General features: G+C 42.2%; 59 protein-coding genes and 4 tRNA genes (1 of these 63 running past the window's edge). 38 read left to right on the top strand and 25 right to left on the bottom strand.

Annotated elements, in window-relative coordinates; genetic code table 11:
• A protein-coding gene (gene mtnA, locus CWC28_RS12225) for an S-methyl-5-thioribose-1-phosphate isomerase (RefSeq protein WP_105181026.1) crosses the window boundary here: on the top strand, positions 1–769 show its 3' portion. 257 nt of this gene lie to the left of the window's left edge; only the last 769 of its 1,026 coding nucleotides appear in the window; its start codon lies beyond the left edge, outside the window; its stop codon occupies positions 767–769.
• A 3-nt stretch (positions 770–772) separates the two neighbouring features.
• Here the strand turns inward: mtnA and CWC28_RS12220 are convergent, their stop codons facing one another.
• The 5 genes from CWC28_RS12220 to CWC28_RS12200 form a co-directional block, all read right to left on the bottom strand.
• The gene (locus CWC28_RS12220; RefSeq protein WP_063701005.1) at positions 773–2,941 is read right to left on the bottom strand and encodes a winged helix-turn-helix domain-containing protein; all 2,169 of its coding nucleotides are present in this window, start codon (positions 2,939–2,941) and stop codon (positions 773–775) included.
• Between the two features lie 94 nt (positions 2,942–3,035).
• Positions 3,036–3,377 carry a gamma-glutamylcyclotransferase family protein gene (locus CWC28_RS12215; protein WP_138625214.1) on the bottom strand — a complete coding sequence of 114 codons (342 nt, stop codon included), beginning with the start codon at positions 3,375–3,377 and terminating at the stop codon, positions 3,036–3,038.
• Between the two features lies 1 nt (position 3,378).
• Positions 3,379–3,921, bottom strand: coding sequence for a 1,2-dihydroxy-3-keto-5-methylthiopentene dioxygenase (locus CWC28_RS12210; RefSeq protein ID WP_063701010.1), 543 nt, complete (start codon positions 3,919–3,921; stop codon positions 3,379–3,381).
• Positions 3,918–4,604, bottom strand: a complete 687-nt coding sequence (gene mtnC / locus CWC28_RS12205) for an acireductone synthase (protein WP_063701012.1) — start codon at positions 4,602–4,604, stop codon at positions 3,918–3,920. The genes CWC28_RS12210 and mtnC overlap by 4 nt, the downstream gene beginning before the upstream one ends.
• On the bottom strand, positions 4,601–5,230 hold the full coding sequence (locus CWC28_RS12200) for a methylthioribulose 1-phosphate dehydratase (RefSeq protein WP_063701015.1): 630 nt from the start codon (positions 5,228–5,230) through the stop codon (positions 4,601–4,603). The genes mtnC and CWC28_RS12200 overlap by 4 nt, the downstream gene beginning before the upstream one ends.
• A gap of 99 nt (positions 5,231–5,329) precedes the next feature.
• On the opposite strand from CWC28_RS12200, the gene CWC28_RS12195 reads away from it, so the two are divergent.
• Together CWC28_RS12195 and CWC28_RS12190 are read left to right on the top strand one after the other, a co-directional pair.
• The gene (locus CWC28_RS12195; protein ID WP_105181029.1) at positions 5,330–6,472 is read left to right on the top strand and encodes a methionine aminotransferase; all 1,143 of its coding nucleotides are present in this window, start codon (positions 5,330–5,332) and stop codon (positions 6,470–6,472) included.
• A complete protein-coding gene (locus tag CWC28_RS12190) occupies positions 6,460–7,233 on the top strand; it encodes an amidohydrolase (RefSeq protein ID WP_063701019.1) in 774 nt (257 codons plus the stop codon). The genes CWC28_RS12195 and CWC28_RS12190 overlap by 13 nt, the downstream gene beginning before the upstream one ends.
• An 85-nt stretch (positions 7,234–7,318) precedes the next feature.
• Here CWC28_RS12190 and CWC28_RS12185 read toward each other — a convergent pair whose 3' ends face one another.
• Entirely contained in the window at positions 7,319–8,632 is a 1,314-nt protein-coding gene (locus CWC28_RS12185; protein ID WP_063701021.1) for a short-chain fatty acid transporter, read from the bottom strand.
• 114 nt (positions 8,633–8,746) lie between these two features.
• Positions 8,747–9,700, bottom strand: coding sequence for a chemotaxis protein CheV (locus tag CWC28_RS12180; RefSeq protein WP_063701026.1), 954 nt, complete (start codon positions 9,698–9,700; stop codon positions 8,747–8,749).
• A gap of 145 nt (positions 9,701–9,845) precedes the next feature.
• Here CWC28_RS12180 and CWC28_RS12175 point away from each other — a divergent pair, with 145 nt between their 5' ends.
• From CWC28_RS12175 to CWC28_RS12165, 3 genes are read left to right on the top strand one after another with little or no spacing between them, the layout of a single operon-like run.
• Positions 9,846–10,910, top strand: coding sequence for a potassium channel family protein (locus CWC28_RS12175; protein ID WP_063701029.1), 1,065 nt, complete (start codon positions 9,846–9,848; stop codon positions 10,908–10,910).
• Positions 10,911–10,916: 6 nt separating this feature from the next.
• Complete coding sequence (locus tag CWC28_RS12170; RefSeq protein WP_063701030.1) at positions 10,917–11,129, top strand: hypothetical protein; 213 nt, start codon at positions 10,917–10,919, stop codon at positions 11,127–11,129.
• A gap of 19 nt (positions 11,130–11,148) precedes the next feature.
• The gene (locus tag CWC28_RS12165) at positions 11,149–11,754 is read left to right on the top strand and encodes a hypothetical protein (protein WP_105173908.1); all 606 of its coding nucleotides are present in this window, start codon (positions 11,149–11,151) and stop codon (positions 11,752–11,754) included.
• A gap of 91 nt (positions 11,755–11,845) precedes the next feature.
• On the opposite strand, the gene CWC28_RS12160 is transcribed toward CWC28_RS12165, so the two are convergent.
• Both CWC28_RS12160 and CWC28_RS12155 read right to left on the bottom strand, forming a co-directional pair.
• A complete protein-coding gene (locus tag CWC28_RS12160) occupies positions 11,846–12,877 on the bottom strand; it encodes a cytosolic protein (protein WP_138625213.1) in 1,032 nt (343 codons plus the stop codon).
• Between the two features lie 85 nt (positions 12,878–12,962).
• Positions 12,963–13,424 carry an EVE domain-containing protein gene (locus tag CWC28_RS12155; protein ID WP_063701034.1) on the bottom strand — a complete coding sequence of 154 codons (462 nt, stop codon included), beginning with the start codon at positions 13,422–13,424 and terminating at the stop codon, positions 12,963–12,965.
• Positions 13,425–13,503: 79 nt separating this feature from the next.
• On the opposite strand from CWC28_RS12155, the gene tesB reads away from it, so the two are divergent.
• The gene (gene tesB, locus CWC28_RS12150) at positions 13,504–14,361 is read left to right on the top strand and encodes an acyl-CoA thioesterase II (protein ID WP_063701036.1); all 858 of its coding nucleotides are present in this window, start codon (positions 13,504–13,506) and stop codon (positions 14,359–14,361) included.
• Here the strand turns inward: tesB and plsB are convergent.
• Positions 14,358–16,808, bottom strand: coding sequence for a glycerol-3-phosphate 1-O-acyltransferase PlsB (gene plsB, locus CWC28_RS12145; RefSeq protein WP_063701038.1), 2,451 nt, complete (start codon positions 16,806–16,808; stop codon positions 14,358–14,360). The two genes, tesB and plsB, sit on opposite strands and share 4 nt — an antisense overlap.
• A 483-nt stretch (positions 16,809–17,291) precedes the next feature.
• Here plsB and rpsJ point away from each other — a divergent pair, with 483 nt between their 5' ends.
• From rpsJ to CWC28_RS12075, 14 genes are all read left to right on the top strand, one after another.
• The gene (rpsJ, locus tag CWC28_RS12140; protein WP_002957900.1) at positions 17,292–17,603 is read left to right on the top strand and encodes a 30S ribosomal protein S10; all 312 of its coding nucleotides are present in this window, start codon (positions 17,292–17,294) and stop codon (positions 17,601–17,603) included.
• A gap of 27 nt (positions 17,604–17,630) precedes the next feature.
• Positions 17,631–18,266: a 50S ribosomal protein L3 gene (rplC, locus tag CWC28_RS12135; protein WP_036974218.1), complete on the top strand. Its 636-nt coding sequence runs from the start codon at positions 17,631–17,633 to the stop codon at positions 18,264–18,266.
• Positions 18,267–18,283: 17 nt separating this feature from the next.
• Positions 18,284–18,889 (top strand): 50S ribosomal protein L4, encoded by a 606-nt coding sequence (gene rplD, locus CWC28_RS12130; protein ID WP_063701040.1) that lies wholly within the window; start codon positions 18,284–18,286, stop codon positions 18,887–18,889.
• Positions 18,886–19,188, top strand: a complete 303-nt coding sequence (gene rplW, locus CWC28_RS12125) for a 50S ribosomal protein L23 (protein WP_063701042.1) — start codon at positions 18,886–18,888, stop codon at positions 19,186–19,188. The genes rplD and rplW overlap by 4 nt, the downstream gene beginning before the upstream one ends.
• Positions 19,189–19,205: 17 nt before the next feature.
• Positions 19,206–20,030 carry a 50S ribosomal protein L2 gene (gene rplB / locus CWC28_RS12120; protein WP_063701045.1) on the top strand — a complete coding sequence of 275 codons (825 nt, stop codon included), beginning with the start codon at positions 19,206–19,208 and terminating at the stop codon, positions 20,028–20,030.
• Between the two features lie 16 nt (positions 20,031–20,046).
• Positions 20,047–20,325: a 30S ribosomal protein S19 gene (rpsS, locus tag CWC28_RS12115; protein WP_010376377.1), complete on the top strand. Its 279-nt coding sequence runs from the start codon at positions 20,047–20,049 to the stop codon at positions 20,323–20,325.
• A 14-nt stretch (positions 20,326–20,339) separates the two neighbouring features.
• On the top strand, positions 20,340–20,672 hold the full coding sequence (gene rplV / locus CWC28_RS12110; RefSeq protein WP_004588690.1) for a 50S ribosomal protein L22: 333 nt from the start codon (positions 20,340–20,342) through the stop codon (positions 20,670–20,672).
• A gap of 11 nt (positions 20,673–20,683) precedes the next feature.
• Positions 20,684–21,385: a 30S ribosomal protein S3 gene (rpsC, locus tag CWC28_RS12105; RefSeq protein WP_063701047.1), complete on the top strand. Its 702-nt coding sequence runs from the start codon at positions 20,684–20,686 to the stop codon at positions 21,383–21,385.
• 12 nt (positions 21,386–21,397) lie between these two features.
• A complete protein-coding gene (rplP, locus tag CWC28_RS12100) occupies positions 21,398–21,811 on the top strand; it encodes a 50S ribosomal protein L16 (protein WP_036974208.1) in 414 nt (137 codons plus the stop codon).
• Complete coding sequence (gene rpmC / locus CWC28_RS12095) at positions 21,811–22,002, top strand: 50S ribosomal protein L29 (RefSeq protein WP_054552371.1); 192 nt, start codon at positions 21,811–21,813, stop codon at positions 22,000–22,002. Before rplP ends, rpmC begins: the two co-directional genes overlap by 1 nt.
• On the top strand, positions 22,002–22,259 hold the full coding sequence (gene rpsQ, locus CWC28_RS12090) for a 30S ribosomal protein S17 (protein ID WP_063701050.1): 258 nt from the start codon (positions 22,002–22,004) through the stop codon (positions 22,257–22,259). Before rpmC ends, rpsQ begins: the two co-directional genes overlap by 1 nt.
• A gap of 289 nt (positions 22,260–22,548) precedes the next feature.
• A complete protein-coding gene (locus CWC28_RS12085; RefSeq protein ID WP_138625212.1) occupies positions 22,549–23,274 on the top strand; it encodes a hypothetical protein in 726 nt (241 codons plus the stop codon).
• Between the two features lie 66 nt (positions 23,275–23,340).
• Complete coding sequence (locus CWC28_RS12080) at positions 23,341–23,631, top strand: hypothetical protein (protein ID WP_119853728.1); 291 nt, start codon at positions 23,341–23,343, stop codon at positions 23,629–23,631.
• Between the two features lie 70 nt (positions 23,632–23,701).
• Positions 23,702–24,292 carry a hypothetical protein gene (locus CWC28_RS12075; protein WP_138625211.1) on the top strand — a complete coding sequence of 197 codons (591 nt, stop codon included), beginning with the start codon at positions 23,702–23,704 and terminating at the stop codon, positions 24,290–24,292.
• Positions 24,293–24,333: 41 nt separating this feature from the next.
• Here CWC28_RS12075 and CWC28_RS12070 read toward each other — a convergent pair whose 3' ends face one another.
• Complete coding sequence (locus CWC28_RS12070; protein ID WP_138625210.1) at positions 24,334–25,974, bottom strand: endonuclease; 1,641 nt, start codon at positions 25,972–25,974, stop codon at positions 24,334–24,336.
• Positions 25,975–26,321: 347 nt separating this feature from the next.
• Here CWC28_RS12070 and CWC28_RS12065 point away from each other — a divergent pair, with 347 nt between their 5' ends.
• The 5 genes from CWC28_RS12065 (at position 26,322) to CWC28_RS12045 (ending at position 32,048) form a co-directional block, all read left to right on the top strand.
• The gene (locus tag CWC28_RS12065) at positions 26,322–28,139 is read left to right on the top strand and encodes an assimilatory sulfite reductase (NADPH) flavoprotein subunit (RefSeq protein ID WP_138625209.1); all 1,818 of its coding nucleotides are present in this window, start codon (positions 26,322–26,324) and stop codon (positions 28,137–28,139) included.
• A 48-nt stretch (positions 28,140–28,187) separates the two neighbouring features.
• Positions 28,188–29,885: an assimilatory sulfite reductase (NADPH) hemoprotein subunit gene (gene cysI, locus CWC28_RS12060; RefSeq protein WP_138625208.1), complete on the top strand. Its 1,698-nt coding sequence runs from the start codon at positions 28,188–28,190 to the stop codon at positions 29,883–29,885.
• 38 nt (positions 29,886–29,923) lie between these two features.
• Positions 29,924–30,664: a phosphoadenylyl-sulfate reductase gene (locus CWC28_RS12055; protein WP_063701066.1), complete on the top strand. Its 741-nt coding sequence runs from the start codon at positions 29,924–29,926 to the stop codon at positions 30,662–30,664.
• Between the two features lie 100 nt (positions 30,665–30,764).
• The gene (locus CWC28_RS12050) at positions 30,765–31,493 is read left to right on the top strand and encodes a substrate-binding periplasmic protein (RefSeq protein ID WP_063701068.1); all 729 of its coding nucleotides are present in this window, start codon (positions 30,765–30,767) and stop codon (positions 31,491–31,493) included.
• 12 nt (positions 31,494–31,505) lie between these two features.
• Entirely contained in the window at positions 31,506–32,048 is a 543-nt protein-coding gene (locus tag CWC28_RS12045; protein ID WP_138625207.1) for a DUF4124 domain-containing protein, read from the top strand.
• On the opposite strand, the gene CWC28_RS12040 is transcribed toward CWC28_RS12045, so the two are convergent.
• From CWC28_RS12040 to CWC28_RS12020, 5 genes are all read right to left on the bottom strand, one after another.
• Positions 32,045–32,290 (bottom strand): hypothetical protein, encoded by a 246-nt coding sequence (locus tag CWC28_RS12040; RefSeq protein ID WP_063701070.1) that lies wholly within the window; start codon positions 32,288–32,290, stop codon positions 32,045–32,047. The genes CWC28_RS12045 and CWC28_RS12040 overlap by 4 nt on opposite strands.
• 81 nt (positions 32,291–32,371) lie before the next feature.
• A complete protein-coding gene (locus CWC28_RS12035) occupies positions 32,372–33,259 on the bottom strand; it encodes a DUF4097 family beta strand repeat-containing protein (RefSeq protein WP_138625206.1) in 888 nt (295 codons plus the stop codon).
• Between the two features lie 351 nt (positions 33,260–33,610).
• A complete protein-coding gene (gene acnA, locus CWC28_RS12030) occupies positions 33,611–36,361 on the bottom strand; it encodes an aconitate hydratase AcnA (protein WP_138625205.1) in 2,751 nt (916 codons plus the stop codon).
• A 219-nt stretch (positions 36,362–36,580) separates the two neighbouring features.
• Positions 36,581–37,000: a hypothetical protein gene (locus CWC28_RS12025; protein ID WP_063701076.1), complete on the bottom strand. Its 420-nt coding sequence runs from the start codon at positions 36,998–37,000 to the stop codon at positions 36,581–36,583.
• A 70-nt stretch (positions 37,001–37,070) separates the two neighbouring features.
• The gene (locus tag CWC28_RS12020) at positions 37,071–37,445 is read right to left on the bottom strand and encodes an RNA-binding S4 domain-containing protein (RefSeq protein ID WP_138625239.1); all 375 of its coding nucleotides are present in this window, start codon (positions 37,443–37,445) and stop codon (positions 37,071–37,073) included.
• Between the two features lie 236 nt (positions 37,446–37,681).
• On the opposite strand from CWC28_RS12020, the gene CWC28_RS12015 reads away from it, so the two are divergent.
• Positions 37,682–37,969: a hypothetical protein gene (locus CWC28_RS12015; protein ID WP_062566674.1), complete on the top strand. Its 288-nt coding sequence runs from the start codon at positions 37,682–37,684 to the stop codon at positions 37,967–37,969.
• 57 nt (positions 37,970–38,026) lie between these two features.
• Positions 38,027–38,689 carry a hypothetical protein gene (locus CWC28_RS12010; protein ID WP_063701078.1) on the top strand — a complete coding sequence of 221 codons (663 nt, stop codon included), beginning with the start codon at positions 38,027–38,029 and terminating at the stop codon, positions 38,687–38,689.
• Here the strand turns inward: CWC28_RS12010 and CWC28_RS12005 are convergent.
• From CWC28_RS12005 to glnA, 5 genes are all read right to left on the bottom strand, one after another.
• Entirely contained in the window at positions 38,686–39,144 is a 459-nt protein-coding gene (locus tag CWC28_RS12005) for a cyclic nucleotide-binding domain-containing protein (protein WP_063701080.1), read from the bottom strand. The genes CWC28_RS12010 and CWC28_RS12005 overlap by 4 nt on opposite strands.
• A 25-nt stretch (positions 39,145–39,169) precedes the next feature.
• The gene (gene ntrC / locus CWC28_RS12000; protein WP_063701083.1) at positions 39,170–40,555 is read right to left on the bottom strand and encodes a nitrogen regulation protein NR(I); all 1,386 of its coding nucleotides are present in this window, start codon (positions 40,553–40,555) and stop codon (positions 39,170–39,172) included.
• A gap of 18 nt (positions 40,556–40,573) precedes the next feature.
• A complete protein-coding gene (gene glnL / locus CWC28_RS11995; RefSeq protein WP_063701086.1) occupies positions 40,574–41,644 on the bottom strand; it encodes a nitrogen regulation protein NR(II) in 1,071 nt (356 codons plus the stop codon).
• Between the two features lie 80 nt (positions 41,645–41,724).
• Positions 41,725–42,246 carry a DUF4124 domain-containing protein gene (locus tag CWC28_RS11990; RefSeq protein ID WP_233999112.1) on the bottom strand — a complete coding sequence of 174 codons (522 nt, stop codon included), beginning with the start codon at positions 42,244–42,246 and terminating at the stop codon, positions 41,725–41,727.
• A 130-nt stretch (positions 42,247–42,376) separates the two neighbouring features.
• Entirely contained in the window at positions 42,377–43,783 is a 1,407-nt protein-coding gene (gene glnA, locus CWC28_RS11985) for a glutamate--ammonia ligase (RefSeq protein ID WP_063701091.1), read from the bottom strand.
• Positions 43,784–44,290: 507 nt separating this feature from the next.
• Between glnA and typA the strand changes: the two genes are divergently transcribed.
• A complete protein-coding gene (typA, locus tag CWC28_RS11980) occupies positions 44,291–46,114 on the top strand; it encodes a translational GTPase TypA (RefSeq protein ID WP_063701096.1) in 1,824 nt (607 codons plus the stop codon).
• A 122-nt stretch (positions 46,115–46,236) separates the two neighbouring features.
• Positions 46,237–46,542 carry a hypothetical protein gene (locus CWC28_RS11975; protein ID WP_138625204.1) on the top strand — a complete coding sequence of 102 codons (306 nt, stop codon included), beginning with the start codon at positions 46,237–46,239 and terminating at the stop codon, positions 46,540–46,542.
• A 126-nt stretch (positions 46,543–46,668) separates the two neighbouring features.
• Here CWC28_RS11975 and CWC28_RS11970 read toward each other — a convergent pair whose 3' ends face one another.
• From CWC28_RS11970 to CWC28_RS11960, 3 genes are all read right to left on the bottom strand, one after another.
• Complete coding sequence (locus tag CWC28_RS11970) at positions 46,669–48,825, bottom strand: ATP-binding protein (RefSeq protein ID WP_105173920.1); 2,157 nt, start codon at positions 48,823–48,825, stop codon at positions 46,669–46,671.
• A gap of 117 nt (positions 48,826–48,942) precedes the next feature.
• Entirely contained in the window at positions 48,943–49,599 is a 657-nt protein-coding gene (locus CWC28_RS11965; protein WP_063701100.1) for a helix-turn-helix transcriptional regulator, read from the bottom strand.
• A 230-nt stretch (positions 49,600–49,829) separates the two neighbouring features.
• Positions 49,830–50,201 (bottom strand): histidine triad nucleotide-binding protein, encoded by a 372-nt coding sequence (locus tag CWC28_RS11960; protein ID WP_063701102.1) that lies wholly within the window; start codon positions 50,199–50,201, stop codon positions 49,830–49,832.
• A gap of 105 nt (positions 50,202–50,306) precedes the next feature.
• Between CWC28_RS11960 and CWC28_RS11955 the strand changes: the two genes are divergently transcribed.
• The gene (locus CWC28_RS11955; protein ID WP_138625203.1) at positions 50,307–50,936 is read left to right on the top strand and encodes a DUF2057 domain-containing protein; all 630 of its coding nucleotides are present in this window, start codon (positions 50,307–50,309) and stop codon (positions 50,934–50,936) included.
• A gap of 53 nt (positions 50,937–50,989) precedes the next feature.
• Here the strand turns inward: CWC28_RS11955 and CWC28_RS11950 are convergent, their stop codons facing one another.
• Positions 50,990–52,834 carry a M1 family metallopeptidase gene (locus tag CWC28_RS11950; RefSeq protein ID WP_105173921.1) on the bottom strand — a complete coding sequence of 615 codons (1,845 nt, stop codon included), beginning with the start codon at positions 52,832–52,834 and terminating at the stop codon, positions 50,990–50,992.
• A gap of 145 nt (positions 52,835–52,979) precedes the next feature.
• Between CWC28_RS11950 and murB the strand changes: the two genes are divergently transcribed.
• The 7 genes from murB to CWC28_RS11915 all read left to right on the top strand — a co-directional run bounded on the left by murB (position 52,980) and on the right by CWC28_RS11915 (position 56,200).
• Entirely contained in the window at positions 52,980–53,990 is a 1,011-nt protein-coding gene (gene murB / locus CWC28_RS11945) for a UDP-N-acetylmuramate dehydrogenase (protein WP_063701108.1), read from the top strand.
• On the top strand, positions 53,987–54,979 hold the full coding sequence (gene birA, locus CWC28_RS11940) for a bifunctional biotin--[acetyl-CoA-carboxylase] ligase/biotin operon repressor BirA (RefSeq protein ID WP_063701111.1): 993 nt from the start codon (positions 53,987–53,989) through the stop codon (positions 54,977–54,979). The genes murB and birA overlap by 4 nt, the downstream gene beginning before the upstream one ends.
• Positions 54,976–55,674, top strand: a complete 699-nt coding sequence (locus CWC28_RS11935; RefSeq protein WP_138625202.1) for a type III pantothenate kinase — start codon at positions 54,976–54,978, stop codon at positions 55,672–55,674. Before birA ends, CWC28_RS11935 begins: the two co-directional genes overlap by 4 nt.
• Before the next feature lie 117 nt (positions 55,675–55,791).
• Positions 55,792–55,867, top strand: a tRNA-Thr gene (locus CWC28_RS11930).
• Positions 55,868–55,907: 40 nt separating this feature from the next.
• Positions 55,908–55,992 (top strand) — tRNA-Tyr (locus tag CWC28_RS11925).
• Between the two features lie 44 nt (positions 55,993–56,036).
• Positions 56,037–56,111: transfer RNA gene (locus tag CWC28_RS11920), tRNA-Gly, on the top strand.
• A 13-nt stretch (positions 56,112–56,124) separates the two neighbouring features.
• Positions 56,125–56,200: transfer RNA gene (locus tag CWC28_RS11915), tRNA-Thr, on the top strand.
• Positions 56,201–56,357: the final 157 nt, after the last annotated feature.

Here is a 56,357-nt window from a genome sequence, read left to right as displayed (position 1 = left end):
CCCAACCGCCGTTAACCTAATGCACTGTATGGCCAAGTTACGTACAGCACTGACAGAGACTGATTATGTTGCTGCTGTTGTCGCGACTGCTGAACAGTTATTTAAAGAAGATATTGCCCTTTGCGATAGCATGGCAGAACGTGGTGCTGCCTTGGTTGATAAAGGCGATAACATTTTAACGCACTGTAATACAGGTGCGTTGGCAACGGCTGGTGTAGGCACTGCATTAGGTGTGATTTATAAAGCGCAGCAACGCCATGGCGATATTCATGTTTGGGTTGATGAGACACGACCGTTACTGCAAGGCGGCCGCTTAACAGCTTTTGAGCTTGAGCGTTGGCAAATCCCTTATACTTTGATTTGCGATAACATGGCAGCCAGTTTAATGGCTGCGGGCAAAGTAGATAAAATCTTTGTAGGTGCAGACCGTATTGCTGCAAACGGTGACTTTGCAAATAAAGTCGGCACTTATAACCTCGCTGTGTTAGCGCATTTCCATAACATTCCATTTTATGTCGTTGCGCCACTTACGACGCTTGATACACAAACGGTGTGTGGTGTCGATATCGAAATTGAGCAACGCAGTCCCAACGAAGTGCGCGGTGTTAGTGGTAGTTTTGGTGAAGCGATGTGGGCACCGACTAACGCAAAGGTTTATAACCCGGCATTTGATGTTACACCGGCGAGCCTAGTCACAGGCTGGGTGCTCGATAGCGGCGTTTATAACCAATCCGATATCGAGCAAGGTATCCTAAAGCAGTTAAAGTAGAAATTACTCAGCACTTTTTTTAGTGTAAAGCTCAATGCTGTTTTGAGTATTTGCTGTTAAGAATGAAATAGCGAGCTTGTCATTATTGGCATTGAGATGGCTAATAAAGTGCAAATGCTGCAGTTGAACTGCAAGTTCAACATCCTTCATTTTTGCTAAGTTGATGCTATACACTTCTGCTTCGGTGGCGATGTACAAGCTGTGCTGGTTACTTGCCATCGAGATAATCGAAGGTTTTAGCTCGATAAGTTTGTCTGGGGTCACCAGTTCACTATAGGTATTATTGTCACTGTCTAGTAGCAGGTATTTTGCGTACTTAGAATGCACGATTAGCTGATCATCATCATACCAAGCAATTTCTAAAGGGGTGTCGATGGTGCTTTTAACAACGTGATCGCTATTGGTGTGCAAAATCATTATTTGGTTTTGCTGGCTGCTAAGCTCTGTATAAATCACTGCAATTTTATTGCCTCTGATTGCTGCCAATTTGCTGTTTCCTGGTAGCGTCCAGTGTTTAATTTCTGAAAAATCATTGGCACTTAATAAGCTTAGTTGCTGAGTGGTTTTATTAAAACTTACGAGCTGACTGCTGTCGCTATTTGCAGTAATAACGGTCGTATCTTCGCCAAGCTTGTCGGTTATATCTATATATTGGTTATCTTTTCTCAGCCAATGTTGGCGCTTATAGAATTCAAAATCAGCGAAGTAGACATCATTATTCGGTAGTGCGACAACATCATCCTCATGCTTATTTGCCGTAGCAATATAGCTCATTTGTTTTGATTTTAAGTCAAATATGGCCCCATCATTGTCGTGTAAATCAGTGCTGATCAAAACACTTTGTTTATTAAGGGGGTAGGCGAAATTAGCTCGCTTTACTGGTGCTTTAACAGGTTGTCCTCGGCTCATGGTATCAAACGAAAATGATTCGATCGTCAATTTACCGCGGTTATACCAAACCAGCGAGTTAGTTTGCTCATCATAAGTCGCAGCCCAAGAGCGGTAGTTGTTCGTCGTTAAGAGTTTAAGTGAGCTGCCGTCTAAATTTGCCATGTAAATCTCTGCTTGACCCACATTATGGCGCTCGAAAATAATCCGACTAGGGTTTTTGATGGTGGTTAAAATGTAGTCGCCAGTCCCTGTGATATTTGGTGAAGTAATGCGAATTTCTTCACCTGTTTTTAAATCTTGAGCATAAAGGGCGTTTAAGTGAGTTAAACCACGGTAGTTATTTCGTCTTGTAATTGCCACATTGCCGACCTCCATGTACTGGGTTGGAGATAAGCTACGTATAAATTGATTGGTTCTAGGCTTAATTAAAGCTTCATTCGATAACAGGTTGCTTGCTTGCCAAGCAATACAATCGTTGTAATCACTTCCTTCACATGAACCATAGAATAGACGCTCGCCATCGTCAGACCAGCCTTGTAAAAAGAGATCCCCTGATGCAATTTGGTACTCTTTTTTAGTTGTTAAGTCGACAACATAAAGGTACTTATCATCAATATCATTTTGCAGTATGTAGGCTAATTTTGTTTTGTCTTGATTGAGCATTAAGCGGTAGTGTGTGCCTTTATGCCAGGAAATCGTTTCTACTTGCAGGTCTAAAAGTGGTGCTTCGCTTTGGTCTTCAGTAGTGGCTTTAGGTTGTTGTAAGAACAACCAAATAGCAGCAAGCAGTAAACTCAATACTAAGGCTGCAAAAGGCCACGGCCAGCGAGAAGTATGATCTTTTTTTGGACTAATGTTGGCTGTATTAACTTGAGTCTCAGCGTCTTTATCTGCTGTTATTACATTTTCTGTTTTTAGCGGCTCTGTACTCACCGCGTGATCAAGAAACTTAACTTCAATAAATAAACTGTAGCCTTTGCGGTAATGGGTTTTAATGGTTTGCCCAGGCTGCTTTTCTGACTTGAGTACTTTTCTTAATTCTGAGATGGCGCGGTTGATGGCATTGTCATCAACGAAGCTTTGTTGCCAAATGTTTTCAACCAATTCTTGGCGAGTGATAATGCGATCATTATGGGTAATGAAAAAGCACAAGAGTTTATAAAGTAAAGGTTCTAGTTCGCGCGTATGCGTGCCATCGCTGATGGTTTGCTGCTGAGTGTTAAATTGCCACTCACCCACATAAATAACGGTATCGCGTAAGGGTGAAAATGCCGACCCCATGTTTAGTCCTTTAACTAAAATGTAATAATCTTGATGGGGAAGATAATAACAGCTTTTGTTCTTGATTTGGGTTTTTTTGTTTTATATTTGTAAATTAAAGGCTGTTTTTTGCAACATATAGCCAAGCTTGGCTGCTACACTGAAATGTTTCTGCAATTCTTTGATATTCATCCACTTCGTAAGCGTCTGCCTGAGCAAGCTCTTGTTCGGTGATTAAATAAATTGTGCCATTAACCGTATCACTTTGTTTGCCCGTTTTGATTAACGCTGGGTGAAAACGCTGGCCGCTACTTTTAAGGACAGCTTCGTCGGTGATCTCGACTTCACCAATAACATACCCGGTTAATGTAGCTGGTTGACCTTCGAGCAAGCGCCCGAAGGTATCTAGCTGAACCTGCGGATACTGTAAGGTACCGTAAGAAAATAGCTTTTCCATGTTAGTCCAGCAGTGGGAAGGTGTTAGCAATGGTTGACTCAGTGCTTTTAGCTACCCAACCTTCGGTATTATTAAATAAGCGAATTGCTGTAAATTCAGGGTCGCTGCCCATATCAAACCAATGCGGTGTGAGCTCAGGAACAGAAATAAGGTCACCTTGCTGGCACAGCACTTGATACACTTTATCGCCTAAGTGTAAGCAAAATAAACCTTGGCCTTTCACAAAAAAACGTACCTCATCTTCGCTATGTGTATGCTCAAATAAGAACTTGCTGCGTAATTCGCTGGCATTTGGATTACCTTTAGCAAGCGAAATAACGTCCACTGTTTGATAACCCCCTTCAGCCTTAAGGCGCTCTATATCGTTAGTATAGGCAGTTAAAATAGCGTCATGGCTGGTATCTTGGTCAATCTGTGCCGTTGCTTGCCACTGCTCAAAGCGAACGCCAACCGCATTCAGCTCACTCGCAATCGCGCTTAAGTCTTCACTGTGAAACAGTATGTTGTCTGCGTTGTTATCATTAAAAATAGTTAATTGGCTCATGCTAAAAGCTCCGCACTAAATGCTGTGAAATCGTTAATGTATGGGTGAGCGTCGCTGACTGCTTGGCCATCGCGAACAAGGTGTAAAGTGCCAAGACCAGCAGCTTTGGCAGCATCAAGCTCTGCTTCCACATCACTTAAGAACAGCACTTCTGCAGCTTCAAAAGGCAAGGCTGCAATAATATTCTCATAAGAGCTCTGCTGTTGTTTTGCGCCAACTTTGGTGTCGAAGTAATCACTAAATAAAGGTCTAACATCACCATAATCAGAAAACTCAAAAATCAGGTGTTGCGCTTTCACAGAGCCCGAAGAGTAGACATATAAACTTTTACCAGCTTGTTTTTGGGCTTGTAAAAAGTCATAAGCATCAGGGTAAAGGTGGCCAGTAAAATCACCATTTTCGTAGCCTGTTTGCCAAATTAACCCTTGTAACTGCTTAAGTGGGGTAATTTTTTGATCCGTTTCAATCCAATGAATTAAATGGCTAATAACCGTGTCGATATCGGCTTCTGGTTGCTCTATATGTGCCTTAACAGCCTCTATTTGGGCTGCTACTTCTGGGTCACTTTGATGTGACTTCACAAACTCAGGTAATTGCCCTGCCGCGTAAGGAAATAATACGTCTTTAACAAAAGAAATGCGGGTAATTGTGCCTTCAATATCGGTTAAAATTGCTTTGATCATGCTTGAACTCCAGCTTGAATGCCTTCTAGTTTTAAGCGTTCAAGTTCACAGCTAAACAAAAACTCTAAGCCTTCTAAATGACGCTGTACTTCTTTGATATCGCGACCAACCACGTATAAACCATGACCACGAATTAATACGGCATGTTCGATAGGGGTGTGAAGGTGATGATCACTGACCAATAAACTTAAACGGTCAATGTCTTGGTCATTATCAAAAATAGGAATACTTAGCGTATCTAAATGCGATTTAACACCACTTAAAGATTTTTGCATTTCGTAGCCATGTAAATTGATAGCGTGACCTTTGATCACACGCGATAACACAGTTGCTGCAACAGAATGGGTATGCAAAACAAATTTAGCTGATGGGATAAGCTTATACATATTTAAATGTAGCTCAGTTTCAGCTGATGGATTACCAGAGCCTTTAGTGCGATTACCTTCATGGTCAAACTCAATAAACGCATGAGTGCCGAGTTGGCCTTTATCGAAGCCACTTGCTGTGACGACATAACCGCTTGCAGTGCGGGCTGAAAAGTTACCACCAGTAGCAGGGACCCAGCCACGTTGGCTTACCCATTTACCAGCTTCAATTAGTTCTGAAATAGCGGTATTGTTATGCATATATTCCTCGACATTCTAAAAGTTATTTAGACGGCTATACATCTGTTTTAAGCAATGATAGCATCGCTTCGGGCGCAAAACCATCTTTAAGGAACCTCTGTGTTTGAAAGTAAATTGCCGAATTTAGGCACCAGCATTTTTAGTCAAATGACAGCTCTGGCAAATCAGTATCAAGCTATTAACTTATCTCAGGGTTTTCCTGAGTTTGATGCACCTGAATTGCTAAAAAAACAACTCAATCATTATGTACTTGAGGGGGTAAATCAATATGCGCCTTCAAGTGGTATTGCAAAGCTACAACAGCAAATAGCGGCTCTGATAGCGAGAAAATACCATAACAACATAAATTACGAGCAACAAGTTACTGTTACGTCAGGGGCAACAGAGGCATTATTTGTAGCGATTCAAGCACTTGTCAAAGAGGGTGACGAAGTGGTGGTGTTTGACCCTGCTTATGACTCTTACCAACCAGCAATTGAGCTTGCAGGCGGTCGTTCAGTTCATGTCGCTTTGCATGCGCCAGATTATAAAATCGATTGGCAAGCCGTAGCCGATGTCATCACAGACAAAACACGTGTCATCATCATCAACACGCCACATAACCCAAGCGGTAAAATCTTTAAAACAGAAGATATTAACGCCCTTAAAGCGCTTGTTGCTGAGCATGATTTATATGTGATCAGTGATGAAGTGTATGAGCACATTACCTTTGATGGCGCTTTGCATTTAAGTGCGCTGACCGACTCTGAGTTATTTGCACGTAGTTTTGTGATTTCAAGTTTTGGTAAAACCTTTCACAGCACTGGTTGGAAGATGGGTTACTGTGTAGCACCCGCTCAGCTCATGGTGGAGTTTCGTAAAATTCACCAATATGTGACTTTTTCAAGCTTTACGCCTGCTCAGCATGCATTAGCCGATATGCTTGAGTTAGAGCCTGATCATGTTGATGAGCTAAGTCATTTTTATCAACAAAAACGTGATTTACTCAGCGAAGCGTTAGCGCAAAGCCGTTTTAAAATATTACCAAGTGAAGGCACTTACTTCTTACTACTCGATTATAGTGATGTGTCTGATCTTGATGATGTTGAGTTTTGTCATTGGTTGGTCGAGCAAGCGGGGGTTGCAGCTGTGCCACTCAGTGTGTTTTACAACAGTGCAAGCAGCGATAAAGTGATTCGTTTATGTTTTGCAAAAAATGATGACACATTAAAACGTGCTGCGGAGATTTTATGTCAACTTTAACCTTGGCTTTAGTGCAGTCATCACTGCATTGGCTTGATAAAAACGCTAATCTTACGCATTTTTCTGAGCAGCTTAATAACTTAAACGAGCAGGTCGATTTAATTGTCTTGCCAGAAACGTTTGCCACGGGTTTTGCGATTAATCTAGATTGCAGTGAGCCTGAACAAGGCGACGTACTTAGCTGGTTACAAGCCACTGCGAAGCAAAAGAATGCCGTGATTGCTGGTTCTGTTTTAGTTGCAAAAGGTGACAAAAAGGCCAATCGATTTTATTGGGTTTGGCCAAATGGTGAAGTAAAGTATTACGATAAACGCCATTTATTCTGCTTAGGTAACGAAGGTAATTTTGTTGCAGCAGGTACGCAACGCGAGATATTCACAATCAATGATTTTCGCATTTTACCGCAAGTGTGTTACGACCTGCGCTTTCCTGTATTCCAACGAAACTGCAATGACTACGATGTGATGATCAACGTAGCCAATTGGCCGGCGGCACGTCGCCATGTATGGGATACCCTGTTAAAAGCACGCGCAATGGAAAACGTGTGTTATGTCGTGGGCGTCAATCGTATTGGTGCAGATGGTAATGATATTGCTCACAGTGGTGGCACCGCGGTTTATGATTTTAAAGGTGATACTTTGGCTGCGCTTGAAGATAACCAATCGGGTATCATTATTAAGCGCTTAGAAAAATCACCGTTAGATGACTTTAGAAAGGCTTTTCCTGCTCACTTAGATGCTGACCAATTTCAATTACTGTAATTGCATTGCATAACTTTAAGCTCATGATTAGCCTATTTACAAAACTAATCATGAGCTCTACTCAATACTTACCTTAATATGGCTATTAAGGATAAAAGCTCAGCATCACAGATATAAACACGCCAGTGATCACTAGTTGCACTAAGCAAAAGCCCATGATGTCTTTTGCTTTTAAGCCTGCAATGGCGAGAACAGGGAGTGCCCAGAACGGCTGAATTAGGTTGGTCCAAGCATCACCCCATGCGACAGCCATAGCAACACGTGGCATATCAGCACCAAGTGATTGTGCTGCGGGAATGACAATTGGCGCTTGCACTGCCCACTGACCGCCGCCTGATGGCACAAAGATATTCACAAACCCTGCACTTAAAAAGCTCCAAAAAGGCAGCGTTTCGGCTGTTGCAATGGCAATAAATCCTTCAGAGATTTGTTGAGCAAGTCCCGTTTTTACCATGATAGCCATGATCCCTGCATAAAACGGAAATTGAATCACTATGCCAGCTCCACTGGGAATTGCTTGCTGTAAGCTACTGAGTAAATTATGCGGTGTTTGATGCAGTAAAATTGCGCTAAATAAGAAAATCGCGATCACGCTATTTAAATTTAGGCCACCTCCGGTGAGCACAAAATAATAGAATAAATAGCCAAGGCCAACGGCACCTATTCCCATACCTAGCAAACGACTATGCTCTATTATTTCGGCAGGGCGGGTAGGTGTTGCTGTTTGCTTAGTTTCATCATCAAGCTTTGCGGGGTCAACATAAACGCTGTCTGTCTCGCTTGGCAACATATAGCGATTTACAAGCGGCATGATAATAAATAACCCCACAACAATGGCGATATTAAATGCAGAAAAAATTGTCTCCTCGGTGCCTATAATACCAATGCTTTGCTGTGCAAAATGGCCATCGGTTGCGATGGTCAGTGGCACTGAACCGGCTAAGCCACCATGCCAAACAATAAAACCTGAATAAGCACTGGCTACTAACAAACGGTAATCAACGCGGGTTTGTTTCGCAATTGCTTTGGCGAACAAAGCGCCAATCACTAAACCGAAACCCCAATTTAGCCAGCTAGCTAGCAAAGATACGAGGGTCACGAGAATGATTGCTTTAGCTGGGCTGTTGGCGAGAGTTGCCAATTTGTTGAGTATACTGCGCATAACGGGAGTACTTGCTAGCATATAGCCCGTTAGCAGAACCAGCAGCATTTGCATGGCAAATTGTAATAGGTTCCAAAACCCTCCACCCCAAGCGGCAAGTACTTGTGTGGGTGTTGATGGGGTAAAGAGGCTTGCAACGATGAAGCTCAGTAAGGTGAGCAAAATAACAAATATAAACGGGTCGGGTAGGTAACGCTCAACTAGTTTAGTGAATGGTTTAGCAACGCGATTTAGCATAGTTTTTATTGTTGTCGTCGAATCGATAATGCCAATAAATCATGAATAACGATGATTGGCAAATTGCGACGCCGTTGCTTTAGCGTATGTTTTAAAACTGGATGCTAAAAACGCTTACTGTGAATCTTGCTCAAGCACGGCTTTTAAACGGGCTTGAACTTCTTCGACTAACAGTATTGGCTGGAATTTAGATAAGAACGCATTACAGCCAACCTTCTCGACCAAAGCTTGGTTAAAGCTACCACTCAAGGATGTGTTGAGCACGATATGTAGGTTCTTCATGCGGCTGTCGTTGCGAATTTCGTGTGTTAAACGATAACCATCCATTGCGGGCATTTCTGCATCGGTGATCACCATAAGTAATTCTTTTTCAACATCTCTGCCTTGATCAGCCCAGCTTTTTAGCATTTCGAGTGCTTCAAGTCCGTTACGAGCAGGAATAATCTCGATGCCAAGCTGCGATAAAGTATCGCTTACTTGTTTACGAGCCGTTGGTGAATCATCAGCATGAAGAATTTTGCGGCCTGCAAATTCGTTTACGATACTCTTATCAAGAATATCTTCAGAAATGTGAACCTCGTACTCGACGATTTCGGCAAGTACTTTTTCTACATCGATTATTTCAACCAAATGCTCTTGGCCATCGCGTTTTACTTTTGTTAAGGCTGTGAGGTAGTGATTTTTACCAATTGCGGTTGGCGGCGGCATAATGTCTGACCAAGTCATATTAATGATCTGATCAACCTTGCCAATTAAAAAGCCTTGTACGGTGCGATTGTATTCAGTGATGACGAGGTTTGTATCTTCGATGTGCTTCGCTTCAGGCATGTTAATCGCTTTGCGCAAATCAATCACCGGAATTGATTCACCGCGAATATCAACCACACCCGACACTTTAGGATGCGCGTGAGGAATTTTGCTAATATGTGGCAGCTTTACCACTTCTTTAACTTTAAACACATTGAGTGCAAATAAGTGACGACTGTGTAGGTAAAATAGCAAAAGCTCTAAGCGGTTTTCACCGACCAGTTGCGTACGCTTATCAACAGAAGCAAGAACACCTGACATATTTCACCCTAAACACCTAATACAGAGATAGTATAGTCTACTATTATTTTTCATCGACATGCATTAGGAATTTTCCATCAGTTGCCAAAGAGCTGGCATTCCAGTACCGTATCGTTAATTTCTTCCACGATAATTCGCAAGGATCATGCACTATTTATTAAATCGTATAGTGGTACTTATCCGCAGTCATATTGATCAAGTAAGTTGGCAGGCTGTGGTCGTTACCACGCTTTTGCATATGCTACTTATATGGTGGCTGCTTATGCTTGCAGGAGAGCAAGCTTTAACACCACTAAGTACCTACGTATATTATTATGTTGTGACAACATCAACGGTTGGCTATGGCGACTTTAGTGCCAGCACCGAGCTTGGCCGCTGGATTGTTGCATTACTGCAAATACCTTTTGGTTTAGCACTATTTGGCGTTCTGTTGGGAAAAACAGGGCAAACAGTAACTTACTTAATCAGGCGCGCTATGACGGGTGATAAAAGCTTCGCACATATAAACAATCACATTATTATTTTTGGTTGGCACGATACTCGAACTAAGAAGATGGTTGACTATATTCTTGCTGATCAAAAACGCTTAGATCGTCGAATTCTATTGGCGGTTACTGAACAAATGGAGCACCCATTTTTAACAAATCCAATGGTTGATTTTGCTCGTCTTAGTAGCTTTACCGACCTAGATGAGTTGAAAAGAATCGCGATTGAACGCGCTGATAAAATTATTATTGATGGTCAAGATGATGATCAAACGTTCACAACAGCATTGCGTATCAGCAAGTTAGTAAATAAGCATTGTCACATTAGTGCGCACTTTACTGACGAAACTAAAATCGAAATGCTGCATGAGCACTGTCACAATGTTGAATGTAGCAGTGCTAAATCAGCCGAAATCTTAGTGCGTTCGATGCAAGATCCAGGTTCAAGCCGGGTGCAAGAAGAGTTGTTATCAACACTTCATGGTGATACTCAGTTTAGTTTACCTATTCCAAAAGGCGTGCAAGCAATGGAATTTGGCAAGCTGTTTCATCACTTTAAATACAGCCACGATGCGATATTACTCGGTGTAGCACATAATTTGAGTGCAAAAAATATGGACCTAAACCCGCCGTTGGATTATGTAGTAAGTGAAGGTGATATTTTGCATTATATTGCTGCAGAACGAGTTTTGAGCGACGAAGTTGATTGGTCTGCGTTGGTATGATGATCTATGAATGAAGTTGCGTTTTTAATTATTGTTTTGAGTGCCTACATTTTGCCTGTGGTCATTGTGCTCAATAGTAAACGCACTCAGGGCCACGAAAAGAATGCTTGGTTAATCGGTATCATCTTCTTTTCGTGGTTAGCTTTAGTGATGTACTTAACTATTATCCCCAAACACGGGCGGGTCAAAAAACACCGTAAAGTGAAACCTAAGAGCTAGTATTTAATAAGGAATTGTATTGTCAAAAAAACAGCACTTATTTATCGCGCTAACCTTATTATTTGCAGGTGCTTTATCGACAAGCCTAATAAGTAAACCTTTAATTGAAATTATTAATTTTATTTCCGCCCTTGGGGGAGGCATTAGCGGTGTCTGTGCACTATATGCTTTATTGATTTGGCGAAAGCAGATCAATTACTCAAAGAAGCTAGAGGTTTTAGAGGCTTTAGAAAAAGTTCATATTACTTGCGGGAGTCTCACATCTATTGGCAATGATGTTTATTCACTCCTTTATAGTTCCAATAATATAGAAAATGGTGAAACTAAAAAATATTACGCTAAGTTAAGTAGCTTGTATTTTGATAAGGTTGAAACTCTCAAAATGTTGAACGTAGAGTTTTTGACAAAAGCTCGTATGTTGGAAGTCATTATGAAAAGTAATGAACTTCGTACCTTGAAAAATGATGTAGTTTCTTCTACTAATCAGTACATAAACTTTAAACTCCCTATTGATTTGAAAAGAGAAAAGAGTGTTTTTTTACTGATAAATGAGTTAACGCATAGTCTTAGCAACCGCAACAATGAAGTGTGTGCAAATTATAGAAATTATATAACTCCACAGTAAAATTTTGAGTTTACATATATAAGTGCTGTTTATATTTTGATCAGACGGCTGACGGCTGACGGCTGACGGCTGACGGCCTACTGCTGTTGTATCACTTCAACTGTTTTAGTTTATGCTCAATCAAGGGATCATCTGGCGATAGCTGCTGCGCGACTTCTAAAATTTTAATGGCATCTTTGGGGTGCGCATCCTGATGTTTGATGGCCACATCAATCAGTGGCTGCACATCGATCGCATCTTTTTGCTCTTGCAGATGCTCCGCTTTTTCTTCAGTTAAAATAGTGTGGGCGGTGCTCAGTAGCGCTAAGCGATGTGGCGATGTTTTGTTGGCCTTATTGAGTCGACGGTAATAGTCTTCTTTAAATCGTAGCGTTTTTGTTTGTTGGCGGAATTGTGCAATATCGACTTGCTGGTGGCGAATAAAATCAACGGCCACATCTTTATAAAAACCAAACTTATTGAGGTATGTTGCATGAACACTATGGCCCATACCAAACACCCGTAAATGGGTGAGTTTTGGGTAGCGTTTTGCATGAGCTCGGTCAATGCGATTGGTCGGGTCGTAAATAATATAACCCTTTGCTTGGCCTAAATCTAAATCGTGATAGTCGCCATTCCAATCGAACTTTTGCGCGATATCTGTGCTAGAACGGTCATCCCACGGCGCTTTGTCTTTATTTTTTGTGCTGACAGGGTGAAATAATAAGACCTTATCAAGCTTCAACAAATTGGCAAAGGCTCCTACAGCAAAGCCACCGCGGCTCAAACCATATCCTAAGCGCTCTTTAAATCCACCAATCAGCGGCGCTAATTGCTCAATAAAAAATAATAAGTTGCGGTGTCTAAACCAGTTACTAATACCTAAATGCTGAAAGGCAATCACATTCACATCTTGTTTTTTCGCGAGCTTATAAGCCCAAGGCGAAAAATCATCTGTGAGATCATGTTCTTGGTAGTTGGTTCCGGCAGGTGAGAAGGTAAATAGCAGAGGCTTATTAGCATCGATGATATGGTATTTCACATACACATCACCAAGTAAATCACCGCCGCTAAAGGGGACTTGGCTTTGTTGTGCATCGCGGGGCAGGTTGATCCATTCATCTAACCAATATAATAATTTCATACATCCCCCACGCACCCTCTTAAATAAAGGTGGCGAATTATAGCAAAAATAGCAGCTCATTAAAAATGGCCGCTATTTTATATGCTTAGCGCTCGCTCATTGCGATTATCTGTTGCCAATCATGTTCCGTTACAGGCATTACAGATAGCCGACCGCCTTTTTTAAGGGCAATTTCGGTGATTGCATCATTGGCTTTAATTGCTTGCAGGCTAACTAGTTTTTTCAGGTGTGATTGATAGGTTACATCAACGACAAACCAGCGCGGGTTATCAGCGGTTGCTTTGGCATCGTAGTAATCGCTGTTTAAATCAAATTGTGTTGGGTCGGCATAAGCTTCTCGGCTGACCGTGGCTATTCCTGCTACCCCTACTTGCTTACAACTTGAATGATAAATCATCACCAAGTCGCCTTGTTTAAAGCCATCGCGTAGAAAGTTTCGGGCTTGATAATTACGCACGCCATCCCACATAGAGGTTTGCTCGGGAGCGTTTTTTAGATCATCAATTGAAAATGCATCGGGTTCTGTTTTTAAAAGCCAATAAGCCATAATGAGGTGCTCTTACAAAGATTTACTTCCAATTAGTCTATAGTATCATTAAACGCTTGTCGGGATTGAGGATAAATAAATGAGCCAAGTATTAGATGACTTACTGTCGTTGTTGTCGTTAGAAGAAATTGAGCAAGGCTTGTATCGCGGCCAAAGCCAAGATTTAGGATTTAGAGCGGTTTTCGGGGGCCAAGTAATGGGCCAAGCATTATCGGCCGCTAAAGAAACGTTACCAGAAGGGCGTATTGTTCATTCGTTGCATTCATACTTTCTACGTCCGGGTGATGCTGCTAAACCAATCGTATATGATGTAGAAAATATTCGCGATGGTAAAAGTTTTAGTACTCGCCGTGTCAAAGCAATCCAATACGGTAAGCCCATTTTTTACATGACCGCTTCTTTCCAAGGTGAAGAAGAGGGCTTATCGCACCAAGCACAAATGCCAGACGTACCACAGCCTGAAGAGTTAAAGTCTTCACTTGAGTTCTACCAAGCGAATGCAGAGCTTATTCCTGAACCAATTCGCAATAAGTTTATTCGTGAAGTACCCATTGAAATGCGTCCAGTGACCTTTCATAACCCATTTAAGCCACAAGTGATGGAGCCGGTTAAACATATTTGGTTTAAAGCCAATGGTGAGATGCCAGACGATCAGCGTATCCATAACTACTTACTTGCGTACGCATCTGACTTTGAGTTTTTACCAACGGCGTTACAACCGCACGGTGTATCGTTTATGCAGCCTAACATGCAGGTTGCGACGATTGACCATGCAATGTGGTTCCACCGTCCGTTTAGACTTGATGATTGGATTTTATATTCGATTGATAGCCCAAGTGCGAGCTCAGGTCGAGGATTGGTACGAGGTCAATTCTTTGACCGTCAAGGCAACCTTGTTGCCTCAACGATCCAAGAAGGGGTAATGCGTCAGCGTTAATCCTTTGCGTGCTGAGCTTGGCTTTGCACTATATCGTCAATTGACTGCCAGACCCGTGCTGGCAGCAATGCTTTAAGATATAAATACACTTCACACAGCTCATTACTACCCGTTAAGCCTTGCTCTGTCTCTGTAATTAGTTTTTGCTCACGTAAGCTAGAAATAAAACCAACCAGCACTTTTTTGTCAAAGAATTCCGGTGTTTTAATGCCGTGTAAGGTACCCAAACGTTCTGCTAATACTTGGCTTTCGTGCTCAAGTTCTTCACGTTCAATGCCACTACTTGTTTGAATAAATCCAACCACGATAGCGTAGCGTTGTAATGTTAAGCTTAAAGCGCGGCCGAGCATTTCAAGTTTTGCCAAGCAGTCGTTGCTATTGGTGATTTTGATGTTATCACCCTCAATTTCAATCAGATCTTGGTCAACGAAACTAGCAAGAACACGCGTAATGTAGTTTTCATCTAACTCATGTAAGAACCACTCTTTGGCAAATAATGGGTAAAAACGTGCGATCAGGGCTTGGCAATCTGCCATAGTCGTTTTATGTGCCTTAAATAAATGCAGTGCCAGCAAGCTTGGTACAGCAAATAAGTGTAATACGTTATTACGGTAGTAATTGAATAACGTTTTCTCTTTATCATTGATAGCGATAATTTCGCCAAATTCATCACTGATAACATCAAACTTATTAAGTTTAAGGGCATGCTCTAATAGCTGTTCAGCACTTTCATTAGGGGTGGTTACCTTGTCGCTGTAGCTGGCGCTACGCTGTAAATGTAAATAAAACTCAAGCTGAGCAATCAACTTAGGCTTACTCAACGCGTGCTTATCATTCACCAGTAAAATCATCGCGAGAAGGTTCACAGCATTGAGTGCAGCGGCGCTATTAATATTAACCATTACTTTATCAGCAAGGTTGGCAACCTGCGGTCCAAGCCATTGCGGCTTTTGTACGTCGGTTGGGTGAATAGACTCGCGCCAATCAGGCTGTTGTTCATTCAAGTATTGGTTAATCGATATAGGGTCGCCAAAGTTTAAGTAACCACGGCCATAGTTCTTCAGGTTTTTAATGGCTTTGAAAATACCTAATACCGACTCACCTTTTTTGTCGTTGCCGGCAAGCTCTTTTAAGTAGGTATTAATTTCCATCACATGTTCATAACCAATATACACAGGCACAATTGAAATTGGACGGTCAATGCCACGGAGCATCGCTTGTAACGTCATAGCGAGCATGCCTGTTTTTGGCGGTAATAAGCGGCCTGTACGACTACGGCCGCCTTCCGTGTAAAACTTTACCGAGTAACCTTTAATGAATAACTGACTCAAGTACTCTTTAAATACTGATGAATATAACTTATTGCCCGCGAATGAACGGCGAATAAAAAAAGCACCACTGCGACGGAATACACCACCGGCTGGGAAGAAATTTAAGTTGATACCGGCAGCGATATGCGGCGGTACTAACCCTAAATGGTAAATAGAGTAGGTCAGCAATAAGTAATCCATGTGCGAGCGGTGACATGGCATATAGATAATTTCGTGACCTTTATCTGTGAGCTCATGGACTTGCTCAGAAAACTTAATATCAATACCGTTATAAAGCTTATTCCATAGCCAGGTTAAAATTCTATCTGCTACACGAATGGTGGCATCACTATAATTTGCCGCAATCTCATCAAGTAACTTCAGCGCATTTTGACGCGCTTGCTCTTGGCTGATGTTCTTTTCTTTTGCTTCTATTTGAATCGCTTTTTTAATTGTGGGTGAGGCTAGTAGCGAATTAAATAGCTGTTCACGTGATGGCATTTTCGGGCCTGTCGCTGCCAATTTTTGACGACGAAAGTGCACGCGAGCAACACGTAGAAGCTTATGTGGTAGTTCATCAACATCGGCTTTTTCATTGACCAATAATGATAAGTCGAGTGGTTGGCTAAAACGGATAAAGTTATCGCGGCCTGAGAATAGCAATACAAAGAACTTGCGAAACCAGCTTGGGGTTAACGAATGCGACACTAAGGTGCCTAAGCCTGGCTTCTCTTTACCCGGATTTCGGCCCCATAAAATAGTCACTGGGATCACTTGGACGTTTTTCTCACCTGATTGCATCAGATGATCGATAATTTGTTTACCTTGCTGCAGCGCATTACTTGGTTTGCTTTTATTACCAAACAGCGGAGGTGGGTTTTGAATACCAATAAAACGCTCTAGTTCAGCATTACCTAACAGTTGCTCTTGCGTCGGGTTGGGTAAACCATACTTTTTACATACCCGTGCCAGTGCGGCTAAATCTGAGCGCGCATTGAGCCTAACGATATAGAAGGTCGGGTTGGCTGGATTAAGATTGTATTGTTCAATCGGGTTTTCTGGCAGCACCTTACTTTTTACAAACAAGCGGTTCATACCGGCAGAAATGAAATTTAAACAACGATTAATGATACGCATCAACTCACCAAAGCTATTACACCAATTTACAAAGGCATCTCATTATGTAAATTGGTATCAGTAAATATTAAATAGACCGAGAGTGGCCAAAAATAAGCGGCATAGAATAACAATTATTAACTGGACTGACCATTGCGATTCTTCAGCTTTTGCATTTATTCAAATTAACTATAGTAAAGCAAAGACATAGCGAAGCTGAATATAGTTCGTATTTAATCGAAATTTAATCTAAAGGCGGCCTTGTCGCTTTTAATTCTAAAAAGTTGTTGCATTTATCACCAATCTCACTATAATACGCAGGCTTTCAAAATTCCCTCGGGAACTTGGAAGGATAGATTAAGCTTGGATTTCAAGCTAATAAACAGGAATTCCGATTTGGAATTCAACGTAGATATAAGAGAACAGCCGACATCTTAGTTAGTAAGATTGTTTCGGTCGTTTTTTTATGCTCTTTTTAAATGCTCTTTATATTGAGGTTTAAGAATGTCAAATCAACGCATTCGTATTCGCCTAAAAGCTTTTGACCACCGTTTGATTGACCAATCAACGGCGGAAATCGTGGAAACTGCGAAACGCACTGGCGCTCAAGTACGTGGTCCAATTCCACTACCTACACGCTTTGAACGTTTTACTGTACTAACTTCACCGCACGTAAACAAAGACGCGCGTGATCAGTACGAAATCCGCACCCATAAACGTCTGATCGACATCGTAGAACCAACTGACAAGACTGTTGACGCTCTTATGCGTTTAGATCTTGCTGCTGGTGTTGATGTTCAAATCAGCCTGGGTTAATCGGAAGATTAGAGAGGTTTTAGGAAAATGGCATTAGGTCTAGTCGGTCGTAAAGTGGGTATGACACGTATCTTCACTGAAGATGGTGTATCTATCCCTGTGACAGTTATCGAAGCGACACCTAACCGTATTGCTCAGATCAAATCTGAAGCAACAGACGGTTATAACGCGCTTCAAGTAACCGCAGGCACTAAAAAAGCAAGCCGTGTAAACAAAGCAGCAGCGGGTCACTTCGCTAAAGCTGGTGTTGAAGCGGGTCGCGGTCTGTGGGAATTCCGCCTAAATGGTGGTGAAGGCGATTTTGAAGTAGGCGCTGAGCTTACTGTTGAATTATTCAACGAAATCAACAAAGTTGACGTAACCGGTACTTCTAAAGGTAAAGGTTTCCAAGGTGGTGTTAAGCGCTGGAACTTCAGCATGCAAGACGCTACTCACGGTAACTCTCTATCTCACCGTGCTCCTGGTTCAATCGGTCAAAACCAATCACCTGGTAAGGTGTTCAAAGGTAAGAAAATGGCCGGTCACATGGGTGCTGAGCGTGTAACGACTCAAAACTTAGAACTAGTTCGCGTTGACGCTGAGCGTAACTTGCTTTTAGTTAAAGGTGCAGTACCTGGCGCTATCGGCGGTGACGTTATCGTTAAACCAGCTGTTAAAGCATAAGTCCTGGAGATTTAGTGATGGAATTAGCAATTAAAGACGCTTCTGGCGCTCTTGAAGTTTCTGAAGCTACTTTTGGACGTGAGTTTAACGAAGCATTAGTACACCAAGTAGTTGTTGCTTACGCAGCAGGTGCTCGTCAAGGTACTCGTGCTCAGAAGACACGTTCTGAAGTTAGCGGTGGTGGTAAAAAACCATGGTCTCAAAAAGGTACTGGCCGTGCACGTGCTGGTACAATTCGTAGCCCAATTTGGCGTTCAGGTGGCGTTAGCTTCGCAGCTAAACCACAAGACCACAGCCAAAAAGTAAACCGTAAAATGTACCGCGGTGCGATCAAAAGCATCTTATCTGAATTAGTTCGTCAAGAGCGTTTAATCGTTGTTGAACAGTTTGGTCTTGAAGCACCAAAAACTAAAGAACTAGTTGCTAAGCTTAAAGAACTTGAGCTTAAAGATGTTCTAATCGTGACTGAAGAATTAGATGAGAATCTATTCTTATCGGCACGTAACCTGTACAAGGTTGACACGCGTGATGTAGCTGGTATCGATCCTGTAAGCCTAATCGCTTTCGATAAGGTACTTATTACAGCTGCTGCTGTTAAGCAACTTGAGGAGGCGCTAGCATGATCCGTGAAGAACGTCTTTTAAAAGTGATCCTTGCTCCACACATCTCTGAAAAAAGCACTATCTCTGCTGAAGAGAACAACACGATTGTTTTCAAAGTAGCTAAAGATGCAACTAAAGCTGAAGTTAAAGCTGCAGTTGAGAAGCTTTTTGAAGTAGAAGTAACTGGTGTTCGCACACTAAACGTTAAGGGTAAAACAAAACGTACTGGCATGCGTTTCGGTCGTCGTTCAGACTGGAAGAAAGCTTACGTTACTCTTAAAGAAGGTAGCGAGCTAGACTTTGTCGGCGGCGCCGAGTAATAAGGGGAGTTAGAATTATGGCACTTCAAAAGTGTAAACCAACTTCTGCGGGTCGTCGTCACCTGGTTAAAGTGGTTAACCCAGATCTTCATAAGGGTAAACCTTACGCACCACTACTAGAGAAAAACTCTAAGTCTGGTGGTCGTAATAACAAAGGTCGTATCACGGTTCGTCACATCGGTGGTGGTCACAAGCATCATTACCGTGTAATCGACTTTAAACGCACTAAAGATGGCATTCCAGCTGTTGTTGAGCGTCTAGAGTATGATCCAAACCGTAGCGCAAACATCGCTCTTGTATTATATGCAGACGGTGAGCGTCGTTACATTATTGCACCTAAAGGCTTACAAGCTGGTGATTCAATCCAGTCTGGTGTTGATGCACCAATCAAAGCTGGTAACACATTACCAATGCGTAACATGCCTGTAGGTTCGACTGTTCACAACGTAGAATTAAAACCAGGTAAAGGTGCTCAAATCGCACGTTCTGCTGGTGCATACGTTCAAATCCTTGCACGTGAAGGTCAATACGTGACTCTACGTCTTCGTTCTGGCGAAGTTCGTAAAGTTCCAGCTGACTGTCGCGCAACACTTGGTGAAGTAGGTAATGCTGAGCATATGCTTCGTTCACTAGGTAAAGCTGGTGCAAATCGCTGGCGTGGTATCCGTCCGACAGTTCGTGGTGTTGCCATGAACCCGGTAGATCACCCGCACGGTGGTGGTGAAGGTCGTACATCTGGTGGTCGTCATCCTGTGTCTCCATGGGGTAAACCGACTAAAGGTGCTAAGACACGTAAGAACAAGCGTACTGATAAGTTTATCGTACGTCGTCGTACTAAATAATAGTTGAGGAATAGCCATGCCACGTTCTCTCAAGAAAGGTCCTTTTATTGACCTACACTTGCTGAAGAAGGTAGAGAAAGCGTTGGAAAGCGGTGACAAGAAGCCAATTAAAACTTGGAGCCGTCGTTCAATGATCATACCTAACATGATCGGATTGACCATCGCTGTCCATAATGGTCGTCAGCACGTTCCTGTGTTCATCACAGACGAAATGATCGGTCACAAACTAGGTGAATTTGCACCAACTCGCACTTACCGCGGTCACGCTGCGGATAAGAAAGCGAAGAAACGTTAAGAGGGGAATGATAAATGCAAGCATTAGCTAAACATAAATTCGCCTCTGGTTCGGCGCAAAAAGCACGTCTAGTTGCAGATCAGATCCGCGGACTTCCGGTTGATCGCGCTCTAGAAATCCTGGCGTACAGCCCTAAAAAAGCGGCTGTATTAGTTAAGAAAGTACTTGAGTCTGCTATTGCTAACGCAGAGCATAACGAAGGTGCTGACATTGATGAGCTTCGTGTAACTACGATCTTTGTGGACGATGGTCCTACAATGAAGCGTATTATGCCACGTGCTAAAGGACGCGCTGACCGCATCCTTAAGCGTACAAGCCACATCACTGTTGTGGTTTCAGATAGCTAGGAGTATAAGTAATGGGACAAAAAGTTCATCCTACTGGTATTCGCCTAGGTATCTCTAAACCTTGGGTTTCTACCTGGTACGCGAATTCAAAAGATTTCTCTGATCAGCTTTTTGGCGATCACAAAGTACGTGCATTCCTTACTAAGGAATTAAAAGCGGCTTCTGTGTCTAAAATCGTTATCGAGCGTCCAGCTAAATCTATCCGTGTAACAATTCACACAGCTCGTCCTGGTGTTGTTATCGGTAAAAAAGGCGAAGACGTTGAAAAACTACGTCAAGCAGTAACTAAGATTGCAGGTGTTCCGGCTCAGATCAATATTTCTGAAGTTCGTAAGCCTGAACTTGATGCACAACTAGTAGCTGACGGTATTGCGTCACAACTAGAGCGTCGTGTTATGTTCCGTCGCGCTATGAAGCGTTCGGTACAAAATGCAATGCGCATTGGTGCAAAAGGTATCAAAGTTGAAGTTAGCGGTCGTCTTGGCGGTGCTGAGATCGCACGTTCAGAATGGTATCGTGAAGGTCGTGTACCTCTACATACTCTTCGTGCTGATATCGACTACGCAACTTCTGAAGCCTTAACCACTTATGGTATCATTGGTGTTAAAGTTTGGATCTTCAAAGGCGAAGTTATTGGTGGTTTACCACTAGTACAAGAGCAAGAGAAGCCAGCTAAACGCGCGCCAAAGAAAGCCAAAAAAAGTGCTAAGTAGAGGTAGCGAGTAATGTTACAGCCAAAACGTACAAAATTCCGTAAAATGCACAAAGGCCGCAACCGCGGTTTAGCGCAAAACGGTAACAAAGTAAGCTTCGGTACTTTCGGTTTGAAAGCTACTGGCCGTGGCCGTATGACTGCTCGTCAAATCGAAGCAGCTCGTCGTGCTATGACACGTCACGTAAAGCGTCAAGGTAAAATCTGGATTCGTGTATTCCCAGATAAGCCAATTACGAACAAACCATTAGAAGTTCGTATGGGTAAAGGTAAAGGTTCTGTTGAATATTGGGTTGCTGAAATTCAACCTGGTAAAGTACTTTACGAAATGGAAGGTGTTTCTGAAGAGCTTGCTCGTGAAGCATTTAACCTTGCAGCGCGTAAATTACCATTCACAACAACTTTCGTAACTCGGACGGTGATGTAATGAAAGCTAGCGAACTAAAAGACAAAAGCGTAGAAGAGCTTAACGCTGAACTTCTAGGACTTCTTCGTGAGCAGTTTAACCTGCGCATGCAAGCAAGCACTGGTCAGTTAGCTCAGACACACACGCTAAGAACAGTACGTCGCGATATCGCGCGTGTAAAAACAGTTATTAACCAGAAGGCAGGTCAATAATGAGCGATAAAATCCGTACTCTTCAAGGCCGTGTAATCAGCGACAAGATGGATAAATCTTTCACTGTTGCTATCGCACGTTACGTGAAGCACCCAGTTTATGGGAAATTCATCAAACGTACGACTAAACTACACGTACATGACGAAAACAACACAGCTCAAGCTGGTGACGTAGTTACTATCCGTGAGTGTGCTCCTATTTCTAAGACTAAGTCTTGGACTTTAGTAGACGTTGTTGAACGTCCAAAGCAAGCTTAATTTTTAATTAAGTTTACTTACTAAAAAGCCCTGGCATTTGCTGGGGCTTTTTGTTTTTGAAATACAGCAAAAAGCGTTTAGCTGTCAGATGTCAGTCAAGCAATAGGGTTTGTTGCTGCATAGCTATAAAACCACATGTCACACCTCATGCTGAATCCAAACCATCTCAACGAACAGACTTAACCTAGAACCTTAAAACGTTACTCCCGTTAACTTGCTAACTTACCACTTTTTCTTATGAACTATTTCATTCACTTAACACTCTTAAAAATAAAAATGAGGCGCTTGAGTGTTAAAAGGGAATTACAAAGCATGGATCATCTCGATTACGCTACATGCTATGCTTTTATTGTTATTTGTTCGATATGGAAAGTCTGTGAAACTCCCCGCAGTCGCTGAACCGCCAAAAGTAATCAACGCGTATGTGAGTGTTGATTTAACTTCGTTACCTAGTTTACAGAAAACCCAAGACAAACCTTTACTGGAGCAACCGCAAGAAATAGTTGATGAGGCTAAGGCTTTACCGCAAAAAGAGGAAGCCGCTTATAGCAGCCCTAAGCAGAAAAGCGATGCTAAGGTCGTTGAACATTCAGTTAGTGAGCCCAAAGAAGTGACGAATAATAAGGTCATAAAGCCCAGTCAGACACCTGATAATTCAAAAACAACCGAAGTACCCTTTAAAAAACTCAACCCGTATGCGCCAATCCCAAAGCTTAATTTTGAAAATGGCTCTTCTAATTCGTCATTATTTGGGCAGGTTGAAGGGGCAAATAATAATTTGCCTGTAGGCAGGGTTTCAGTGCCTGCACAATTAACGGTTTCTGATAAAGCAACCGTCGTTTGGCAGAGTGGTGATGGTAGCAAGCGTATCGAGGTGTTAAATGGTATGTGTTATGGCATAGATTTTAACTCGGTGTTTGGTAAATCTGGGGTGCCAAGCGGATCGCCCAGACCCTGTGAAGACAAAGAGGCTAAGTTATTTAAAGACATTATGAATAAGTGGAGTAAAAAGTAATAATAAAACACTTTACCTCAACTTAACTTGAGCTTTTAAAGTGGCGTTTTTAAAAAGGACGCTACAATGAATCTATTAGAAAATTATCTGTTAAGTCTGCAAGTTAATACTTATAACACGTCGATTTCTCAAGTTATCGAAATACAAACGCGTATCTGGCAGTCGATCCATTCAGGTTCTAGCTATGCACAAGCGATGTTAGAGGTATTAGAAGTGGTAAATCACTCACCACAGCAGCAACATCAAGCTCTGTTAAAACAGGTGTTACAGCTTCTTGGCTATAGCGCCCAATCTCAAGTTGATAATAACTTGCTGATTGCACATAAGCGCTTTTCACATGTATTAAACTTATCATGAACTGTCATTAGCAGGTCATAAAGTTTAGGTGAAATAAGGTCGTTTTAAGGATAAAACGGAGTTTTGCATTATGCATGAGCCGCCACAGATAATTATTCTAGGTAATGGTCCGATTAATACCGAGCTTGCTGAGCAGGTCGATAATTGTCCATCTGTTGTGCGTTTTAATCGCTGTGCAGCAATGCCTGCGCACCTAGGTAAGCGTTGCACAGATCTATGGTTATTGGGGCGAGGGAGGCAGGCGCAAAGTTTACTTGAACAGCCACTTGTTATGCCGCTTGAAGGACTTAACAAGATTATGGTCACTGATCCTGCGCCAAACTTATTCATGCAGCAACTATTCAAACTGATCCGTCGTCATGGCCGACTTGATCATGGTGACGCTTTGTTTAATCACTATGGCACAGGCTTGCAGCAAGACCGATTAACCCAGCAATTTCGCCAATCACTGCTTGCGCACCTACTAACGTTAGGACCGACAATACATAAGCCATATTGCCCAAGTTCAGGTACTTTAGCGATTGCTCACTACCTTAAATTGTTTTCAAAAGTGCATATAGCAGGTTTTGGTTTTCAGGGCTGGAAGCGTCATCCGTGGCATTTAGAAAAGCGCTATGTGGCAGAGTTAATTGACGAAAACAAAGTCGTTGTGCTTGATTAAAAAGGCACTTAGCCGAAACTAAGCGCCTTGGCTTAACGAAGTTACCAAATCATTTCTACAAATTCTGGGTGATCCACAAATGGGTTGCGGTTACCTTGATGTTCATAAGCTGCTTGGTTACGGTCAAGCTCTAATTGGCTAACAGGGTCAGCGTTATGCCATTTTAATAACATAGTAACGACCCAGTTCTCAAAGACCTGATCAGATGAACCATTTAATACAGCATTACTGTAGGTTGTGTTGTTTTGCCATGAGCCAATCACGTTTTCATAGCGTGTTGCCATATAGAAATACGCTCTGGCAAAGTCACCTTTAAATTCATCAATAGGTTCAAAAACCGTTCCTGAGTAATTTAATGAGCTAGCAGCGCTGCCTAATTTGCTGCCGTTACTAGAGGTGTAGCTTGCACTACCTACTTCACCAAATGGGTAATTACTGCGTTTTGAATTGACATAACCATCAGTGGCGAAAATGTGATGTACGTCAGAGTTCATTGGCTCAACTGTTCCACCAAACCAACTTTTCGGGAAAGAATGCTCACGGTTGTAGCAATCTGCTTCGCTGTTGTATGTCCCACATTGGTCGCTCACAGCAACATAGTTGTAGCTATCTTGGCCTGCAGGGTTTTCTGAATAACGGTCTAAAATAGAGTTGTCGTTTTCAAAATACTTATCGCGTGAAGCAACATCGTAAAAGCTCCAAATCGCAGAATAGCCTTGTGAGTTGTGATCTTTAATGATGTTGTATAACTCTGTTTTCAGTGCATAACCACTAAGGCCTTGCGTTGTAACATAGTATCCCGTTGGCTCTGTTGGGGTTGTACCACCACCGTCACCGCCGCCTGAGCTATCACCCAAAGTAAACGGCGTTGCCTCTGAGCTTTGGAAACTTGCACCACTGGCAAGGACTGTTTGACCTAAAGAAAGGCTGTAACTGCCATTGCCGAATGAGCAGCAAATGCCATCGCCATAGCTATCAAAAATCGTAAAAGTATAGTCACCATCCGTTAAACACGCTTGCTCACTGTACTGAGTATTTGCAGCATAGCTACCGCCTGATGCTACTGCACTACCTTGGCTATTGGTGATTTGCCAGCTGGTTTCTTCACCATAGTTATCGGTAGTGAGCGTTAAAGATATTTGGTTATCTGCGCAGCTGCCCGTAGGAGGTGGGGTTGAGCCAGTGCTTGGTGCAAAGTTATCGACATACACTACTTCACTGCCATCAAAGCCTGTTACATCGTAAAAGCGCAGGCCAACACTAATTGACGTGGTAGCAGAGGCCGTGTACTGGTAACTGATTTGTTGCCATTGATTAATTAATGCCGAATTAGAATAGCCCTGATAGCCATCAACCACTAAACGTGCTTTTACGCCACCTTCTGTATGGTAAACCCAAGTAGAAAACTCATAGCTTTCACCCGCCACTACATCCACTAACTGTAGTAAGTCGGTATTACTTTGCGTGCCAGTATTAACCACGACTTGCGCTGAGTAATTGCCTGAGTAAACCACATTGCTATTAGCACTAAGGCTTATACCGCTATCTATGGTGCTCCAGCTGGCAGGGTTGTTTGCTGACCAGTTTTCGAAGTCGGCATTATTAACATTTGCCAATGTTGAACTCGCTAAACACAGTAAGCTACTGGCTAGCATGTATTTTTTACATGTCCCGTGTGACATTATCGTTTCCTTTTTATATTTTAATAGTTTTTGCTGTTCTCAAAATGAACACAGCGAGTATAGGCTAATTGGCTTATGTTGCAATAATGTTAATTAATAAAAGTTTCTTATTTGGGGATTCATACTTCTAACATGTTTTTTTTGGATAAATACTAAATTAATAACTAAATGGAATATCAAAGCAGATTCTATTCTTTTTTAATCGCCTCAGACCTCGTTATTCTTCACGCTCAGATAAACCTTTAAAGCATTTCTATTGGGTCTTTAAAGTCGAAAAAATTGTTCGCGAAATGATGGTAGCAAGTTCGTTTCGCAGTTAACTTTTCAGGGTTACGAGGAATAAATTCATGTTGTTAAGTCAACTAAATGCAGCGGCGAGTCCGCTATCGCAAGAGCAAGTACAGAAGCTGCAAGGCTTAGTGGCTGAACTTAATCCAATTCAGCAAGCGTGGGTAAGTGGTTATTTAGCCGCTAACGCAAACGCAGGCGCATTAGCCGGTGGTGTTGCCGCCGCTCCAGCTGCGGGTGATGCTGCACCGCTAACTATTTTATACGGCTCGCAAACGGGTAACGCTAAAGGCGTGGCGAGCAAGTTAAAAGAACAAGCAGAGTCACGTGGTCTATCGGTTAAGCTAGTCAACATGGCTGACTACAAGCCAACTGCCCTGAAAAAAGAAAAGTTCATCACGGTTGTTGTTTCAACTTACGGTGAGGGTGAGCCACCTGAAGATGCTGAAAGCCTGCATGAGTTTTTAGCGACTAAAAAAGCACCAAAACTAGATGGTGTTAAAGTTGCTGTGATTGGGTTAGGTGACTCAAGCTACGAATTCTTCTGCCAAACAGCAAAAGATTTTGAAGAGCGTTTTAACAAGCTTGGCGCAGAAACTATTTTCCAGCGTGCCGACTTAGATGTTGATTACGATGATGAAGCTGCTAAGTGGATTGATGGTGCACTTGATGCGTTTGAACCTGATCTTAAAGCGCAGCAACAAGCAAGCGGTGGTCAAGTTGTGGCTATGCCATCATTTGGTGCAGCGGCACCAGCAGCAAGCCAATACACCAAGCAAAACCCATTTGCTGCAGAGCTAAGCGTTGTGCAAAAAATTACCGGTCGTGATTCAACCAAAGATGTGCGTCATGTTGAAATTTCATTAGAAGGTTCAGACATTACCTATACACCGGGTGATTCGCTAGGCGTTTACTTCTTAAATGACGAAGCACTTGTTGATGAAGTACTTACGCTTACTCAAATTGATGCATCTAGCACGGTTAAACTCGGCGATGAAGAGCTAAGTATTCGTGATGCATTAATCGAAAAATTAGAATTAACTCAGTCATACCCAGGCTTTGTTGAAAAATACGCAATAGCAACTGGCAACCCTGATTTATTAAAGTTAGTTGAAGATAAAGCGGCAATGCGTGAGTACATCGAACCTCGCCAAATCTTCGATATTATTCGTCAAAACCCAGCTCAGCTTGAAGCACAAACCTTAGTAGACTGCTTACGTAAGCTACAAGCTCGTTTATATTCGATTGCATCTAGCCAAGCTGAAGTTGAAGAAGAAGTTCACTTAACTGTGGGTCTGGTTGAGTTTGATGCATTCGGTAGCGAGCATTTAGGTGGTTGTTCTGGCTATTTAGCACGTCGTGCTGAAGAAGGCTGCAAAGTAAAAGTATTTAGCGAGCATAACGATAATTTCCGTTTACCGGCTAATGATGAAACGCCAATTATCATGGTAGGTCCGGGTACGGGTATTGCACCATTCCGTGCGTTTTTACAAGAGCGTGATGCTCGTGAAGCAAGTGGTAAAAACTGGTTATTCTTTGGTAACCCACACTTTACTCAAGACTTTTTATATCAAGTAGAAATTCAAGGTTACTTGAAGTCAGGTTTACTGACTAAAGTGGATGTGGCGTTTAGCCGTGACCAAGCGGAAAAAGTATATGTTCAAGACAAACTTCGCAAAAACAGCCAAGAAGTATTTGCTTGGTTAGAAGCGGGTGCTCATTTCTATATCTGTGGTGATGCAAACCGTATGGCGAAAGATGTTCATCAGGCGCTTGTAGACATTATCAAAGAAAATAGCGGCAAAGATGATGAACAAGCTGAGCAATATTTAAAAGATTTACGTAGCGCAAATCGCTATCAGAAAGACGTGTACTAATCACGTTTAAAGCTAACAGCCGTCACTGTAACAAATTTAGGAAATACCATGAGCGAACAAGACAAAAACGTAAAGCTTTCTGATAACGAGCGTTTGAAAAGAGAAAGTAACTTTTTACGTGGCACCATTGAGCAAGATTTAAAAGACGAGATCACCGGTGGTTTCACTGCTGATAACTTCCAACTGATCCGTTTCCACGGCATGTACCAGCAAGATGACCGTGATATTCGCCCTGAGCGTGCTAAACAAAAATTAGAGCCGTTACATAATGTTATGTTACGTGCTCGTATGCCTGGCGGTATCATCAAGCCAGAGCAATGGTTAGCGATTGATAAGTTTGCAGAAGAGAAAACCAGCTATGGCAGTATTCGTTTAACCACGCGTCAAACGTTCCAGTTCCATGGTGTGCTTAAGCCAAATATTAAAGGCATGCATCAAATGCTCAATAGCGTGGGCATTGACTCAATTGCAACGGCGGGCGACGTAAACCGAAACGTATTATGTACAACGAACCCAGTTGAATCTGAGCTTCACCAAGAAGCGTACGAGTGGGCAGCGAAGATCTCTGAGCACCTATTACCAAAAACTAAAGCATACGCTGAAATTTGGTTAGATGGTGAAAAGAGTGAAACCACAGAAGAGCCAATTTTAGGTTCAACTTACTTACCACGTAAGTTTAAAACCACAGTAACAATTCCACCGAACAATGAGGTGGATGTGCATGCGAACGACTTAAACTTTGTTGCAATTGCAGAAAATGGCAAGTTAGTTGGTTTTAACGTGTTAGTGGGTGGTGGTCTTGCGATGACTCACGGTGATACCGCAACGTATCCTCGTAAAGCGGATGACTTTGGTTTCATTCCACTTGAGCACACCTTGAAAATTGCTGAACACGTGGTGTCTGTACAACGTGATTGGGGTAACCGCTCAAACCGTAAAAATGCAAAAACTAAGTACACACTTGACCGTGTAGGTTCTGATGTATTTAAAGCTGAAGTTGAAAAACGTGCCGGTGTTCAATTTGAACAGAGCCGCCCATATGAGTTCACTCACCGCGGTGACCGTATCGGTTGGGTTGAAGGTATTGATGGTAAGCACCATTTAACGCTGTTTATCCAAAGTGGTCGTATTTTAGATTACCCAAATCAACCTCTTAAAACAGGCTGCCGTAAAATTGCGGAAATTCACCAAGGTGATTTCCGTATGACAGCAAACCAAAACTTGATCATCGCAGGTGTTCCAGCTGATCAAAAAGCGGTAATCGAAGAGATCGCTCGTAACCATGGCTTGATTGATGACAGCCATACAGAGCAGCGTAAAAACTCAATGGCGTGTGTGGCATTACCAACGTGTCCGTTAGCGATGGCTGAAGCTGAGCGTTATTTACCAAGCTTAATTGAGAAAACTGAAGCGTTATTAGCTAAGCACGGCATCAGCGATGACAACATCATTATGCGTGTTGTGGGTTGTCCGAATGGCTGTGGCCGCGCAATGTTGGCAGAAGCGGGTCTGGTTGGTAAAGGTCCAGGAAAATACAACGTGTACTTAGGTGGTAACCGTGAAGGCACGCGTATTCCAAAACTGTATTTAGAAAATGTTGGCGAAGACGTATACCTAGACGCATTCGATAAGCTAATTGGCCAATGGGCAAGTGAGCGTAATGAAGGCGAGTGTTTTGGTGATTTTGTAATTCGCAAAGGCATTGTTGCTGAAGTTAAAGTTTCAGTAACTGATTTTCACGCATAATTTTATAAGCGACACCGCTTTAAGGTTTGGAAATAACCATGAGTGAATTTAAAAACATCTTAACGATGAGCAAAGAAGACCAAACAGCTATGTTGGCTGATATTAATGGTCTTCTGGCTGATAAAAGCGCAGAGGAGCGTGTTGCGTGGGCACTTGAAAACTTACCAAGCACGCACTTTTTGTCGTCGAGCTTTGGTATTCAAGCGGCGGTGATGTTGCATTTAGTGACATCGCAGCAGCCAGATATTCCTGTGGTACTGACTGACACTGGTTATTTGTTCCCAGAAACCTATCAGTTCATCGAGCAAATGACGGAGCGACTTTCGCTTAATCTTAAAGTGTATAAAGCTGAGCTTAGCCCGGCATGGCAAGAAGCGAAGTTTGGTAAACTTTGGGAACAAGGTGAAGCCGGTATTAAGCAGTACAATCAACTGAATAAAGTTGAGCCAATGACCCGTGCTTTAAACGAGCTTGAAGCGGGTACGTGGTTTAGTGGTTTGCGCCGTGATCAATCATCTAGTCGAGCTGACAAGCAAATTGTTGAAATCAGCCGTGGTACTGTGAAAGTGTATCCACTTATTGAGTGGAACAACCGCGATATTTACCAGTATCTAACTAAGCATGATTTGCCGTATCACCCACTTTGGGAGCAAGGTTATGTATCTATGGGCGATGTTCATACAACCCGTAAACTTGAGCCTGGTATGACAGAAGAAGAGACTCGTTTCTTCGGTTTAAACCGTGAATGTGGCTTACATATTGATGGTGACGGTATCTAATCCTAAATTCCTATCAGAATTTTCGTAAAGCGCAACCTAGGTTGCGCTTTTTTTGTGCTATTTATATACAATCCCTGGCTCAATTTTATGAGAGAAAATTATGAGTCGTGCTGTTGTTTTTTTATTATTGCTTTTAATTGCGCCTTTAGTGCGAGCAGAAACGTTACAGGTTGCGCTGTATGACACGGATTATCCCCCTTATCATTTTGCTGACAGTGGCCATAAAGGACTTGTTGATGAGCTATTAACTCGTTTTGCTGAAAAATATAATCACGATATTCAATACATGCTGGTACCCGAGGTGCGTTCACAGCATTTACTTGATGCAGGTAAAGTCGATGTACGCTTAGAGTCTGAGCAATGGTATCGTGGACATAAGCAATACTATTGGAGTGATAGTATCGCTGTTGTAGAAGATATTTTAGTGATGCCCAGTGGTTGTCATATTCCAGCGATTGATAAGTTAGGCGGCTATGTGTTGATGGCCCGTTTTGGTTATACCTACCCGCAATTTGAAGCATTGTTTGCATCAGGTAAGTTGCACCGCGAAGACTTTTACTCTGAGATAGATATGCTGAAGGCTTTAGTTGATATGCAGCAAAATCAACGTGTTGCTGTTATCGCAAAAAACACACTGCAGTGGTATGCCTCAAAAAATAATGCCTTTAAAAAATTCACGGTAAGTGATTACAGTGTGGGCAAAGCGCCGATGCAATTACAGTTTGCTTACAATGAAAAAGGGAAGCGTATGAGCGAGCAATTTAACGAATTTATGAAAAATCTTAAATCATCCGGTGAATTTGCTAAGATTGAGAGTAACTACCAATAATCGGTAAATGGAATGATTAAGCGTTTTTGTTATCTTGCGGTTATGTTGTTACTGACCAGTGTTGCCCTGCTGTTTTACATTAAAAAGCCAGACGGTAAACCTTACCTAGAGCTGAGCATGTTCGAGCGATACTCAGAACAAGTAAGTGGTGATGTGAGTGATTTTGCTTCGCAAAGTGCCGATACACTTACCAGCCAAGCAAAAAAGCTCACTGAGAAGTTGAGCTTGAGCAAAGACGCAAATGCACCTGTCGTGGTGTATAAATGGCAAGATGAACATGGTCAGTGGCACTATGCTGATACCCCTCACCCTAATTACGTTAGTACTGCGGTAAGTTTAGATCCTAACGACATAACAGTGTTACCGGCAGAGACATTTCAAGCTGATGAGAAGCAAGCAGCAACAGTTAAAACTAACGAAACATCTTCTGTGCTTGGGGTATACGACCCTAAAAATGTACAAAAGATGATGCAAGATGCTGAGCAAGTAAAACAGCTTATGGAGCAACGTAACAAGCAACTTGAGCAACAGCTCAAAGAGCAAGGTGGGAATTAGCTTTGCTTGTCCTGTGCTGTGAGATCGCTTTCCATTTTCATCAGTAAAATAGTGAGATAAATTTTGGTGGGCAAAGAGAACAGCACACCAACAGCAATGCACGCTGCGCTGATCATAATGCCATGTACACCCATGCTATCACCTAAGTAATTACCAGCTAATAAAGAATGCCCCAAAATAATTAGGCAAATACCTAAAATAATAAAGGTTTTTAAGATTCGAATGATGGTTTGTTCAGTCATACAAGCACCTCACTTTAGCCTTAATTAAAGTGTAGGTGCTGTTGTTATTAATAGGATTGTTCTAAATCAAGCAATTGTCGGTTATCTGTCCAATTTTACTGGGCCGTTGATGTTATCGATACTTAAATCACCGGAACCCGCTTCGATAATTGTCAGGCCGAGTGTGTCATCAACATAAATGCTGCCAGAGCCATCGGTAATGGTAACCAGCCCTTTGATTTGTCTTACATCTATATCACCAGAGCCATCTTCGATAGTAAGCGCACCAGCCAATGTTTTAACGCTGATACTACCTGATTCATCAATAATACGTGCAGGGCCTTGGCTGTTTTCGATGCGGATATCACCAGAGTCATCTTCAATATCAATACGCCCTTGGCCTTGGTCTATCATAATTGAGCCAGAATCGTCTTCAATGCTGATATTGCCGCTGACATTGCTAATACGTATATCACCCGAGTCATCATCAATATTAATAGTGCGACCCCCTTCGATCACAATTGATCCTGAGTCATCATCAATGCTGATATCGTTTTGCATCGCACGTATAACGATATCACCTGAGTCATCATCGATATCTAGTTTAAGGTTACTAGGCACAGAGACAATTAAATCAATATGAGGTGATGAGCCACTGTAAAACGATAAGCTACCATTATTGAGCTTGCTGATAAGCTCAGCCGTGTCGCCGTGCTTTTCGAGGGTTAGCGTATAAGTTTCATCGCCTTTAGCCGCATAGATATTAGCATTCACTGTGATAGCCGTGGCGTTGCTGTCGCCTTTGATGATCAGTGAACCGGCTTCAGCATCAATTTTTAATTCGTTGATATTTGCAGCCGACACGCTTAAGTTTTGTTGTTTTTGTTCTGCAATTTGACCCGGAGAGACATGAATAACACAGCCTGTTAATAATAAACTTGATGAGATGGCCGTTGCGCAAATTGCGCGTTTGAATGATGCAATAGTCATAGGAATTCCAAAATTATTATGGTTGTTATCTGGTTAGCAGTTGCAAACTATGGTCCAATTTTAACATGCTGATTTTTATGTGCTTTTCATTTTTTGTAAATAAGTGTGTTGCTCTAAACTGTAATTTATACCAATTCGCTTAATTAAGTGGTCTATTTTGAGGCAATAAAACCTCGTTGATAACAAGGCAAAAATTTCGTTATTTAGTTTGTTCTAAATCAGAAATTTTTAACGCAGGTAGCGACAGGTTTTATCCCTCAAAATGATTAAGTATTATTGCGGATTGGTATTACTGGTGTTTTAAACAAAAAAGGGGCTGAAAATTCAGCCCCTTAGTTAACTTAACAGCAATTACTGCTCAGCCAGCATATTACGCAGTACATACTGTAAAATACCGCCGTGTTTGTAGTAATCCCACTCTTTCGGGGTATCTATACGCACATCAACACTAAAGCTAATTTGTTTGCTTTCACTGTTGGTCGCAATCACACTGACTTCATTGGTTTTGTCATATAAGCCTTCAAAGTCGAATGACTCTTGACCCGTTAGACCCAATGACTCATAGCTTTCACCTTCTTTAAATTGTAGGGGTAAAACACCCATACCAATCAGGTTTGAACGGTGAATACGCTCATAGCTTTGTGCAATAACGGCTTTAACACCAAGTAAAAGTGAGCCTTTAGCTGCCCAGTCGCGTGATGAGCCCGTGCCATATTCCGCACCCGCTAAAATAATCAGTGGCGTGCCATCTTGCTGATATTGCATCGCAGCATCATAAATGCTGGCAAGCTCATCGCTTGGCTGCATACGGGTCACACCGCCTTCGGTACCCGGTGCTAATAGATTACGTAAACGCACATTAGCAAAGGTACCTCGCATCATCACTTCGTGGTTACCACGACGCGAACCATACGAGTTAAATTGTGCTTTTTGCACACCGTGCTCTTGCAAGTAAAGACCTGCTGGGGCATCTGCTTTAATTGCACCTGCTGGCGAGATGTGGTCGGTGGTTACTGAGTCACCTAATTTTGCCAAACAGCGTGCACCACTAATGCTCGGAATGCCTGGAGGCTCAATTTCCATACCATCAAAGAATGGCGCTTTTTTGATGTAGGTTGACGCATCATCCCAATCATAAAGTTTGCCATCAGGAATTTGAATTTTCTGCCAGCGATCATCGCCTTGATACACATTGCCATAGCTTGATGCGAACATTTCTTTGGTCACAGTTTCACGGACGAGTTCGTTTACTTCACTAACACTTGGCCAAATATTTTTTAGATAAATGTCATTACCATTTGGGTCTTGCGCAAGCGGTTCGTTATACACGTCGATATCTGTACGACCCGCAATTGCGTAAGCAACCACAAGGGGTGGTGAGGCTAAGAAGTTCATTTTCACATCTTGGTGAATACGGCCTTCAAAGTTACGGTTACCCGATAAAATAGAGCTGACAACCAGTTTATGCTTTTGAATTGCTTCACTGATCTCATCGGCCAGCGGGCCTGAGTTACCGATACAGGTTGTACAGCCATAACCCACAAGGTTAAAGCCTAAGGCATCTAAGTCATCCATCAAGTCGGCTTTCTTCAAGTAATCAGTCACCACTTGAGAGCCCGGAGCAAGTGAGGTTTTAACCCATGGCTTCACCTTTAAGCCTAATTGCTTGGCTTTTTTAGCCACTAAGCCTGCCGCTAAAATAACACTAGGGTTTGAAGTGTTTGTACAGCTAGTAATTGCAGCAATGACACACGCACCGTCTTTCAGCTCAAACTCTTCGCCTTTAAAGTTAACCTTAGCTGCGCCCATATATTGTGCTTCGTTTACTGGCTCATCAGGGTTGGTTGTTGGGCCTTCGTCTTCAATGCGCGCTTCTTGGGCATCGCTTTTATCACGGTGTTGCATGCGCTCATCTTGGAAGCCTTTTAGGTGCTCACCAATAATGCTACCTGCTTTATCAAGGGCTATTCTATCTTGCGGGCGTTTAGGGCCAGCAAGACTCGGCACCACATCATCAAGGGATAACTCGAGTGTATCTGTATAATGAGCTTCATCGCCAGGGTTACGCCACAAGCCTTGATGTTTTGCATAGTCCTCGATGAGTTTAAGTTGTTTGTCATCGCGGTTAGTTAAACGCAGGTAGTTAATGGTTTCATCATCAATTGGGAAAATACCGCAAGTTGCACCATACTCTGGTGCCATGTTTGCGATAGTTGCACGGTCTGCAAGTGGTAAATCAGCAAGACCATCACCATAAAACTCAACAAATTTACCCACAACGCCATGCTTACGCAGCATTTCTGTGACGGTTAACACAAGGTCAGTTGCCGTTGTGCCTTCTGGTAGGCGACCATTGAGCTTAAAGCCAACCACTTGTGGAATGAGTAAGCTGATTGGTTGACCAAGCATTGCGGCTTCGGCTTCAATACCACCCACACCCCAGCCAAGTACCCCAAGACCATTGATCATGGTGGTGTGCGAATCGGTTCCGACTAGGGTATCTGGGTAAGCGAGTGATTTCCCATTTTTACTATCGTTAAATACCACACGGGCTAAATATTCTAAATTAACTTGGTGTACGATGCCGGTAGCGGGAGGTACGACCTTCAAGTTATCGAAGGCGGTTTGCCCCCAGCGTAAAAATTCGTAACGCTCTTTGTTGCGCTCATATTCAAGTTTCGCATTTAAGTCGAAAGAACCATCTTCACCGTAACCATCAACTTGCACAGAGTGATCAATTACCAGCTCAGCAGGTGACAATGGGTTTATCTTCGCAGGATCGCCACCGAGTTTTTCCATGGCATCACGCATCGCGGCTAAATCAACAATGGCGGGAACACCTGTAAAGTCTTGCATGACAACGCGAGCAGGCGTAAATGCGACTTCTGCAGATGGTTTAGCTTGTGGATCCCAGTTTAATAAGGCATCGATATCTTGCTTTTTAATATTGACGCCATCTTCATTGCGCAACAGGTTTTCAAGTAAGATTTTTAATGAGAATGGCAGACGTTTTGCTTTGTCGCCTAAACCTTGTAAAGAGTGAATATGATATTGCTCACCATTAATCGTAAGCTGTTTTTGGGTATCAAAACTGTTATTCATTATTTGCCCCTGTGGTTTGAGCAAGCAATTTGGCTTGCTTTGTTGTTTCCTTTTCGAAATAGACACAGTGTTATTGCAAACTTAATACCAGCTGAGATATTCATCTAGCTGATGAAAAAATATGCTATCTAATATAGTTGCTGCCGATGTGATTTATTTCAAGGGGGAGGGACAGATAAAAGGGTAGTTACTTTAAACTACCCTCAGAAATAAGTGTTTTTAGTTGAGCCAATTTTGTTGTTTACCTTTATGGCTAATAAACAGTAATAGTAAGCCAATAACGATCACACACAGTGGCATTGCTAATGCGCTGGTACCAAACATGGCAAGGCTATCTATCACCACAAAATTATAATATTGCTGGACTAAGACAGCGATAAACGAGATTAAAAATAGCTCGCGCGCAAGCGCTTTTTTGGCGAGTAATAGAATGCTCGCGAAACTGGCTGCAAACACGGCTATCGCAAAGGCAGCCGTTGACCAGAGCGGGATGTCGCGGTATGCGGCTTGTTGTGCTTCAGGGAGTTGGCTAATCATTTCGGGTGTGATCAACAGCTGCATTACAAATGCAATGACACCTAAAAGATTCCACACAAGGGCTGCCCAAGCAAGTGGCTTGAGCCAAGCTGGAGGGTTCATAAATCACCTTTTATTGTTGTTATTATCACATTCAATTAAAGGTGATTTATGTTAACTAAGCAAGCTCTAGTTAACCAAAAGAGATAGGGCGACGGCCGGTTTTTTCGTCCACTTTTGACTTTTTAGTACGTTTACGCTTTGATTTTTTTGGCGCTTCTTCAGCGCTTTGTGGTTGTGCTTTTTGTACTGGTTCTGGTGGGCGAGGATTTGTTGTTGCATCTTCGCTTAATGTCAGTTGGAACAGCTCACCATCAAATGCAAGCACGTCACCACTGTATAATTTTTTCCGTTTTATTGTACAAATTTCATAGTTAACCCCAACATAACCTTCACCAATTAAGGCTTTTGCTTGGCCGCCTGTTTCGACTAGGTCGAGCACTTTTAGCAAGTTACATAGCTCTATTGGCTCTTCTTCTAGTTCAATTTCGATGAAATCTTCGTTCATGTTGGTCTCTCTTAATTCAATCGCAGCCATTATAAAGCCTAGCACTCAATTGAACCAAGATTAAATTTTTAAGCTCTTCAAGCGGTTAAAATTTACAGCAATAAATAATCTGAAATTTTTACAAACAGTAAAAAAACTGCAGTATTTACTGGGTACACTGCGCGCGTTTGGAATTGGTGTACAAATTGCTAAATGCATGTCCGTTTCATTTTTTTATTCGTTCAGGAGAAGTTGTAATGGGCGTAAGATCAGCGCTAAGAAAAGAGTTAATGGGTTTGCAAGATTCGTCTCTGCTTGCTGCAGATGATGTGCGAGCTTTGTTAACACAAACAATTAAGTCTCAGCCTGAAAAGTCAGAACAAGGTTTTGCGTTAATTTCGCGATTTAATGATAATCATAGCCAGCTGAGTTCAGGGGAAACAAATAAAGAAAAGCTGCTCCAGCATCAAACCCACCGTTTATTTAAAGATATTCTATATACCCGTCAAAGTGTTAATAGTTGGCTAAAAAAACATCTTAATTAATTGATTTATTGTTTTTCTCACTTTAGACTACACCTGTAATCCAAAGTGAGAAAAACAATGAAAAGGATAATTTCAGCAGCCATATTTTTAATTTTGGCAGGTTGTCAGCAACCAACAGTCTACGTATACACTGAAAACCTTGATGAACAACAGCTGCTCACATTAGAGCAAGCTTTAACGAAGCAAAGCTTACCTTATGAATACACAAAGCTACCTATTCCTAGAGACTTTGCTGATGCAACCTTAATGTTATCGAGCGATAAAATTCTCACTCATGAAACCGAGCAACTTGCAGAAATTATGCAGAGGCTGGGTTATCAAGCTGAAATTAAATACACCACAGACGCTAATCACTTTTACAATCAAGGCAATATAGGTTTTTACTTACGAGCAAAAAATGGCTTAACCGGTTTTACTATGCCGGCTCGAGTCATCACAACCGGTTGCGTTGAGGATAAGTTTAATGGCCTTGCAGTTACATTTAGTGATAAACAGGCCGAGTTTAATCTAGCAAGTGGTAGACGAGTCTCATTGGAGTGGGATTACTTATACGGCTATTTAGTCATTTATTATAAAAACTATTCGCAAAGCTACAGCCATTTAACGCCAGAAGTGAGTACCCCATTTGGTATGAAACCATCAGATACCTATCGTTACACGGCACGCGTTAATAGCCCAAGTTGGTTAAATTGCTCATTACAAATTGTGTATATGGACTAACTACGCGACTCAAGGTATGTGCTTAACTTAGTAATGCGTTCACTCATGCCTTCGATGATGCGATCTTTAATTTTCTCGCGGATCACATTCGGTAAGCGGGTAAGTGCTTCAGGGGTGATAGCTAACAAAATGGTATCAACTTTTGCGCGTGCACTGGTACTGTGCTCGCGGTTATTGATAAAAGCACCTTCTCCGATAAATTCACCGGGTTCAATGGTGCCAAGTTCGAGTAAGTGGCTTTGTTTGAACACCATCAGTGAGCCGCTTAGCACAATATAAAGTCGTTTATCAGTATCGTATTGCTTGAAAACAGCGCGGCCTTGTTTGACTAAATACAAATGACTAAATGACTCTAACAACACCTGCCGTTCACTGAGAGAAAACTCTCTAAAGAACGACAACCTGTTAATGATTTCCATTTGTTTAATTAGTGGAATGTGCTCGATTAACTTCATTGACTCACATGGGTATAGCGCGAAATTAGCTAATATTGCGCTCTTTTAGCTTGCGGGTCAATGTATTGCGGCCCCAACCAATTTTCACCGCAGCTTCTTGCTTGTGCCCAGCACAATTGGCTAATGCCGTTTTAATCAAGCGAGTTTCAAGTTGTGCTTGAATGGCTGGCCAAATATTTTCTTTGCCTTGTTTAAGTTCCAGATTAAGCCATTGTTGAAATGCATCCAGCCAATCACCTTCTTGCTCAATGGGTGTGACAGCGACGATTTCTGGCGGTAAATCTTGTTCACTTATAAGCTCACCCGGCGCCATAACTGTTAACCAGCGACAGGTGTTCTCTAGTTGGCGCACGTTACCAGGCCAGTTAAATAAGCGCAGTTGCTCAGTGGCTTTAGGGCTTAAAATCTTGCTTTCAACTTGCAGCTCTTTGGCGCTTTTATGTAAAAAGTGCTGTGCCAGACGTTCAATATCTTCAGTACGCTCACGTAGTGCTGGTAAGCGTAAACGCACCACGTTTAGGCGATGAAATAAGTCGTCACGAAACTTGCCTTGTTTAACCAAGTCTTCGAGGTTTTGGTGCGTTGCCGCAATAATACGTACATCAACTTTAATACTTTGATGGCCGCCCACGCGGTAAAACTCACCATCGGCTAACACGCGTAACAAACGCGTTTGAACGTCGAGTGGCATATCCCCAATTTCATCTAAAAATAAAGTGCCACCATTCGCTTGTTCAAAGCGGCCTTTACGAATGCTGTCGGCTCCGGTGAATGCCCCTTTTTCGTGACCGAATAATTCTGACTCGACCAATTCTTTAGGAATGGCAGCCATATTCAGAGCAATAAACTGGTTTTCTTTACGAGGGCTGTGGTTATGCAGGGCACTAGCAACAAGCTCTTTACCTGTTCCCGACTCACCGTTAATCAGCACGCTCATGCTTGATGCTGATAATTTACCAATCGCGCGAAATACCTCTTGCATTGCAGGTGCTTCACCTATGATATGCGCATTGGTTTGTGGTGCTTGTTTGCGTTTAGTTTTCTTCGTTGAGTTAGCACGACAGGCGCTTTCTACCAGCGCAACAGCTTCGTCTAAATCGAACGGCTTAGCGAGGTACTCAAATGCCCCTTTTTGGAAGGCATTTACCGCAGAATCTAAGTCTGAGTGAGCGGTCATGATTATCACTGGTAAGCCAGGATTTTGCTCGGCAATGGTTTCAAGTAACGCCATGCCATCCATGCCAGGCATGCGCACATCGGATACCAGTACCGTTGGCTGGCTAAACTTTAATGCATTCAGCACGTCTTGTGCATTTGCATAGCTTTCAGTTTCAAATCCTGCACGTGCCAACGCTTTTTCTAATACAAAGCGGATAGAGGCATCATCATCAACTAACCAGACTGTTTTCATGACTACTCCAAAAAACCATTAATCCGTAAAAGGCAAATAGATATTAAATTCTGTATGGCCTGGCCAACTGTCACAATCAATGTGGCCATCATGTTGGTCAACCAAGGTTTGCGCTATGGATAAACCAAGCCCTGATCCATTTTCTTTATTGGTGATCATTGGGTAGAACAAGGTTTCACGTAAACTTTTGTCTATTCCCGGGCCGTTATCCGAAATTTGGATCAGCAAGGTTTTCTTCGGTGCCTTACCTGGTCGCCTGTGTTGATGGTTGATGCGGGTTTTTATTCTTATCTCGCCACCATCAACGAGTGCCTGTTGTGCATTACGAATAATGTTCAGTACCACTTGCTGGATTTTACCTTGGTCTATGTACACGCTCGGTATACTTGGATCGTAGTCTTTCACTAAAGTGATATTGGCATTGTTATCTAACATGCTCAGTTTAATCACTGACTCTAAGGCTTGGTGAATGTTGCCATAAGATTTATGTGGCAATTGATTCGGACCAAGCAAGCGGTCAACAAGCTCACGTAAACGGTCTGCTTGTTCAATGATTAATTCGGCACATTGATCTCGTTCTTGCTGATCAACCTCATACTGCAATAATTGCGCCGCTCCGCGAATTCCACCTAAAGGATTTTTAATTTCATGTGCTAAACCACGAATTAAATTACGTGCAGCTTGATATTGGTGCATTTGATTAGAGGCTTGATCGTGGCGAATTTCATCGTCCATTTGACGACATTCGAACAGAATATAATTGTCATCGTTGTTACTAATTCTGCGCGTACTAATGGTTAATTTCGCGTGGCGAGAATCAACGAACACCACGTCAGCCCTGTGCTGGTGGCAATCGACACCATCGAATAACGAATATTGGGCAATGCGTTTTAAGTCTATTGAGTGGTAATTAAATAGGTTATCGAACGGTTGGTTGATAATGCGTTTTGGACCTAAACCTAAAAGCTCACTGGCGCTATCGTTTGCATAAACCAGCTTAAAATCTCGGTCGAGTAAAATGACGGCAGTACTTAAATTTTTCCAAATACTGTCGAGTAATTCAGAATTAAAGTGTGTTTCACTGAGCATGATTGCACCATTTTAGTGCGTTGCGATTAAGTGCAGCTTAGCATACTCTTTTTACATTAAGAGACGTTATATCGAAAATTTTAGTTTCCGCCATAAATCGATGTTCTATGCATAAAAAAGGTGCTGACTGGGCTAACCGAAACGAGTTTATTATTCGCATCATAAAGTTTGGCTTGTAATGTGTGTTCACCTCGCTCGACCTCTCTTAGTGCAAAGGTCGTGCTATTACTTGGTGCACCATGGGCTGAGCCATCAAATAAAAGTTGTACTTTAAAGCCATTTTCGAAGCGAGGGCTAATGCGTGCAGTAACGTACACAGAGCCGGTATTTTCTCTTACGGTTGCTTCATTTGCTGGTGATGAAATACTAACGTTAAATTTGACTGGCATTGCGCTTGGGGCGCTATCAAGTATGCTGGTGTCGGTAGCTGGCATGGTCAGGTTTTGGGTGTTCATCTTTACTTCTGTCGCACCAGGTCGTGGTGTATCAGAAAATACTAAAACGCCGTTCTTATCTTTCCAAGAATAGACTTTTTGCGCTGCGCCATAGCTAAAAAAGCTTAGAAAAATCAGCGATAGTACCAATAAAGTTGTGCTTTTCACCCTGCAACCCTGCATTTTTTAATCTAACTAAAACTGTAGAGTAGAACCCGCTCAATTACCATTAAAAAAGCCCGCGGAGCGGGCTTGAGAACACACATTTATTATCTTTAGATAATTCTGCTACAGCGTATTACACGCTGTAGTACATTTCGAACTCAACTGGGTGAGTTGTCATGTTAAGTTTTTCAACTTCTTTGCCTTTTAGCGCGATGTAAGCATCGATTAGGTCATCAGTGAACACGCCGCCAGCTTTTAAGAACTCACGGTCAGCGTCAAGTGATGCTAGTGCTTCAGATAAAGAAGATGCAACTTGTGGGATCTCAGCTGCTTCTTCAGCAGGTAGATCGTATAAGTCTTTGTCCATTGCATCGCCAGGGTGGATCTTGTTTTTGATACCGTCAAGGCCAGCCATAAGCATTGCAGAGAACGCTAAGTATGGGTTAGCTGTTGGATCAGGGAAACGTACTTCGATACGACGTGCTTTAGCAGACGGTACCACTGGAATACGGATTGAAGCAGAACGGTTACGTGCAGAGTATGCAAGCATTACTGGTGCTTCGAAGCCAGGTACTAGGCGTTTGTATGAGTTAGTTGACGCGTTAGCGAATGCGTTGATTGCTTTAGCGTGCTTGATGATACCACCAATGTAGTAAAGTGCTTCTTCAGAAAGACCAGCGTACTTGTCACCAGCGAAGATGTTCACGCCATCTTTACCTAGTGATTGGTGACAGTGCATACCAGAACCGTTATCACCAACGATTGGCTTAGGCATGAAAGTCGCTGTTTTACCATATAAGTGAGCCATGTTATGGATAACATATTTCATCTCTTGGATTTCGTCAGCTTTTAATACCATTGTATTGAAGCGAGTTGCGATCTCATTTTGACCCGCAGTTGCTACTTCGTGGTGGTGAGCTTCTACAACTTGACCAAGTTCTTCAAGAACTAAACAAGTCGCTGAACGCCAATCTTGTGATGAATCAACAGGTGAACACGGGAAGTAACCGCCTTTAACACCTGGACGGTGACCTTTGTTGCCACCTTCGTAGTCTTTATCAGAGTTCCATGAAGCTTCGATGTCATCGATTTTGTACATTGAACCAGACATGTCTGATTTGTATTTAACGTCGTCAAATAGGAAGAACTCTGGCTCTGGACCAAATAAAACAGTGTCAGCAATACCAGTAGAACGCATGTACTCTTCAGCGCGTTTTGCAACAGAACGTGGGTCACGCTCGTAACCTTGAAGTGTTGAAGGTTCAACTACGTCACAACGGATGATTAGTGTTGCTTCTTCAGAAAATGGGTCCATTTTCGCAGACTCAGGAACAGGCATTAATACCATGTCTGATTCGTTGATACCTTTCCAACCAGCAATTGAAGAGCCGTCGAACATTTTTCCGTCTTCAAAAAAGTCTTCATTAACTTGATGATGAGGAATAGAAACATGCTGTTCTTTACCTTTAGTATCAGTAAAGCGTAAATCAATGAACTTAACGTCATTTTCTTTGATAAAATCTAAAACCGATTGTGACATGTGTCCTCCAATTGTTGGGTTTTATTTTTGCTGCATTATTGCTTTTGACTTATATAAGCTGGTTTCGTGCCATGTTTTTAACGCATTGTTTAGCCTTGTAAAAAGTAAACGCCTTCTGGTTTTGTTAACTTTTTTTGCACTAATTTGGTGCGTAAAAAGATCATTCTGGTGCGTAAAAAGTGCGACTGCGATTTGCACAATAATTGCGCATGCCAATTTGTCTGTTGTAAACACGATTTAGTGCCAAAATATGGTTCAAAAACTAAAATTTCGCCAGTTTTGAGTTCAGATTCACTTTAATTTTCATAAATTTGTCATTTATAAAACAGATACTTATAAAAAGCCTGAAGAAAGTTTATAAATTTATATTGGATAAACTTTCATCCATGCCATTATTAAGGGATAATATGCGCCCTTTTAAATCCTATGCTGGGACATCTGGTGAAAATGCAGGTGAGTGCGTAGATCTTGCAGGATCAATGAGATTCAATTTCTCTGAGAAAAAATATGAGCATCGAAAAGTTAAGAAATATAGCGATTATCGCCCACGTTGACCACGGTAAAACAACTCTGGTTGATAAACTGCTTGAGCAATCAGGCACATTAGAAACGCGCGGCGGTAACGAAGAGCGCGTAATGGACTCAAACGACATTGAGAAAGAGCGTGGTATTACCATTTTAGCTAAGAACACTGCTATCTCTTGGAACGACTACCATATCAATATCGTAGACACCCCAGGACACGCCGACTTCGGTGGTGAAGTAGAACGCGTACTTTCGATGGCTGACTCAGTATTACTACTTGTTGATGCTCAAGAAGGTCCAATGCCGCAAACGCGTTTCGTAACGCAAAAAGCATTCGCACAAGGTTTAACGCCGATTGTTGTAATCAACAAAATCGACAAACCAGGTGCACGTCCTGACTGGGTTATGGACCAAGTTTTCGACTTATTCGATAACCTAGGTGCAACTGACGAACAGTTAGACTTTAAAGTAATCTATGCATCAGCTATCAACGGCTGGGCAACAATGGATTTAGACGAGCCATCAGATAACATGGAACCAATGTTCCAGATGATCGTTGACGAAGTATCTCCACCGGATGCAGATCCTGAAGGTGCTTTCCAAATGCAAATTTCTCAGCTTGACTACAACTCATACATCGGTGTTATCGGTGTAGGTCGTATCAAGCGTGGTACTGTTCGTCCTAACCAACAGGTTACTGTTGTAAGCGCAGACGGTACTAAGCGTAACGGTAAAGTTGGCCAAGTAATGAGTTACTTAGGTCTTGAGCGTCATGAAGCAGAATCTGCTGGCGCGGGTGACATCATTGCAATCACAGGTCTTGGTGAGCTGAAAATCTCAGACACTATCTGTGATGTAAATACCGTTGAAGCATTACCACCGCTAAGCGTTGATGAGCCTACAGTAACAATGACGTTCTCTGTAAACACATCACCATTTGCTGGTAAAGAAGGTAAATTCGTAACTTCACGTAACATCCTTGAGCGTTTACAAGCTGAGCTTGTTCACAACGTTGCATTACGTGTTGAAGAAACTGACAACCCAGATAGCTTCCGTGTTTCTGGTCGTGGTGAGTTACACTTAGGTATCTTAATCGAGAACATGCGTCGTGAAGGTTACGAGCTTGCTGTATCTCGTCCACAAGTAATCCTTCGTGAAGTTGATGGTCAAAAAGAAGAGCCATACGAAACACTTACAATCGACTGTCAAGAAGAGCACCAAGGTTCTATCATGGAACAAATTGGTCTTCGTAAGGGTGAGCTAACTGACATGTCTCCAGATGGTAAAGGCCGTATTCGTATGGACTTTATGATCCCAAGCCGTGGCTTAATTGGTTTCCAAACTGAATTCATGACATTAACGTCAGGTTCTGGTCTTCTTTACCATACGTTCGATCACTACGGTCCGTACAAAGGCGGTACTATCGGTGCTCGTAAGAACGGTGTAATGATTGCTAACGCAACAGGTAAAGCACTGACTAACGCATTATTCAACCTTCAAGATCGTGGTAAGTTATTCATCGGTCACGGTGTTGAAGTTTACGAAGGTATGGTTATCGGTATCCACAGCCGTGATAACGACCTAACAGTAAACGCGCTTAAAGGTAAGCAGTTAACAAACGTACGTGCGTCTGGTACAGACGAAGCGCAAACGTTAACGCCACCACTAAACTACACGCTTGAGCAAGCGATTGAGTTCATCGATGATGACGAGTTAGTAGAAGTAACACCTGAGAGCATTCGTATTCGTAAACGTCACTTAACTGAAAGTGAGCGTAAACGTGCGAGCCGTGCAGCTAAAGACTAATAACGTCTTTCGCTTCGAAAAATGAGAACCGCCGTATTGAAAAATACGGCGGTTTTTGTTTAATGATCAGCCGTAAGCCGTAAGCCGTAAGCCGTAAGCCGTCAGATCGAATGGAAGATTAAATGTTTTTTGGGTATGAGTTCTATTACTGGCTCGGATGGTTTGTTATAACGGTTCTTGCAGCAAAGAAATATGGCTATCTAGGCTTGTTCATTGCACATTTAATCATTTTTGTGAGTGTATTTGTTAGTGACTTACATTATGTGTCGCAAATAATGTCCCAACCTGAATGGGATGGTAATCCTGATCTTGATATTACTTTTCTGCTCGGCGTAATTTTTCGTACAGCAGTGATTAATGGTTTATTGCTACCTGTAGGGGTCTTGGGGAAGTATTTTCATAACAAAGTCAATGCGGCCGAGGTTTAACCTAGTGTTTTCTTCTAGGGGTATATTGCCCAATATTGGTATCAGAGTTGTCACTTAGCTTATTTTATTTGTATTGCAAAATTTTTTAGATAACTTGCTTTGAAGCGAAAAGTTAAGAGCTAGCTCTTATGCTAACTCACTTCTAACATGCTTCAAGTAGGCCTGTAGGCTTTCTTGCCATAGCACTAAGGCTTCGGTTAATGATTCTTTCAAAGGTTTGTTGTCGAGTAGCTTACGCTCAATTTTCTTGAGCTCTAGACCATAACGGTTAAAGCCTAGTTGTAAAGCAGTGCTAGCTTGGCGGTGCAAAAGTTTAATACACTGATCTTTATCGTCTTCAACGAGTTGTTGACAGCGAATGAGTTTGTTCCTTGCAGAGAGTACAAATTCATTGTAAATCGATGAGACTTCATCTTCACTGAATGAGCTGACAAGTGTGGCAGCGGCTGTTTCATCATAGAGTGTATCGCGCAGCTCAACGGCAATACTCGCAGCCTGATTGCTTTGTGAGTCACTGAGTGCTTGGCGCAGTTTTTGTTGCTTTATTGGTTTGCCAACAATGTCTTTAATACCAAGTGCTAAGTACTCTTTTATTTCATCAGGACTAAGACTCGCGGTAAACGCTAACACCGGGGTTCGTTGGTTTAAATGGTCGATGGTTTTGAGCTTTTTCAACACTTCTTGACCAGTAAGGTCTGGTAAGTTCATATCCAATAGCACCACATCAAAGTGATGCTTCTGCATCAGTTCAATGGCGCTAGTTCCGTCTTTTGCAAGCTTGATTTTGTGCTCGTCATCGGCCATAAATTCAATGGCAATTTTCTGATTTAAATCGAGATCTTCAACTAATAACACGTCCAGGCCAGTAACATAATCTTTTGATTGGTGGCGCTGCTCAACGAGGCTGAGCTCACCAATCGCAAGAGAGATATCAAAACTGAAAGTACTGCCTTTGTTTAGCTCACTTTCAATATTGAGTTTGCTGCCTAATTTATCTAATAAACGGCTAGTAATCGCTAAGCCAAGGCCTGTTCCGCCTTTTTCTTTACCTGCACTACTTTGTACATAAGGTTCTGTAAGGTAGGCAATTTCTTCATCTTCAATACCTGGGCCTGAGTCGATTACACTAACACGAACAAGGTGATCTAATTGCCCTTCGTTGAGCAGTTTCACATGAATTTTTACTGCGCCATGGTCAGTAAATTTAATCGCATTACCCACTAAGTTAATAATAACTTGTCTGAGCTTTTGTTGGTCGCAGTAATAACATGCTTGATCGGGCAAGTTGTATATAAGTTCAAACTTTAAGTGTTTTTGCTCTGCTAAAGGACTAAGCAAAAGGCAGAGGTTATTGAGCCAGGTTTTAAACTCGACGTCTTCTTCGTAGAGCGCTTCATCACGCTGATCTAGGCTGGCGTAGTCGAGTACTTTATCGACCAGCAAGTTGAGTGACTCAGCTGAATTAATTATTGCTTCGCAATAAGGCTTATCTCGTGGATCACTCGACTGGTTCATGATTAGCTGCGCACTACCTAAAATGCCATTTAACGGTGTGCGTATTTCATGGCTGATAGTTGATAAGAATAAGCCACGAATTTCTAAGTCTTTGTGTGCTTTTTCAGCTAACTGATTAAGGTTTTGCTCGCGGCGTTCATTACATAATAGTGCCATACCGGTTGCATAAAACATCGGCGCAATAACACCATTTATAAATAAAGTGATACTAAACCAATTTGCAGAGAGTAGATTAGCTGTTGTGACATCTCCCATCATTAAGGTTCTGCCTGTAAATATCGCCAGAATAATGCTGAGAATTAAGATGTAGACAATACTGCCATTGGGGTAACTTTTACGGCCATTTCGAATGAATAATGCCATTAAAAACAACGCTTCAATTATATGCTGGAGATCTGAAACCAAAATTCGACTACGTAACTCGGCGCTATCAGTGGCAAGGTAAACCATGGTCATCGCGAGCACCACCGTGATCGCAACAAAGGTTTTAAAACCGACGCATTTGGCATTTAAAAATTGGCATATCGCGAGTACATGAATAATGGATGCACTAAAGAGTAGGGTGTTTGCGATAGCAACACTAGCAATATTATTGATATGGCCATGCAGTGCAAAACTCATTACCGATGCAAACATCACTAAAGGGTAGAAAATATAGAGTAAGGTGCCCGGAGTATTATTATTGGTTCGCCATGTAAGGTAATTAAGAAGGGTCATCACTGCCATCATGGCAGCACTGGCATAATATAAAGTGGCTGAGTCGAGCATTGTATTTCCGGTGTTTTGCAATCAGTTTGAGAATAAAGTCAATTACTGCGTTTAGCAACCAGAAACAAAAACAGACGCGGTTGCGTCTGTTTTAACTAGTAGGATGTTTTGCTTGGTTTAGCGAATTTCGTCAGGAATATTTTGCTGTGCCCAAGACAATAGCTCGATACGGTTACGACATTTAGTTTTTCTAAATGCACTGTATAAGTGAGTTTTAACTGTATGCGGGCTGATGCTTAAATCTTCAGCAATTTCTTTATTTTTCGAACCTTTACTCATTAATGAGATAATTGCTTTTTCACGTTTAGTAAGTTTAACCGGTTCGATGTCACCATCTGTCAATTTGTGGAGTGCGTCTTTATTGAACTGCAACATACGATTTAATGCATTACACATAATGTCGCGGCGATACCATAGTTGATCTTCAAGTAATAAACGAATGCCTTTCATTAACACATCAGCATTGTCTGTTGTGTAGAACACACCACGAATACCACTTAAAAGAGCACGGTTTGCAAGTTCAGGGTTTTCATCTAAGTTAAACAATACGATATCGCATTTCATTCGTAGATTAACTAGTTGTTCTTTTAACTTGCCCCACGGATCTGTGCTTGACGTTTCAATAAATAACAAGCGTGTTCCTTCTGGTACTTCAGAAATATCAGTACCAGATGTCACTGCTAGTCCTTGTGTTTTTAACAATGGCTCTAATACGTTAATGCCAATAGTATTAATTGGCTCTGGATCTAATAATAAAAAGGCTGAACTACTCATATATATACACTCTTGAATAAAGTTGACAGTTAAATCCTATCACGCAATCCACCCCTTTCGTATTAGAAATTTCTGAGAGTTGTGCAGGAAAAGTACAGTTTGTGTCTGTTTTGTGTCAAAAATTACAGTTAGTTAACTAATCGCAATATGTTAACTAACTGATATATATTCATTATAGTCAAAAATAATATGTTTGTGCTACTTTTTACAGTTGTTTACATATCAAAGTATTAGATTGCGTGTTTTTTCTTGTCTTGATAAGGAGGCCAGCCCATTTCTTTACCCGCCAGCATATGTAGGTGTATATGGTACACGGTTTGCCCGCCGTGGTCATTACAGTTCATTACGACGCGAAAACCATCTTCACTGAAGCCAAATTGTTTAGCGAGTTTTGCTGCCACTACATATAAGTGACCGACTAAAGCGGCATTTTCTTCTGTTACATCGTTTATCGTTGCTATTTGAGTTTTTGGGATGATCAGCACATGAAAAGGGGCTTGTGGGTTAATATCTTTAAAAGCAAGAGATAAGTCGTCTTCATAAACAATGTCTGCAGGGATCTCTCGGTTAATAATCTTTGTAAAAATAGTCTCTTGGCTCATACTTAGCTCTCTTATAAATGTGGTTAAATGACCGCCCACTAATGACAAACTTTATTTGCAGTGTCAAACTGAAACTGCCGCAAGTTGAACAACCAAGGAGTGAACATGCGTAAGTTAGTATTACTGAGTAGTGCGTTAATGCTATTTAATAGTTTTAGCAGTGTAGCTGAGACTATTCACTTTCCAGAAGAGTTTGTGCCTTTACAAGTCGGGGATCGCCTTATTGAGCAGTCTTTTTTCAGTCGTGTTGATGATGTTGAGCTTGCCCCGGGTACGTACCAAGTAAAAATGAAATACACCGATCTTTTCGAGCAAGGCTATGATGATCATCAAGTCGTAGAGTCTGAGCCTTTTTGGGTTGAGGTCACGTTGGAAAGTGGCAAAGACTATGACCTAGTGTTTAATCGTGCCAGTAATGCTGTTGCGGCAGAAGTGTTTGCTGAATCACCGCAAGTGAGCTTAAAAGCTAAGGGCAGTGAACTTGCTATGCCTCTATCGATAGTTAGCTATCGTGCAGCTAGCGCGCCTGTACAAGCTGTGGCCAGTGCCCCAGTTGCTGCTACAAGTACAAGTAACAAGCCTGCGACTGCAGTACCTGTCACATTGCCTGCAAAAGTACCCGGCGGACAAACTGGTTTGAAAAATACGCCAAGTGCAGCTGCAATGCTTGAGTTTTGGTGGCAGCAGGCAAGCCCAGAAGAGCGTCGGGCCTTCTTACAAAAAGTAAGTAACTAATTTTAAATATTAAAAAAGGCGCTGATTGCAGCGCCTTTTTAGTGTTTGATAACTTATTTTGCGAATAAGTCGTCAACGGTACCTTGTGCAAGTGGGTGGTAACCCGGACGTGCTTTTAAGTACACATCATGTGCCCAATCTTTTTTACCGTTTTTAATAAGTGCTTTATATAGTGGCACAATTAATTTACGGCGACCGATGCTTGATAGGTGTTTATCAAGCGCAGGGTAAATTGGTTGATAACCATTTCCTACCGCTAGCATGAACCATGCGAAAGCACGCTCAGCATTAGTTGACTGCGTTAGGTTGAATTGGTTATCAAGCTCAGTCATTTTTTCAATGCTTAAATCGCGAGGTAGATTATTTAAGAAATGTAGCCACTCATGAACTGACCAATCAGATGTTGGTAATTGAGCTGCACTAATCTCACCGTTTAACCATGTTTTGGTGACTGCATCAACTTTATCGAAAGCATCAGACGTTGGATTTGGTGCATCGCTTGGTAAACCAGGCTCAAAGATCCACTCATTAACTTTATCCATGCTGACTACGCCTGGATATTTGTCGATCAGATTTGCTTTTAAGTAAGTAACAAATTGAGCTGTTGTTAGAGACTTGAACGAGAACTGATCAAAGTAACCTTTTACGAATGGGTCGAACTTGTCACGGCCAAATTTGTTTTCTAAATAAATTAAGAAAAGTTGACCTTTAGTGTAAGGCACTGAACTAAATGCATCATCAGGATCGCGGCCATTAAGTTTTAAGTTAAGACGCGTATCTGCTGCTGGCAGAGTTTTAAGTAATGCACGTAAACCTGCTGCATCAAGCGCTTGTTCCATCACTGCACGGTCACGGCCAAACACTTCTTCCATAATGCGGTTTTCAACGTAAGACGTGAAACCTTCATTTAGCCATAAATCTTCCCACGTCGCATTAGTCACTAAGTTACCAGACCAAGAGTGAGCAAGCTCGTGAGCAATTAGGTTTACTAAGCTTTTATCGCCAGCAACAACTGTTGGTGTGATGAATGATAAACGTGGGTTTTCCATGCCACCAAATGGGAAGCTTGGCGGTAGCATTAATAAGTCATAACGACCCCATGCGTATTCGCCGTACATCGCGTTCGTTTTATCGATCATCGCTTGCGTGTCGTTAAACTCAGCAACTGATGCATCTAAAATGGTTGGCTCTGCAAAGATACCTGTTTGCTTAGACATGGCTTTATATTCTAAGTTACCAGCACCAATTGCGATTAAGTATGGCGAAATTGGTTGTGGCATATCGAATAAGTAGTCGCCATCTTTATAAAGTGCATCTTTATTGTCAGCACTCATTACTGCACGAATGTCTTTAGGCGTGTGAATACGTGCTGAGTAAGTTACGCGCATTGCTGGCGTATCTTGTACTGGGATCCAACTACGAGCATGAATTGCTTGTGATTGGCTGTACATAAATGGGTGTGACTTACTGGCTGTTTGCTCTGGTGTTAACCACTGCAAACCTGAAGCTTCTGGGCGGCTGTTGTAGTAAATACGTGCTTTAACCGCTTGGCTTTTAAATTTAATTGTTAATTTTGAGCCCTTCACGTCATCACGTGCAGCAAGGGTGAAGTCAGCTTTGTGCCAGCTGCCTTTTTTATCTTGATACATTACTTTGTCGATATCTAAATCGCGCGTATCAAGAACAAGTGTTTTGCTGGTCGCATTGTGCCAATCTAGCGTGTGCTCAACAAAACCCTCTAGTTGTTTGTCATCAAAATCAACATCTAAATCTAGTAGTAGGTGAGTGGTTGTTACGTCATCTAAGTTTGCGTAAGTGTGTTGGCTGATTGCATCTGCAGTTGCTTGAGAGCAAGCACCGGCCATCGCAAGACTTAAAAGTAATGGTTTAAACTTCATAATAACCCTGGAACGGAAATGAAAAAGAGCCCGTTTTATAACATGATTAGTGCAGTGGGTTGAGTGATTTTTACAATCTAATGCGTATTTTGCGACGATAGGTTACACTAATGCGATTAGTTACCGGTAACCTTTGAGGCGTTTTGTGGCTCAGTCCCTGCAATCTTTTCATACCTTTTCTTTGCCAAGCCAATGCCAGCATTTTTATCAAATTGATGAAGTGAATCAGCTTTTAAGCACAGACTTTTCGTCTCCCTTTTGTATTTTAGGCGAAGGCAGCAATACGGTGTTTTTATCTGACTATCAAGGGTCTGTCATCCATATGAACACGAAGGGCATAGATATAGAGCAGCAAAGTGATGGCTTTTTATTGCACATTGCAGCCGGAGAAAACTGGCACCAATTAGTTGCTATGACTATTGCTAATGACATGCCTGGGCTTGAAAACCTTGCTTTAATACCTGGAACTGTTGGTGCTGCACCAGTGCAAAATATAGGAGCTTACGGTGTAGAGCTTGAAAAGTTTGTGAGCTATGTCGACTACTTTGATATTGCCACCAAAGCGATAAAGCGCCTAACTAAAGACGAATGCCAATTTGGCTATCGAGACTCTATCTTTAAACATGCATTGAAAAATAAAGCGGTGATCACCCAAGTTGGGCTGCTGTTACCTAAAAAATGGCAGCCAGTACTGAGTTACGGACCATTGCAACAGCTTTCAGATCCCTCTCCACTGCAAGTGTTTGAGCAAATCATTACAACCAGAAACAGTAAACTACCAAACCCCAGTGAACTTGCGAATGCGGGCAGTTTTTTCAAAAACCCAGTGATTAGTAATGAGCAACTAGCGTTACTTTTAAAGCAGTACCCTGAGCTACCTCACTACTATGTGGATGCTGAACATCATAAAGTTGCGGCGGGGTGGTTGATTGAGCAAGCTGGGTTAAAAGGCTTTAAGGTCGCCGGTATTGAGGTTCATCAGCAGCAAGCGTTAGTGCTTGTAAACCATGGTAACAGTACAGGTGATGATTTAATTGCCATGGTAAACCATGTTCAACAGCAAGTTTGGCAAAAATACCAGATTGCTTTACAGCACGAAGTGCGACTGATCAATGCCGATCATGAGTGTCACATTGAATTGGGAGCTTCATCATGAAAGCGCCAGACGGAAATAAACTCGCTATTTTACAAGCACTCAATACCGGTGGTTTTATTTCTGGTCAGCAATTGGGTGAGCAATTAGGTATTAGCCGTGCAGCAGTGGGTAAGCATATTCATTCATTGCAGGAAATGGGGCTCGATATTTTCAAAGTCACGGGTAAAGGGTATTGCCTTAATAATAGTGCGGGCTTACTGAACAAAGATAAAATCGGTCAACATTATAGTGAGTTAGGTGGTTGCACCGCGAATGTTGAAGTGCAGCCTATTATTGACTCAACCAATAGTGAGTTAATGCGTCGCTTACAAACTGATGCTCCTCTTTATTCTGGTAGCGTGTTAGTTGCAGAAATGCAGCAGGCAGGAAGGGGGCGTCGCGGTCGAGTGTGGCAATCACCCTTTGGTGCAAACTTATACTTCAGTTATTTTTGGCGCTTGGATGATGGTCTACAAGCTGCCATGGGGGTCTCTATTGCTGTTGGGCTTGCCGTTTACGACACGCTGAAAGCGTTATATCAGTTGGATATAGAGCTTAAGTGGCCCAACGATATCTATTTAAACCGCGAAAAATTAGCCGGTGTATTAGTTGAGCTTGATGGTCAGCCACAGGGGCCTTGTCAGCTTGTTATTGGCATAGGTATTAATTTACATATGCCAGAAAGTGCCAGCCAGCACATAGACCAAGCTTGGACCGACTTAAGTCAGCACGTGCAAGGGTTAGACAAAAATAAGCTGGTGGCCTATTTATGCTTTTATTTGGAAAAACGCTTAGCGCAGTATCAACAATCCGGCTTAAACGATATGTATCTACAGTGGAATCAGTTAAACGCATTTGCTGGTGAGTGTGTTGAACTTAATACTGGACATCGTAGCTGGCGCGGTATTTGTGAAGGTATTGATAACCAAGGTGGCGTGCGTATTCGTCAAGATGGCGAAGTAAAAAGTTACTATGGCGGTGAAATCTCATTACGTAAGGCAGAGCTATGAAATTGTTAGTTGATGTGGGTAATACCGCCATTAAAGCGGTTTTGTTTGATGGCAAGGGTTATCAAACATGTGAACTCAGCAGCTTGCCTTGGCTACAAATAAAAGAGCTAGTTTATGCCTGTGTAGGCAGCACCGAGCTGCTTACACCATTATTAGCTCAGGCGCAGCAACACGCCGTTCCTTATTTCGAAGCACAGGTGAGTGCAAAGCTAAGCACGTTAAGCTGTGCCTATCAGCAGTATCAAAATTTAGGAATTGATCGTTGGCTGGCTGTCATTGCCGCGTATGTCGAATTCCCTGAGCAAAATTGCATTATTATCGATGCCGGCACTGCAACAACAATTGATGTACTCAATAGTGAAGGTGCACATCTAGGTGGTTGGATTTTACCAGGCCTTGATTTGATGACATCTTCACTTACCCAGAATACCCAACGCGTGTTTGATGATGGACAAACCCCATTTGCGACTGATTTAGGCCGTAATACGCCAAATGGCCTCAAGAATGGTGCGATGGTTGCGACTATTGGCGCAATCGAGCAGGCAAAACAGCATCTTAATCAACAAGATTGTCATTTATTATTTGCTGGTGGTTACGGCAAATTACTTGCTGAAGCATTTTTGGACGCCCAGTTTGACAGCTTGCTCGTGTTTAAAGGACTGAATTATTGGCACGAATTAACTATAAAGCAGTAAAAAAACACGAATTTGCCTGAATAGTGAGCGTTTAACACATAAATTCACATTTTTTTTAATTTTATGGTTGCATCACAATAAACCTTACCTTAGAATCTCGCCCCGTACTAAAGCAGTGCCGACTTAGCTCAGTTGGTAGAGCAACTGACTTGTAATCAGTAGGTCATCCGTTCAACTCGGATAGTCGGCACCACTTTCCTTTTACCGGAAGTGACTTAGTAAAGAATTTTCGTGGAGGGGTTCCCGAGCGGCCAAAGGGATCAGACTGTAAATCTGACGGCTCAGCCTTCGCTGGTTCGAATCCAGCTCCCTCCACCACTTTATTCTTGACGGTTAGAGGTAGTTTAAGAACAGGTTCCTATGCGGGCATCGTATAATGGCTATTACCTCAGCCTTCCAAGCTGATGATGCGGGTTCGATTCCCGCTGCCCGCTCCAGATTTCTGGTGTTGCTGATATAGCTCAGTTGGTAGAGCGCACCCTTGGTAAGGGTGAGGTCGGCAGTTCAAATCTGCCTATCAGCACCAGTCTTGAGAACTCATCTTAATTTCTTCCTTTATCTGTCAGAAAAAACTATTTGAAATTTGAAAAAATTAAATTAATCTACCCTCGGTGGATTATTTTCATATGTAATCTAGATACACAAAACTGATAGGTTCCGTCATGGCAAAAGAAAAGTTTGAA

The sequence above is a fragment of the Pseudoalteromonas sp. S4492 genome, from assembly GCF_005886115.1.
In the GTDB taxonomy this organism is placed as follows: domain Bacteria; phylum Pseudomonadota; class Gammaproteobacteria; order Enterobacterales; family Alteromonadaceae; genus Pseudoalteromonas; species Pseudoalteromonas gelatinilytica.
The sequence above is the reverse complement of the archived record's forward strand: the minus strand, read 5'-3'. Positions and strand labels throughout refer to the sequence as shown.

What these genes read in the sequence shown, in the direction of transcription:
- CWC28_RS12220 (WP_063701005.1), bottom strand. Translation starts at nt 2,941, where the DNA reads ATGGGGTCGGCATTTTCACCCTTACGCGATACCGTTATTTATGTGGGT.
- CWC28_RS12215 (WP_138625214.1), bottom strand. Translation starts at nt 3,377, where the DNA reads ATGGAAAAGCTATTTTCTTACGGTACCTTACAGTATCCGCAGGTTCAG.
- CWC28_RS12210 (WP_063701010.1), bottom strand. Translation starts at nt 3,921, where the DNA reads ATGAGCCAATTAACTATTTTTAATGATAACAACGCAGACAACATACTG.
- mtnC (WP_063701012.1), bottom strand. Translation starts at nt 4,604, where the DNA reads ATGATCAAAGCAATTTTAACCGATATTGAAGGCACAATTACCCGCATT.
- CWC28_RS12200 (WP_063701015.1), bottom strand. Translation starts at nt 5,230, where the DNA reads ATGCATAACAATACCGCTATTTCAGAACTAATTGAAGCTGGTAAATGG.
- CWC28_RS12190 (WP_063701019.1), top strand. Translation starts at nt 6,460, where the DNA reads ATGTCAACTTTAACCTTGGCTTTAGTGCAGTCATCACTGCATTGGCTT.
- CWC28_RS12185 (WP_063701021.1), bottom strand. Translation starts at nt 8,632, where the DNA reads ATGCTAAATCGCGTTGCTAAACCATTCACTAAACTAGTTGAGCGTTAC.
- CWC28_RS12180 (WP_063701026.1), bottom strand. Translation starts at nt 9,700, where the DNA reads ATGTCAGGTGTTCTTGCTTCTGTTGATAAGCGTACGCAACTGGTCGGT.
- CWC28_RS12175 (WP_063701029.1), top strand. Translation starts at nt 9,846, where the DNA reads ATGCACTATTTATTAAATCGTATAGTGGTACTTATCCGCAGTCATATT.
- CWC28_RS12170 (WP_063701030.1), top strand. Translation starts at nt 10,917, where the DNA reads ATGAATGAAGTTGCGTTTTTAATTATTGTTTTGAGTGCCTACATTTTG.
- CWC28_RS12160 (WP_138625213.1), bottom strand. Translation starts at nt 12,877, where the DNA reads ATGAAATTATTATATTGGTTAGATGAATGGATCAACCTGCCCCGCGAT.
- CWC28_RS12155 (WP_063701034.1), bottom strand. Translation starts at nt 13,424, where the DNA reads ATGGCTTATTGGCTTTTAAAAACAGAACCCGATGCATTTTCAATTGAT.
- tesB (WP_063701036.1), top strand. Translation starts at nt 13,504, where the DNA reads ATGAGCCAAGTATTAGATGACTTACTGTCGTTGTTGTCGTTAGAAGAA.
- plsB (WP_063701038.1), bottom strand. Translation starts at nt 16,808, where the DNA reads ATGCGTATCATTAATCGTTGTTTAAATTTCATTTCTGCCGGTATGAAC.
- rpsJ (WP_002957900.1), top strand. Translation starts at nt 17,292, where the DNA reads ATGTCAAATCAACGCATTCGTATTCGCCTAAAAGCTTTTGACCACCGT.
- rplC (WP_036974218.1), top strand. Translation starts at nt 17,631, where the DNA reads ATGGCATTAGGTCTAGTCGGTCGTAAAGTGGGTATGACACGTATCTTC.
- rplD (WP_063701040.1), top strand. Translation starts at nt 18,284, where the DNA reads ATGGAATTAGCAATTAAAGACGCTTCTGGCGCTCTTGAAGTTTCTGAA.
- rplW (WP_063701042.1), top strand. Translation starts at nt 18,886, where the DNA reads ATGATCCGTGAAGAACGTCTTTTAAAAGTGATCCTTGCTCCACACATC.
- rplB (WP_063701045.1), top strand. Translation starts at nt 19,206, where the DNA reads ATGGCACTTCAAAAGTGTAAACCAACTTCTGCGGGTCGTCGTCACCTG.
- rpsS (WP_010376377.1), top strand. Translation starts at nt 20,047, where the DNA reads ATGCCACGTTCTCTCAAGAAAGGTCCTTTTATTGACCTACACTTGCTG.
- rplV (WP_004588690.1), top strand. Translation starts at nt 20,340, where the DNA reads ATGCAAGCATTAGCTAAACATAAATTCGCCTCTGGTTCGGCGCAAAAA.
- rpsC (WP_063701047.1), top strand. Translation starts at nt 20,684, where the DNA reads ATGGGACAAAAAGTTCATCCTACTGGTATTCGCCTAGGTATCTCTAAA.
- rplP (WP_036974208.1), top strand. Translation starts at nt 21,398, where the DNA reads ATGTTACAGCCAAAACGTACAAAATTCCGTAAAATGCACAAAGGCCGC.
- rpmC (WP_054552371.1), top strand. Translation starts at nt 21,811, where the DNA reads ATGAAAGCTAGCGAACTAAAAGACAAAAGCGTAGAAGAGCTTAACGCT.
- rpsQ (WP_063701050.1), top strand. Translation starts at nt 22,002, where the DNA reads ATGAGCGATAAAATCCGTACTCTTCAAGGCCGTGTAATCAGCGACAAG.
- CWC28_RS12080 (WP_119853728.1), top strand. Translation starts at nt 23,341, where the DNA reads ATGAATCTATTAGAAAATTATCTGTTAAGTCTGCAAGTTAATACTTAT.
- CWC28_RS12075 (WP_138625211.1), top strand. Translation starts at nt 23,702, where the DNA reads ATGCATGAGCCGCCACAGATAATTATTCTAGGTAATGGTCCGATTAAT.
- CWC28_RS12070 (WP_138625210.1), bottom strand. Translation starts at nt 25,974, where the DNA reads ATGTCACACGGGACATGTAAAAAATACATGCTAGCCAGTAGCTTACTG.
- CWC28_RS12065 (WP_138625209.1), top strand. Translation starts at nt 26,322, where the DNA reads ATGTTGTTAAGTCAACTAAATGCAGCGGCGAGTCCGCTATCGCAAGAG.
- cysI (WP_138625208.1), top strand. Translation starts at nt 28,188, where the DNA reads ATGAGCGAACAAGACAAAAACGTAAAGCTTTCTGATAACGAGCGTTTG.
- CWC28_RS12055 (WP_063701066.1), top strand. Translation starts at nt 29,924, where the DNA reads ATGAGTGAATTTAAAAACATCTTAACGATGAGCAAAGAAGACCAAACA.
- CWC28_RS12050 (WP_063701068.1), top strand. Translation starts at nt 30,765, where the DNA reads ATGAGTCGTGCTGTTGTTTTTTTATTATTGCTTTTAATTGCGCCTTTA.
- CWC28_RS12045 (WP_138625207.1), top strand. Translation starts at nt 31,506, where the DNA reads ATGATTAAGCGTTTTTGTTATCTTGCGGTTATGTTGTTACTGACCAGT.
- CWC28_RS12040 (WP_063701070.1), bottom strand. Translation starts at nt 32,290, where the DNA reads ATGACTGAACAAACCATCATTCGAATCTTAAAAACCTTTATTATTTTA.
- CWC28_RS12035 (WP_138625206.1), bottom strand. Translation starts at nt 33,259, where the DNA reads ATGACTATTGCATCATTCAAACGCGCAATTTGCGCAACGGCCATCTCA.
- acnA (WP_138625205.1), bottom strand. Translation starts at nt 36,361, where the DNA reads ATGAATAACAGTTTTGATACCCAAAAACAGCTTACGATTAATGGTGAG.
- CWC28_RS12025 (WP_063701076.1), bottom strand. Translation starts at nt 37,000, where the DNA reads ATGAACCCTCCAGCTTGGCTCAAGCCACTTGCTTGGGCAGCCCTTGTG.
- CWC28_RS12020 (WP_138625239.1), bottom strand. Translation starts at nt 37,445, where the DNA reads ATGAACGAAGATTTCATCGAAATTGAACTAGAAGAAGAGCCAATAGAG.
- CWC28_RS12015 (WP_062566674.1), top strand. Translation starts at nt 37,682, where the DNA reads ATGGGCGTAAGATCAGCGCTAAGAAAAGAGTTAATGGGTTTGCAAGAT.
- CWC28_RS12010 (WP_063701078.1), top strand. Translation starts at nt 38,027, where the DNA reads ATGAAAAGGATAATTTCAGCAGCCATATTTTTAATTTTGGCAGGTTGT.
- CWC28_RS12005 (WP_063701080.1), bottom strand. Translation starts at nt 39,144, where the DNA reads ATGAAGTTAATCGAGCACATTCCACTAATTAAACAAATGGAAATCATT.
- ntrC (WP_063701083.1), bottom strand. Translation starts at nt 40,555, where the DNA reads ATGAAAACAGTCTGGTTAGTTGATGATGATGCCTCTATCCGCTTTGTA.
- glnL (WP_063701086.1), bottom strand. Translation starts at nt 41,644, where the DNA reads ATGCTCAGTGAAACACACTTTAATTCTGAATTACTCGACAGTATTTGG.
- glnA (WP_063701091.1), bottom strand. Translation starts at nt 43,783, where the DNA reads ATGTCACAATCGGTTTTAGATTTTATCAAAGAAAATGACGTTAAGTTC.
- typA (WP_063701096.1), top strand. Translation starts at nt 44,291, where the DNA reads ATGAGCATCGAAAAGTTAAGAAATATAGCGATTATCGCCCACGTTGAC.
- CWC28_RS11975 (WP_138625204.1), top strand. Translation starts at nt 46,237, where the DNA reads ATGTTTTTTGGGTATGAGTTCTATTACTGGCTCGGATGGTTTGTTATA.
- CWC28_RS11970 (WP_105173920.1), bottom strand. Translation starts at nt 48,825, where the DNA reads ATGCTCGACTCAGCCACTTTATATTATGCCAGTGCTGCCATGATGGCA.
- CWC28_RS11965 (WP_063701100.1), bottom strand. Translation starts at nt 49,599, where the DNA reads ATGAGTAGTTCAGCCTTTTTATTATTAGATCCAGAGCCAATTAATACT.
- CWC28_RS11960 (WP_063701102.1), bottom strand. Translation starts at nt 50,201, where the DNA reads ATGAGCCAAGAGACTATTTTTACAAAGATTATTAACCGAGAGATCCCT.
- CWC28_RS11955 (WP_138625203.1), top strand. Translation starts at nt 50,307, where the DNA reads ATGCGTAAGTTAGTATTACTGAGTAGTGCGTTAATGCTATTTAATAGT.
- CWC28_RS11950 (WP_105173921.1), bottom strand. Translation starts at nt 52,834, where the DNA reads ATGAAGTTTAAACCATTACTTTTAAGTCTTGCGATGGCCGGTGCTTGC.
- birA (WP_063701111.1), top strand. Translation starts at nt 53,987, where the DNA reads ATGAAAGCGCCAGACGGAAATAAACTCGCTATTTTACAAGCACTCAAT.
- CWC28_RS11935 (WP_138625202.1), top strand. Translation starts at nt 54,976, where the DNA reads ATGAAATTGTTAGTTGATGTGGGTAATACCGCCATTAAAGCGGTTTTG.